We start from the raw sequence: 57,389 nt of genomic DNA on the forward strand, positions 1-57,389 counted from the left end.
GGCGGCATCCACAACTCGGTGACCCGCATCGTGCTCAAGCCCACGCACATGATTGGCGGCTACGCCCAGTTCAGCTACGGCTTCAACTACTACGGAACGATTGGCACCAACCGCGACGAGTTCGTGGTGGTGCGCAAGATGAACAAGGTCGATTGGCTGGATGGCGAGGCGCCAACGGGCGTTGATCCCCATGCTCAAGGAGTGACAGCATGAAGATAAGAGCCCAAATCGGCATGGTGCTGAACCTGGACAAGTGCATTGGTTGCCACACGTGTTCGGTGACCTGCAAGAACGTCTGGACCAGCCGCCCCGGCGTCGAGTACGCCTGGTTCAACAACGTCGAAACCAAGCCTGGCATTGGTTACCCCAAGGAGTGGGAGAACCAGGACAAGTGGAACGGCGGCTGGGTGCGCAAAACCAACGGCAAGATCGAGCCCCGCCAGGGTGGCAAGCTCAAGCTGCTGATGCGCATTTTCGCCAACCCCAATCTGCCCCAGATCGACGACTACTACGAGCCATTCACCTTCGACTACGAGCACCTTCAATCGGCGCCCAAGAGCAAGGCCGCGCCCACCGCACGGCCACGCAGCCTGATCACCGGCAAGCGCATGGAGAAGATCGTCTGGGGTCCCAATTGGGAAGAAATCCTGGGCGGTGAGTTCAGCAAGCGCAGCAAGGACAAGAACTTCGACGACATCCAGAAGGACATCTACGGGCAGTTCGAGAACACCTTCATGATGTACCTACCGCGCCTGTGCGAGCACTGCCTCAACCCGGCGTGCGTGGCCTCGTGCCCCTCTGGCTCGATCTACAAGCGCGAGGAAGACGGCATCGTCCTGATCGACCAGGACAAGTGCCGCGGCTGGCGCATGTGCGTGAGCGGCTGTCCCTACAAGAAGATCTATTACAACTGGAAAAGCGGCAAGGCCGAGAAGTGCATCTTCTGCTACCCGCGCATTGAAGCCGGGCAGCCCACGGTGTGCTCCGAGACCTGCGTGGGCCGCATCCGTTACCTGGGCGTGCTGCTGTACGACGCCGACCGCATCCAAGAGGCGGCCAGTGTCGAGCATGACCGCGACCTGTACCAGGCCCAGTTGGACATCTTCATGGATCCCCACGATCCCAAGGTGATTGAGCAGGCTCGCAAGGACGGCATTCCCGACGCCTGGATGGAGGCCGCCCGCAACAGCCCCGTCTACAAGATGGCCGTGGAGTGGAAGGTGGCCTTGCCCCTTCACCCAGAGTACCGCACCTTGCCCATGGTCTGGTACGTGCCGCCACTGTCACCCATCCAGGCCGCGGCCAACTCGGGCGACCTGGGCATCAATGGCGAGATCCCCGATGTCAAGCAGTTGCGCATCCCGGTCAAGTACCTGGCCAACCTGCTGACGGCGGGCGACACGGCCCCGGTGACCCGCGCCTTGGAACGCATGCTGGCCATGCGGGCCTACATGCGCAGCAAGCACGTCGATGGCATCGAGAACAAGCGGGTGCTCGACCAGGTCGGCATGGACAAGAACACGGTCGATGACATGTACCACGTCATGGCCATTGCCAACTACGAGGATCGCTTTGTCATTCCCTCGGCCCACCGCGAGTACGCAGAGAACACCTTTGACATGAAGGGCGGCTGCGGCTTCTCATTCGGCAATGGCTGTTCCGACGGCGCGACCGATGCCAGCCTGTTCGGTGGCACCAAGAAGCGCACCATCCCCATCAAGTCGGAGGTTTGACCATGAGTGCATTGCCCCTCTTCAAGGCCGGGACCACGCCGGTTTACAGCCTGCGCGTGCTGGCCCACTTGCTCAGCTACCCGGGCGCTGAGTTGCGTCAGGCTTTGCCCGAGCTGAGCGAAGCCCTGGCGCGCGAAGGCGCCGTGCGTGGGGTGCGCCTGCGCGCCCTGAACGCGCTGATCGCGGCCCTGTCAGGGCGAGACAGCGTCGAAGTCGAGCAGGACTATGTCGAGTTGTTCGACCGAGGGCGCGCCACCTCGCTTCACCTGTTCGAGCATGTGCATGGCGATTCGCGCGACCGGGGTCCCGCCATGATCGACCTGCTCAAGACTTACGAGCAAGCGGGCCTGTACCTCGACCCGTCGCAGATCAAGGGCGAGTTGCCCGACTTCCTGCCCGTGGTGCTGGAGTTCGTCTCCACGCTTGAGGCCGGTCAGGTGCGCGACTTCGTTGGCGAGATCGCCCACATCCTCAATGCGGTGCATGCCGCGCTGATCAAGCGCCAGAGCGCCTATGCCCACGTGCTGGCGGCGGTGCTGGAGTTGGGCCATCAACAGGTCGAGACCATGGAAGTGCCCGACGACGAGCCCATCGACGCCGCCTGGGCCGAGCCCGAGGCCTTTGGCGGCTGTTCGTCCAAGGGGCAGCAACGCCCCGACCAGCCTCAACCCATCCAGATCGTGCGGCGGGCCGCCGATCCACAGCGAGGAGCATCGGCATGAGCCTCACCCACCAATTCGTCTTCGGCATCTACCCGTACATCTGCGGAGCTCTTTTTCTGCTGGGCAGTCTGGCCCGCTTCGACCGCGACCAGTACACCTGGCGAAGCGAGTCCAGCCAGATGCTGTCCGTCAGCACGCTGCGCTGGGGCTCCAACCTGTTCCACCTGGGCATCATCGGCCTGTTCTTTGGCCATTTGTTCGGCATGCTGACCCCACCCGCGATCGTCCATGCGCTGGGGGTGACGTCTGCCCAAAAGCAGACGCTGGCCGTGGTGGCCGGTGGCATCCTGGGCCTGGTCGGTCTGATCGGCCTGCTGTTGTTGATCTATCGGCGCCTGAGCAATGAGCGCGTTCGCGCCACATCGCGTGGGCGCGACTTCTTGGTGCTGTTCTGGATACTGGCCACCTTGCTCTTGGGGCTGTCGACCGTGCCGCTGTCCATCGAGCACCGTGACGGCGCCACGATGCTCAAGCTCATGGCCTGGGCTCAGCACCTGGTGACCTTCCGTGGCGACGCGCCCAGCTTCATCACGGACGTGTCCATGGTGTTCAAGGTCCACATGTTCATGGGCATGAGCCTGTTCGCGATCTTTCCCTTCACCCGCCTGGTGCACGCTTGGAGTGGCTTTGCCTCGGTGGGCTACCTGGTCCGCCCCTGGCAGGTGGTTCGCAGCCGCAAGATTGGTTTATGAGGAGATGACATGTTGAGCACGCTTTCCACTGACACCGCCGCCCCGCAAGCTTTGCGCGTGGGCCACATCGTTCTGGCTGATGACGCTGCGGCCCTGACCGAAGCCGAATGCCGCCAGCGCGCCAGCCTGGAACTGTTGCGCCAGGCGGCCATCGACGAAGGCCTGCTGGCCGCCGACGATCCTGCCCCCGATGATGGCGTGCTGAGCGAAGCCGCTGCCGAGGCCATCGATGTCTGGCTTGCGCAGAACCTGCGGGTGCCCGAGCCTGACGAGGCCAGCTGCCGTCGCCACCATGCTGCCCACACTTCGCAATACGCGGTGGGTGAGCGCGTGCAGGCCCGCCACATTCTGTTCGCGGTGACCCCGGGCGTGGACGTGAAAGCGCTGCGCCTGCACGCCGAGCAAGCTTTGCTGGATGTGCGTTCCGAGCCCGGCCGCTTTGGCGAGGTCGCGGGCAAGTTGTCCAATTGCCCGACGGGCGAGCAGGGCGGTGACCTGGGTTGGCTGACCGCCACGGACTGCGCCCCCGAGTTTGCCAGCGAGCTGTTCGCCAAGGACGAAGGCAGCGCCAACGTCGGTGTGCTGCCGCGGCTGGTGCACAGCCGTTTCGGCCTGCATGTGGTCGAGGTGCTGGCGCGTGACCCCGGTCGGCAACAGCCTTTCGAAGCGGTGCGCGATGCCGTGGCGCAGTCGTTGCGGCAGCAGGTGTGGGTCACGGCCTTGCGCCAGGCCATGCAGTTGCTGGCGGGGCGTTGGGTGGTGCAGGGCGTGGATCTGGACACGGCCGAGTCGCCTTTGTTGCAGTGAGCCTCCATGGATGACGAGCTTCTCCAGCGCATCCGCCGCTTCCGCACCGACTACTTTCCGCAATACCAGGGGCAGTTCAAGGCGCTGGTGGACCAAGGCCAACATCCCACCACGTTGTTCATCGGGTGTTCAGACTCCCGCCTGTTGCCTTACATGCTGACGGGGGCGGGCCCTGGCGAGCTTTTCATCGTGCGCAACGTCGGGGCACTGATCCCGCCCTACAACGGCCTGCATGGACTGCACGGCACGGCCGCTGCCATTGAATACGCCGTGCTCAACCTGCACGTCAGCCACATCGTGGTGTGCGGGCACTCCCACTGCGGCGCCATGAAGGCACTGTACGAAGAGATATCGCCCGAGGCCAAGAACCTGGACGCCTGGCTCGACCTGGCCCGCGAGGCCGCCTTGCCAGTGCAGGTGACGCCTGAGGCCCTGCGCCGCACCGAGCAACGCGCTGTGGTCCTGCAACTGGAGCGTTTGATGGACTACCCGATGGTTCGCCAGCGTGTCGAGGCGCGACAGATCTCGCTGCATGGTTGGCACTACGTGATCGAAGAAGGCGAAATCCACGTCTTTGATGTCAAGACCGGCAGTTTTGTGCCGGCCTCGCGGGCGGAACACAGTGGCACCGGCCCTTATCAGGATGCAGAACCCGAGCAGGGCGCCATCTTCAATGAGGTCGATGCAGCCTGGTACAAAACGTGAGCGCAAACAGACCACCTGACGATCTGCGCACTCACCACCGTCGCCTCAAACCTTCACTGATTGCCGGTACTCCGGCACTTCGCATGCCCAGCCCAGGCGGTCCTGGATGGCCAGCCGCAATGCATCGGCCGCCACTGGCTCGCCGTGCGTGATGTACACCCTGCTGGGGGGCCGGGGCATGGCGGCCATCCAGTCCAGCAGATCGTCGCGGTCAGCATGGGCGGACAGCATGTCGAGGTTGGCCACCTCGGCACGCACGGGCACATACTCGCCGAATATTTTCACCGTCTTGGCCCCACTCACCAGCGTGGCACCACGTGTGCCAGCCGCCTGGTGCCCGGTGAACAGGATCGTGCATCGGGAATCCGGCGCATAGGCCTTCAGGTGGTGCAGAACGCGGCCTCCCGTTGCCATGCCGCTGGCGGAGATGATGATGGAAGGCCAGCGCAAGCGGTTGAGGGCCATGGACTCTTCAACGGTCCGGGCAAACTTCGCGACGTGTCCCAGTTCGTCGCATTCTTGCGCCGTGAGGCGATGCTCGCCAGCATGGTGGCTGTAGATTTGCGTGGCATCGACCGCCATGGGGCTGTTGAGGTAGACCGGCAGGTCGGGGATGCGGCGGGCCTGCTTGAGTTGCGAGATGCAATGCAGCAGTGTCTGTGCCCGGCCAACCGCGAAGGAGGGGATCACCACCTGACCGCCCCGGGCGGCCGTGCGGTTGATGACATCGGCAAGTTGCGCCAGCGCATCGCCATCAGGGTGCAAGCGGTCGCCATAGGTGGACTCGACCACCAGCACGTCCGCCTCTTCGGGTGGCATGGGGGGCTTCATCACCAGGTCATCGCTGCGCCCCAGGTCGCCTGAGAAAAGCACGCTGCGTCCTCCGTTCGACACCTTCACGCTGGCTGCACCCAGGATGTGGCCGGCATGGCGAAAGCGCACGGACCAGCCCTCGATGGGTGAAAACGTTTCGTCAAAAGTGACAGGGGCGAAGTGCTTGAGGGCCTGCCTGGCGTCGTCCTCGGTGTACAGAGGCAAGGACTGCACGTGCTTGGACAGCTTGTGGCGGTTCTCGAACTCGGCCTGCTCTTCCTGCAAGCGGCCGGAGTCGGGCAGAAGCAATTCGCACAGCGCCAAGGTTGAACGTGTGCAATACACGCGCCCCTTGAAGCCCTCTTTGATCAGCCTGGGCAAAAATCCGCTGTGATCAATGTGCGCGTGGGTCAGCAACACGGCGTCGATCTTGGACACATCGAAGGGCAGTTGATCCCAATTGCGAAGACGCAACTGCTTGAGGCCTTGGAACAAGCCGCAATCGACCAGGAGATGACCACCGTGTTGTCCGCTCAGCAGATAACGTGAACCCGTGACGGTGTCTGTGGCTCCATAGAAAGCGAGTTGCATCGTGCTCCTTTGAAGATTTGATGAGATCCACCCCGGATTGGTGGTTGGCGCCAGCTTAGGGGCGTGCATTCCCTCGGCATTGATTCGCGTCAATGTTATCGAATGGGCACGGCCAGCAAATCCAGGTGTCCAACCTGTAGAGACAGCAAGCCCTGACAGATGTCGGTCGACCGGTCGGCCAGCCAGCTCGACACGGCGGGCTCGCTGGAGGGATCTGCTTCAGCGGCCACGGCCGCAGCTTCCTTGGCCATGCCCAGGAGCATGTCGCGGTGTTCGTGGCCGATGTGCCAATCGCTCGCTTGTGTGCTGTTTTGGTAGCCTGCTGTGGCGAGACTGGCCGCCAGGTAGGGTGTTGCCCGCACGCCCAGCGATGGGCCAAAGCCCTTGTCGCCCCCTTGATGGGCCAAGAAGGCATCGGCGAGGAGGTGGTCGGCAGGCCTGCCGGGAAACCATGTGCGCCGGCCATCCACGGTCAAGGTGGCCAACAGAGGGCGGCGGGTCCGCGCCAGCAGTGCGCTCAGCCGATCCAGCCAGGCGGCCGACACCAGGTCCAGAAATGCGGTGGTGACGAGGCCGTCGCATGAGGCCAGATCAATGTCTTCAAGGTCGCTTGCAAGATCTAGCTGCTGGCCGCGAACAAGCCAGCGGGCTGGGCCCGCGTGGATGGCGAGGGCACCTTTGTGATCATGGCAGTGCCATCCGTGCCCGCTCGCCCACTTGGTGATCTCGGTGCGCTGGGCTGCGAGCAACAGAGGGTCATGATCGACCAGGCGCCATTCCTGGTCGGTTCCCAGCAAGGGCGCCAAGGCCCGGAAGTTCGCGCCCGAACCCGAGGCCAGGTCAACGATGCGCAAGGCGCCCCCGGCCTGTGACCTCAGCGCTCCCTGGAAGCCGGTGGCGAGCGATTGACTGCGCGCGGCCAGGTCGAAAGGTTCGCGCTGGCGCAGCCAGTCGGTGCTGAAACCGGTGTTCGCCGCGGCAGTCATCGGGTGACCTTGTGCAGGGCCGCCACCCAGCCCTGCACAGCGCTGTCCCAGTCGGGAAGCGCGTTGGCAGCCTCCTTCGCAGCGTTTGACAGCCGAGCGCGCAAGGCGTCGTCGGTCAGGGCTTGCTGAAGCGCATCTTTCAGTGCTGGCAGGTCACCCGGCGCAACGAGCAGCGAGGTGCCAGCGGGCAGCGTGGCCGCGATCGCGCAGGCTGTGGTGGCAATGACGGGGAGAGCATGTGCCAACGCCTCCGCGAAGACCATGCCATAGCCCTCATGGTAGGACGGCAGGACGAAGATGTCGGCCCCTTGGTAGGCTTGCGTCAGCCGCTGGTCGGGCTGCTCTCCCAGGAGCACGATGCGGTCGGTCAGTCCATGCGTGGCCATGCGTCCTTGAAGCGCGGCCGAGGCGGCGGGGTCTCTCGTCACGCTGCCGATGCAGGTCAGCTGCCACTCAAGGTGACGCAGTTGGGCCAGGGCTTCGACCAGCAGCAGGTGACCTTTGCGCGGTGTGATGCTCCCAACCGCGAGCAGTTGCACTGGCCCCGCGCTTTTGGCTTGGCGGATGGTGGCGGGCCGCCGCGTGCCAGGGGTGACCACGGCCACACGATCCGTTGGAAGGCCTGCTGCCAGGAGCGCTTGGGCGGTGTGTTCGCTGGGACAGATGGCGCCCTTCAGGCATGGCCAAAGCTCGGCCTCAAGCTGTGCGTAGTGGCGGGCGTTCGCAAAATCCAGTCCGGTTTCCAAGGACAGCGGGTGGTGGATGAGGCCGACCAGCTTCAAACGGCTTGCTTGGTCTTTCAGGCAGTCGGCCAAGCCAGGCAGCGCCAGTCCGTCGATGATGACCGTGCTTTGGTCTGGCAAACGGGCGAGTGCGGCGGCGGCGAGTGTTCGCGTGGGCTCATCTGCCTGCGGATACCGACCGGCCAGCTCCACCACATTGACCGCCTGGCCACGCGCGCGCAGGCCTTCAATGATGTGCCGGTCGTAGAGGTAGCCACCGGTGAGCTGATCGAGCCGTCCGGGGACCAGAAAAGCCAGCGCCATCAGCGCAGCGTGCCCTCGAAGCTCGCCCAGGCGACGGGTGATTCACGCAACACGACCCGAAGCGATGCCAGCTCGCCTGCGGTGCCAGGCCCCACGGCACCTTCGGCCACGCGGGCCTTGACGCGGGTAAAGATCTCACCGGCGAGCAACTCGGTGGTTGTGTTGCGGCCCTTGAACTGCGGCAGTTCGTCGAGATTTTTGTAATTGAATTCGCCCAGCACTTCGCGCAGCACTTGCAAGGCCAGGCCGATGTCGCACACCAGTCCGTTCTGGTCCAGCGTTGGTCGGCGGAAATCAAGCTCGACGTTGTAAGTCGCGCCATGGAGTTGTTGGGCCGGGCCGAAAATTTCGCCCCGGAAGCTGTGAGCGATCATGAAATGATCCGAGACGGCAAGGCTGTACATATTGGTTTTGAGCTATCTATGATGAGGAGATGGGGCGAAGTCGCATTCGATCATGGTGTCGTCCCCCAGTAGGAAACGACGCGTGCGGGGGCGCAGGCTGAGCGTGAGATCGTGGATTTCCGGCAGCACCAGGCTGGGACGGCCGGAGCCGAGGATGACCGGGGCCACGGTGATCTGTAGTCGATCAAGGGCGCCTGCAGCCAGGAAGCGCGACACCGTGATGCCGCCGCCCTCTACGAACAGCCAAGACAGCCGGCGCAAGGCCAGGATCCGGCGAATTTCAAAAGGGTCTAGGCCCTGCTGGCCGCGTGGCACCGGGATCACTTCGGCCTGGCCCCATTGGTGTTCGGCCCCGATGCGGTCCGCCGCCACCAGGAGAAGGGTCGGTGCGCAGCCATCGCGAAAGACGCGCTGGCTGCCGTCCAGCCGATGTTCCGGGTCTAGGATCACCCGCACCGGGTTGTCGCCGGAGCACAGCCGCACCGTGAGTTGAGGGTCGTCATGCAGGATTGTGTTGACGCCCACCACAACAGCATCGGCGATGGCCCGCATGCGGTGCGTGTGCAGCAGGTCTTCTTCGCCGCTGAGCCAGCGAGAGATGCCGCAGGTGGTGGCGATGCGCCCATCAAGGCTCTGAGCCAGGTGAGCCACCGCGCAGGGCCCCTGGTTCCGCATCGCGCAGAGTGGGCCATAGAGCCTGTGGACGAGAGAGGTGGCATCGACCGCGACACTGTTGCCTCCACCCACAAGCAGGGCTTGCCAATCGGCTTCGTCCACTCCTGGGGCGGTGGTGGTCGTCACTGAGAAGGGCGGTGAGGCAAAGGACGGTTGAGCATGGAGAAATGCCAGGTGAATCTCAATTGATGATGCATTTTCAGTCATCGCTTCGCCGCCTGCCAGGCTAGGGATAATCAATGCGGTGACACAAGGTGGCATCAAGCCTGGATGCCGACAACCGTGCGAGCACTTCGGGCAAGTCGGCAAAAGGCGAGGCGTTGGTGATCAATGCATCCAGCACGGGGTCGCTCAGCAGGGACAGGGCCAATTCGAAGCGCCGAAGGTGACTCCATCGTGCGCGCTGCGCGGTGGCCACTTGCCCCACCTGCGAGCTTTTGAGGGTGAGCCTGCGCGAGTGAAAGGCGCCGCCCAGTGGCACGTTCACAGGGCGCTCGCCATACCAACTCAGCTCCAGCACCGTGGCTTCGAAGGCGGCGAGGTTCAGGGCCGTTGCCAGGCCTGCAGATTGGCCGCTGGCATGGATCACGAGGTCAGCCTCGTCGCGCGCTGCATCTGGTAGAGCAAAGTCCACGTGGAGTTGCTTGGCGACGGGGCGCCTGGCCTCCTGCGTATCCACCAACTGAACCTGGCAGCCGGGCATGCGCGCTGCCAGCCAAGCCACCAGCAGGCCCACGGTGCCGCCACCCACCACGGCGATGCGGTCGCCCACACGCGGGCCAGCATCCCACAGCGCATTGACGGCCGTTTCCATGTTGGCGGCCAGCACGGCCCGGGTTGGCGGAACGCTCGGGGGCAGCACGTGCACGGCCGTGGCGGGCACCACATAGTGAGTCTGATGCGGGTACAGGCAGAACACCGTTTGACCCATCAGGTGGGCGGGGCCTTGCTCGACCCGGCCCACGCTGGTGTAGCCGTACTTCACCGGCGCCGGGAAGTCGCCTGCCTGAAACGGTGCGCGCATGCGATCAAACTCGCTGGAGGGCACCTCGCCGCGAAACACCAAGGTTTCAGTGCCTCGGCTGATGCCACTGTGCAGGGTCCTGACCAGCACTTGATCGGGTCCCGGTTCAGGCAAGTTCTCGGTGCGCAACTCGGCGTGGCCAGGCTCGGTCAGCCAACAGGCTTGAGCAAGGATCTCGGTCATTCAGAATGCCGATCTCTGTTCAAGGATGAGTTGCCGCATCTGTGATGTCACGGATGTGCCGAGGGCCTGTGCATCGCCTTGACCTGCGCTGAGCGGCGCGCCGAATGCTACCCGGGCGACCAAGTCGCGGTAGCGTGGCAAGGCCACCTGCAACGCCGCGGCCAGCTTCTCCTTGTTGCTCGCCGTTCGGCGCAACCAGGTGAGCGGATGCCGTTGTGCCGCTGAGGAGATGACGTGGCTCACCAGTGTGGGCACAAACTGCGTTTCGGGCGCCAGGCGGGCGAACAAGGCGTAGCTGTTGGACCAGTTTTGCAAAGAGTCCACAGCCCTTCGCGAGCCGAAGGTGGCTGGATCGGGCTCGATCTCTCCGGCCGGGAAAGTCAGCAGGGCGCCGCCTTCCTTCAAGTGTTTGGCGCCGGCGCGGACCACGGCCATGCGCCCCGATTCCTCCTCGGGCAGGAAGATCAATTGCCGCGCAACATGGGGCAATGCCCGAAGGAATGGGCGATCCAAGGCAATCACCCGCAAATCAGGGCGCGACGCCAGGCTGGAAAAAAGCGCCACCGTGTCGGTCATGCCAGGGTGGTTCGCCAGGATGAACACCGGGCCTTGGGGCGGGATGTTCTCAAGGCCTGAGGTGTGCACGCCAGCGGTCATCTGGCGCATCAACCAGGCGCTGCCTTGCGCCAGGCCGTGGTCGCCCACTCGGTTGTCGAATTCATTCGCTGTCCGGGCAAAGCGCCGTGCTACAGGCCTAAAAAGCCGACGCAAGGGCGTGCCTTGAAAACGCAACAAGCCCATCGAATCAAGCAAATCGACAATGTTGATCTCCGTGAGCGTATCGATTAGCGGCGATGAAGCGGCAGGCATGGCTCGGTGAAGGGTTGACGCCTGCGCAGTCTAGACCACTTCATGAAGGCCAGCCCCAAGTGCGGGAATGCCGGCCACGTCGGAACCCTGGAGCGACCCTGAGCCCACGAATTTCTCTGGGATAAACTGGCGCACGCCGCCGCCCATGACCGAATCCAGTCGCATGTCTGATCAGCTTTCCCTGATGGGTTTCGATGAACCTCCTCGACCGACGGATCGGCTGTTTTTCGCCTTGTTCCCGACTGAGGAAGCCGCGAGGCGCATTGCCAATCTGGCCTTGCAATTGCGCGGTGAACATGGACTCAGCGGCACACCGCTCCAGACCGAGCGATTCCACATCACCTTGCATCACCTGGGGGACTACGCGGGGTTACCGCCCGATGTGCTTGCCTTGGCCGTTCAAGCCGCGCAGGCCCTGGCCTTGCCGCCGTTTGAAATCAGCTTCGACCGCGTGGCCAGCTTCTCAGGCCACCCCAGCAAGCGGCCCTTCGTCTTGCGTGGCAGTGACGATGGCCTGGCCGCGCTCACGGCCTTCCAGCAAACGCTGGGCACGGTCATGAGGCAGGTCGGCTTGGGACGTCGGGTGGATGTGCGCTTCACACCGCATGTGACGCTCCTGTACGACTCGCGATTGGTGGCCGAACAAGCCGTGGCGCCCATCCACTGGACCGCGCATGAGTTGGTGCTGGTGCATAGCCTGCTGGGCCAGACACGGTATGTGCCGCTGGGGCGCTGGACCCTGAAAGGTTGAACCGCTTGCCGTGGGCAAGGAAGGCGATAATCAGTCATGAATCAACACGAGGTTGACCAAGATGCGCGGTTTGTTTTCATTGCTGGGGTTGCTGGCCGTGTTGGTCATCATCGGCTTGCTGGCCAAGCACCAACTGGGCGCCAAAGCGGCTCATCCGGCCGATTCGGCCTCGTCTTATGCCGCGAGTGATGCCATGAACGGCAAGGCCCCGCAGGTCGACACCCCTGCGCAAGCCCGGCAGCTTGAAAAGCAAGTACAGGACGATGTCAACAAACTGATGCAAAGTCGCCCGGCCGACATTGATCAGCCCATCGAGCCCAAGCCGTGAGCACCTCAGAACCAGGCTTCACCCCAGCTGACGAAAGCGCGATGCGCATTGCGCTGGACCAGGCCCACAACGCCTGGCTGGCGGGCGAGGTGCCGGTGGGCGCGGTGATCATGCGCGAGGGCCAGGTCATTGCCACCGGCTACAACCGCCCCGTCACCACGCATGATCCCACCGCGCATGCCGAGATCGTGGCGCTGCGCCACGCCGCTCAGTTGCTGGAGAACTACCGCCTGCCCGATTGCGAGCTGTACGTCACCCTGGAGCCATGCGCGATGTGTGCCATGGCTTTGATGCACGCGCGCTTCAAGCGCGTGGTGTTCGCCGCCACCGATCCCAAGACCGGCGTGGCCGGATCGGTGATCGATCTGTTTGCCAACCGGCAACTGAACCACCACACCGAAATCGTGGGCGGCTTGCTGGCCGAGCCTGCGTCCAAGTTGCTCAAGGCATTTTTCGCCGAGCGCCGTGCTCAGGTCAAGGCCGAGCGCGAGGCGGCGAGGGCGCTTGAAGAGGTGGATGAGCCGATCCCTGTCGGGCAGGTCATTGAGCTGCCCGACGACGACCGTTGAAGGCGGTCGCCACGCCAGGCTTTTACAGCTTGCGCACCACCACGCTGCCGATCGAGTAACCCGCGCCAAACGAGCAGATCACACCGAGGTCACCATGGATCAGGTCGCCATGGTGAACGTGGAAGGCAATCACCGAGCCCGCTGACGACGTGTTGGCGAACTCATCCAGGATGAGCGGCGCGATGTCGGGCGTGGCTTCGCCGCCCACCAGCTTCTTGATCACCAGCTGGTTCATGCTCAGGTTGGCCTGGTGCAGCCAGAAGCGGCGCACTTCCGAGGGTGCCATGCCCAGGTCCTTGAGGTGGGCATCAATGTGGGCCGCGGCCATGGGCACGACTTCCTTGAACACCTTGCGGCCTTCCTGGCGGAAGGTTTTGTCGCGGGCGTTGGGGTCGGTGTCCTCGCAACGGTTCATGTAGCCGAAGTTGTTGCGAATGGCATTGGAGAACTGCGTGGCCAGCTTGGTGCCCAGTATTTCCCACTGGTCCCGGCTGGTGGCCGTCTCTGCCCGCTCCACGATGACGGCCGTGCAGGCATCGCCAAAGATGAAGTGGCAATCACGGTCGCGCCATTCCTGGTGGCCCGAGGTGATCTCGGGGTTGACCACCAGGACGCAACGGGCCGTGCCCGCGCGCACGGCATTGACGGCCTGCTCGATGCCGAAGGTGGCTGAAGAGCAGGCCACGTTCATGTCGAAACCATACCCCCCTGCGCCCAGGGCCTGCTGGATCTCGACGGCCATGGCCGGGTAGCCGCGCTGCATGTTCGAAGCCGCGCAGATCACGGCGTCGATGTCTTTGCCCTCCTTGCCTGCCTGCTCCATGGCCTGGCGTGAGGCGTGGACAGCGATTTCCGCCATCAGGGACAGTTCGTCATCAGCGCGTGGGGCCAGGCGCGGGAACATGCGATGGGGATCCAGCACGCCGCCCTTGTCCATCACATAGCGTTGCTTGATGCCCGAGGCCCGCTCGATGAACTCGACGCTGGAGGGTGCGAGCGGCTCTCGCGTACCGGCCGCGATGTCGTCGGCGAACTTGGCGTTCTGCAGTTCGACGTAGGCGTTGAACGACTCGACCAGCTCAGCGTTGGTGATGGTCTGGGAAGGCTTGAACAGCCCCGTGCCGCTGATAACAACTTTGGTCATGGTGGGTTCCTGTGGACTGCTTACATGCCTGCGTAGTTGGGACCACCACCGCCTTCAGGCGTGACCCAGACGATGTTCTGGGTGGGATCCTTGATGTCGCAGGTTTTGCAGTGCACGCAGTTTTGAGCGTTGATCTGCAGGCGATCGGTGTTGTCTTCGTTCTTGACGAACTCGTACACACCGGCCGGGCAGTAGCGCGACTCGGGGCCGGCGTACTTGGCCAAGTTGACATCGACGGGAATCGAGTTGTTCTTCAGCGTCAGGTGGGCAGGCTGGTGTTCTTCGTGGTTCGTGTTGGACACGAACACCGAACTCAGGCGGTCAAACGTGATCTTGCCATCGGGCTTCGGGTAGTCGATCTTGGCGCACTCGGCCGCAGGCTTGAGGAAGGTGTGGTCGGCCGCCGGGTTTGGCAAGGTCCATGGGGGGCTCTTGATGCCCAGTCTGGGCAGCAGCCAGTGCTCGACACCAGTCATGATCGAGCCGACGTACAGGCCCTTCTTGAACCAGGTCTTGAAGTTCTTGGCGCCGTTCAGTTCTTCGTGCAGCCAGCTCTTCTCGAAAGCAACCGGGTAGGCGTGCAGTTCGTCGTACTGGCGGCCAGACGTGACCGCGGCAAATGCGGCTTCAGCGCAGAGCATGCCGGACTTGATGGCCGCGTGGCTGCCCTTGATGCGCGAGGCATTCATGTAGCCCGCGTCGCAGCCGATCAGGGCGCCACCGGGGAACACGGTCTTGGGCAGGCTGGGCAGGCCGCCGTTGTTGATGGCGCGAGCGCCATAGCTGATGCGCTTGCCACCTTCGATGTGCTTGAGGATGCTGGGGTGCTTCTTCCAGCGCTGCATCTCTTCGAAGGGGCTCAGCCAGGGGTTCTTGTAGTCCAGGCCGACCACCAGGCCCAGGGTGACCTTGTTGTCTTCCAGGTGGTACAAAAAGCCGCCACCGAAGGTTTGCGAATCCATGGGCCAACCGGCGGTGTGCACCACCAGGCCGGGTTGGGCCTTGGCCGGGTCGATCTCCCACAACTCCTTGATGCCGATGCCAAAGCTGGGCGGTGCCTTGCCATCGTCCAGCTTGAACTTGGCGATCAGTTGCTTGCCCAGGTGGCCACGCGCGCCTTCGGCGAAGATGGTGTACTTGGCCAGCAACTCCATGCCCAGCTGGAAGTTGTCAGTCGGTTCGCCCGACTTGTCGACGCCCAGGTTGCCCGTGGCCACGCCCTTGACGCTGCCATCGTCGTTGTAAAGCACTTCAGCGGCGGCAAAGCCTGGGAATATTTCCACGCCCAGGCTTTCAGCCTGCTGGCCCAGCCAGCGCACCACATTGCCCAGGCTGATGACGTAGTTGCCTTCGTTGTGGAAGTTGTTGGGGATCAGCGCCTGCGGAGTCTTGAAGGCGCCGGTTTCGCTGGTCATGAACAGCACTTCGTCAGCGGTGACGGCCTGGTTCAGCGGCGCGCCGAGTTCTTTCCAGTTGGGGAAGAGTTCGGTGATGGCGCGGGGGTCCATCACGGCGCCCGACAGGATGTGCGCGCCAGGCTCTGAGCCTTTTTCCAGCACGCAAACTGAAACTTCTTTTCCGCTTGCTGCGGCCAGTTGCTTTAAGCGGATGGCCGTGGCTAGACCACCGGGGCCCGCGCCGATGACGACCACGTCGTATTCCATCGATTCACGTGGGCCAAACTGGGCAAGGATTTCCTGAGGCGTCATCGTGCTTCCTTCTACTGGGCGGATGAATGTTGTTGTGTACTGGCTGAACCAGCGATTCTAAAACGCGCTGTATTTCCTATTTTGCCAAAAAAAAGCACGATCGTTCGAAAATAGGCGCATCAAGGCCAAATGCGGTGCCGCGTGCTAAGGTTCAATCCATCGGATCCCTATAAAACACCTGAGAGACTTGCAGAGGAATTGCCACAGCATGAGCTACAACATTGACCTGGCCGGCCGCGTGGCCCTGATCACCGGCGCCTCCAGCGGCCTGGGCACCCAATTCGCCTTGACGCTGGCCCAGGCTGGCGCCGCGGTGGTGCTGGCCGGACGCCGCGTCGAACGCCTCAAGACCCTTCGTTCTGAGATCGAAGCCGCTGGTGGCGACGCTCACGTGGTCGGCATGGATGTGACCGACATCGACAGCATCCGCGCCGCCGTGGCCCACGCTGAAACCGAGGTCGGCGCCATCGATATCTTGATCAACAACTCCGGCGTGAGCACCACCGAGCGCTTGCTGGACGTGACGCCCGAAAACTACGATTTCATCTTCGACACCAACACCCGCGGCGCCTTCTTCACCGCGCAGGAAGTGGCCAAGCGCATGCTGGCCCGCGCTCAGGGCTCGGCGCCCGGCACCTTCACGGGCGGCCGCATTGTCAACATCGCATCGGCGGGCGGCCTGCGCACCATGCCCATGATTGGCGTGTACTGCATGAGCAAGGCGGCCGTGATCCACATGACCAAGGTGATGGCCGCAGAGTGGGGCCGTTTCGGCATCACCACCAACGCGATCTGCCCCGGCTACATCGAGACCGAACTCAACACGCACCACTTCAACAGTGAGGCGGGCAAGAAATTGGTCAACATGTTGCCGCGCAAGCGCCTGGGCCAAGCCAAGGACCTGGACGCCTTGCTGGTCACCCTGTGCGCGCCGCAAAGTGACTTCATCAATGGCGCAGTCATTTCTGCCGACGATGGCATGACGGCGGCTTGAAACCGGGGCCCTTGGCCCCAATTGAAGCACCATGCGACTCGACATACCTGAACACAAGATCCTGGTCCACGATGTGACCCTGCCCGTTTTTTGGGGTGACATGGATGCCCTGGGCCACGTCAACAACGCCGTCTACTTCCGCTACATGGAGCAGGTGCGCGTGTCTTGGATCGCCTCCATGAGCGGCCCGGTCACCCAAGGGGTGGAGGGGCCAGTGATCGCCAACACCTTCTGCAACTTCTACCGGGAGTTGGAGTTCCCGGCGCAGGTGATCGCCAAGCTGTACGTGGCCAATCCAGGCCGCACCAGCTTTGACACCTACGTGACCATGGAGCGGGCTGATCAGCCGGGCGAGGTCTGTGCGGCGGGTGGCGCGACCTTGGTGTGGGTCAGCTCGGCGGAAAGGCGACCGATTCCTCTGCCGCCTTTCTTGCGGGCCATCGTGGGGCCAGCACCTGCATTGCCTGGCGCGGAAGTGCCGCCCGCGTTGCCGGGTTAAAAGCCAACGGCGAGGTGTTTTTTCGTCCAATTCTCTGGATTTTTGCTGGTCACCCGGTGTACGCTGGCAATGTTGCAGTGCAGCGAAACAAGGAGTGATTGGATGAACAAGGTCTATCCCGATGCGGCCAGCGCCTTGGCGGGCATCGTCAAGGACGGTCAGTTGATGGCGGTCGGTGGCTTCGGCCTGTGCGGCATCCCTGAGGCTTTGATCGATGCCCTGGCGGCCTCCGGCGTCAAGGACCTGACGGTGATTTCCAACAACGCAGGCGTTGATGGATTTGGTCTGGGCAAGCTGCTCAACACCCGCCAGATCAGCAAGATGATTTCCAGCTATGTGGGCGAGAACAAGGAGTTCGAGCGCCAGTACCTGAGCGGTGAGTTGCAGCTCGAATTCACCCCCCAAGGCACTCTGGCCGAGAAGCTGCGGGCCGGTGGCGCAGGCATTCCGGCCTTCTTCACCAAAACCGGCGTGGGCACGCTGGTGGCCGAGGGCAAAGAAACGCGCGAGTTCGATGGCAGCGTCTACGTCATGGAACGCGCGCTGCTGCCTGAGGTGTCGCTGGTCAAGGCCTACAAGGCCGACAAGTCCGGCAACCTGGTCTTCCGCCGCACGGCACGTAACTTCAACCCGGCGGTGGCCATGGCGGGCAAGGTCACCATCGTCGAGGTGGAAGAGTTGCTGGAGATCGGCGAGATGGACCCCGACAGCGTGCACTTGCCGGGCATCTATGTGCACCGCATTGTGGTGAACGCCCACCCTGAAAAGCGCATCGAGAAGCGCACCATCACCGAAAAGGCAGGAGTCTGACCATGGCCTGGACGCACGATCAAATGGCGGCCCGCGCCGCCCAGGAACTGCAAGACGGTTTCTACGTCAACCTGGGCATCGGCTTGCCCACGATGGTGGCCAACCATGTGAGCCCCGACATCGACGTCTGGCTGCAAAGCGAGAACGGCATGTTGGGCATTGGCCCTTTCCCGACCGAGGACCAGGTGGATGCTGACCTGATCAACGCTGGCAAGCAAACGGTGACGACGATTCCTGGCTCGTCCATCTTTGGCTCGCACGACAGCTTCGCCATGATCCGGGGCGGCAAGATCAACCTGTCGATCCTGGGCGCGATGCAGGTGTCCGACAAGGGCGACCTGGCGAATTGGATGATCCCCGGCAAGATGGTCAAGGGCATGGGCGGTGCCATGGACCTGGTGGCGGGCGTCAAGCGCGTGATCGTGTTGATGGAACACTGCGCCAAGAGTGGCGAGCACAAGCTGCTGCAACAGTGCACCCTGCCATTGACGGGCCTGGGCGTGGTGAACCGCATCATCACGGACCTGTGCGTGCTTGATGTGGAACCGGACGGTTTCAGGTGCATTGAACTGGCGCCGGGCGTGACGGTGGAAGAGGTGCGCCTTAAAACGGGAGCGCACGTGCACCTGTCTCATCTGGCGGCTTGATCGTCAGAGGCCGGACTCACCGGCTCATCTCAGGCCGCCTTCGGGCGGCCTTTGTCATGGCCTCATGAACGGACGCCTGGGCAGGTCTGAGACAATGCCGCCATGAATTGGATCAACTGGATTTTGCTGGCCTTGGGCGTCTTGAACGCCTTGATGTTGCTGTGGTTGGCCACGCGCCGAGGCGACGATGCGCCCATGAAACGCGCAGCCGACGAGCTCAGGCAAGACCTGCGCAGCCAGACCGATCAACTCGACCGAAACCTGCGCGACGAGGTGTCCCGCAGCGCTGCCGGCACGCGCCAGGAGTTGGGCTCCATCTTGGCCAATTTCCAGCAGGTCCTGTTGGCACAGCAAGGCGATGTGATTCGCACGCAGAACGAACAACTGGACAGCTTTCGCGTGCAACTGGCGCAGATGCAGCAATCGTTGAGCGACACCTTGCGCCAGACCACCACCACCCTGGCCGAGCAGGCGCATGCCACGCGCGATGCGCAAGATTCGGCCTTCAAGCGCTTCTCAGACACGCTCAACGAGCAGTTGCGCCAACTGTCCGACACCAACGAGCGCCGCCTGATCGAGGTGCGAACCACAGTGGACACGCGCCTGCAGGCCTTGCAGGCCGACAATGAAAAGAAGCTGGAGCAGATGCGGCAGACGGTGGACGAAAAGCTGCACGCCACCTTGGAAGCCCGCCTGGGCGAAAGCTTTAAGCAAGTGGCCGATAGGCTGGAGCAGGTGCACAAAGGCCTGGGCGAAATGCAGCGCCTGGCCAGCGACGTGGGCTCGCTCAACCGCGTGCTGAACAACGTCAAGACGCGCGGCATTTTTGGCGAGGTGCAACTGGCTGGCTTGCTGGAGCAGGTGTTCACGCCCGAGCAATACGCCGTCAACGTGGAGACTGTGCCGGGCAGCGGCGCGCGTGTCGAATTCGCCATCCGACTGCCCGGCCGTGGCGCGCCCGGTTCCGCGCCCCTTTGGTTGCCGCTGGACGCCAAGTTCCCGCGCGAAGACTACGAACGCTTGCTGGACGCCCAAGACCGTGCCGACGTGGCCGCGGTCGAAGCTGCAGGCAAGGCCATCGAGCAACGTCTGCGCATCGAGGCCCGCACCATTGCCGAAAAGTACCTGGCGCCGCCGCACACGGCCGACTTCGCCATCCTCTTCCTGCCCACCGAAGGCCTGTACGCAGAGGCACTGCGCCGCCCCGGCCTGTTCGAGGCCTTGCAGCGTGAGCACCGCGTGATGTTGGCGGGCCCCACCACCTTGCTGGCCACGCTCAACAGCTTGCAGATGGGATTCCGCACCCTGGCCCTGGAGCAACGCTCGTCCGAGGTCTGGCAGGTGCTGGGCGCGGTCAAGACCGAGTTCGCCAAGTTCGGCGACGTGCTGGCGCGGACCAAAAAGAAGCTGGAAGAGGCAGGCAACACGATTTCATCCGTTGAAACCCGCACCCGCATGATGGGGCGCGCGCTCAAGAGCGTGGAGTCCATGCCCGAGGCGCAAGCCCAGGCCTTGCTGCCGATCGAGAACCCGCTGGACGCCGACGAAGGCCCCCCCGAACTACCCTGATCAAGTTCGCCGCCAAGCCGCCGATAACCAGGGTTGCGCTCAACCAAACAAGGTGCTCGGTGGCACGGATTCTGTGGGTGGTATTTCTGTGGTGTGGCATGGCCATGGCCCATGCTGCGCAGCCAGGTCCCGGTGTGGCCGACGTGTCGGTGCTGCCTGGTCTTGGCGAACAGGTGCCGATCGCCATTTGGCGGCCCGCCCAAGCAACGTCCGAAACCGGGGCGGTCCAACTGCCATCACCTTCTGAAACCTGGGTGCCGCAACGCTTGGGCATCCGCCCTTTGGGGTTCCGAAGTGAGGGCGTGTGGACCTGGGCCCGCTTGTCGAACCCGTCGGCAAATGCCATGTCAGGTTGGTTGGCGGTGGCCGAGCCTTTCACCGACTGGTTGGATTGCGTGGTCAGCTCATCCAGCAGCGCGCCCATCACTTACCGAATGGGCGACCACCGTCCCTATGCCGAGCGGCCCTTGCCCCATCCCCGTTTCATCCTGCCCTTGACATGGCAAGCTGGTGAGATCCTGGACGTGCGCTGCTACCTGCGGAACCAAGGCGCCAACCTGGTGGCCTTTGAATATTGGCAGCCCGACCATTTCTGGGCCATTGAACGCACGGTGGCCGTGACCAAGTTCTTGGGGTATGGGGCGGTTCTGTTGGTGGTGGTGTGCGGTTTCGTGGGTTTGTTGGTGAACCGCATTCCAGCGGCCATCTTGCTGGTGATCGAATTGGTCCCCGTGATGATGGGGACCCTGGCTGGCGAGGGGGACGCTTTCGAATTCTTATGGCCCACGCGCCCCGAGTTCAACCTCCCGCCCTTCATGTGGACCTTGTCCGCCTGCATCGCTGGCACGGTGGTGGTCGCGAAAATCCTGCCGCTGGCCCGCTTTGAAAAAGTCCTGGTCAGGCTGATGATCGTTACCTCGGCGACCTTGATGCTGCTGTCGGTGACGATTCCGGTCGGGCAGCCCTTGGGCGTGGCGGTGAATGTCGTGCCCTTGGTGTACGTGTTGATGCTGATGACCCTGTGCTTGCGGCACTGGCGGGGTGGGCATTTGCCCCGGATCCTGGCCGTGGGCGTGGGTGCGCAGGCGCTGGGGCTGATGGGCGTGCTGGCAGGGGTGCTGGGATGGTTGGGCCCCAGTGCCCGCTTAGCCGCCTTGTTCGCCAGCGTGGTCAAGGCCATGAGTCTGGCCGTGGCCCTGGCCTACCGCATGCGCGTGGAGCGAGAGCAAAGCCTTCGCACGCAAGAGGCACACACCCGAGAACTGGAGCAACGCCTGGCCTTCGAGTCGCAACTGCGCCATGTGGCCACACACCACCTGCGCTACGGCTTGCCCAATCAAGCTTTGCTGGACGAGGCCATTCGCCGCGCGGCACTGTCTTCACCGTTCATGGGTTTGTCCTTGTGGGTGATCAGGCTCAACCGACTGTCGTTCCTGGAATCCATCTTGCCGCGTGAGCGCCTGGCCAAGTTGGTGGAAGGCTATGCCCAGGACATCGCGTTGTGGCTTCAGGGCCGGGACGATCTGAACTTGCTGGGCGTGGAGGAATCGCGCCACGTGGCTGCGCTGGACGACGGCACGCTGGCCTTCGCCTCTATGGGGCTGCCACACAAAGCCGTCATGACCGAGCTGACGGCATTCCTGACGCACCGCTACGAGCAGGATGGACTGTTCATCGCCTGGGATCCGCACGTGGGTGTGTCCTGCACACCCTCCGATCAGAATCTGGCGCACGACATGATCGACGAGGCGAGGGTGGCCTTGCAATGGAGCACCGCTCACCAGCGCGTGGTGATGTTCGATGCCGAGCGCATGAAGCGCGAACAATTGTCGTATGGCCTGACGCTGGACCTGGAAGGTGCCATCGTGCGGGGCGAGCTGGTGCTGCATTACCAACCCAAGGTGGACCTGCCTTCGCGCAAAACCAAGTCCTTTGAAGCCTTGGTGCGCTGGCGGCATCCCCTCCGGGGCATGATCCCGCCGGGTGCTTTCATCGCCGAGGCCGAAGCCACGGGCGCCATCAACCGCCTGACCATGTGGGCCATTCGTGAGACCGCCCAGTTTCTGCTGACCTTGCCTGATCCCACGGTGCGAGTGTCGGTCAACATCTCGGCCTTCGACCTGGCCACGCCCCGTTTCGTTGAGCAGGTGCTGGCCATCTTGCGCGAAGAAAACTGCCCGCCTGAGCGGTTGATTCTGGAGGTGACCGAGTCAGCCGCCTTGAGTGACCGCGAGCGCGCCTTGGGCACCTTGTCGGCGCTGCGCCGCCATGGCGTGCAGATCGCGCTGGACGACTTCGGTACCGGCTACTCGTCACTGGCCATTCTGCAAGAGCTGCCGCTTGACGAGATGAAGGTCGACCGCAGCTTCGTGACCGACCTGGGCGTGTCCGAGCGCAAGCAGGAAGTGCTCAAAGCCATGATCGACGTGGGTCACCGCCTGGGCCTGACCGTGACCATTGAAGGCGTTGAGCAGGAGGACTGCGTGACCTGGCTGGCCGAGCACGACTGCGATGTGATCCAGGGCTTTGTGTTCAGTCGACCACTGGAGGCGCACATCGCCCGCCAGTGGCTTCATGACCAACAGCCGCGCATTGACAGCGCTCAGGCCGCCTTGCGTGACGTGGCTTCGGTCTGAAAAGCGCCCCGGTGCAGCTGGTACATCTGGCGCACCCATTGCAAGGCCGGGCGGCCACGCCAGGGTTCTGTGGCGCCCACCATCGTGCGCTGGTAAGCCGGGTCGCCATACACCGGGTGCTGGCTCGGGCAGGCGATCGGTGCCAGCAGTGAGGCGGCCGTGATGTCGGCCGCCGTGAAGGTTTGGCCCACCAGGTAAGTGCGCCCATCGCTGAGTTGCCCCTCCAGCCAGTCGATCACCTCGGTGATGCGCTTTTGTGCACGGGCAGCGCCCTTCGGCGTGATGTTCAGCTTGCGCCGGAAGGCCCAGCGGATGAAGGGGTAGGCCGCGCGCACAAAGGCCGCCTTGGCGGGTGTGGCATCGTCGGTCCACAGCTTGAGGATGTGCGCATCGCCCGTGCCAAAACTGGCGGCGTACAGAAAACGCGCCACGTCTTTGCCAATGGCGTCAAAGTGCCGTTCCACCGCGTGGATGTCTTGGCTGGCGGCCTTGGGGATCAAGGCCAGCGGCGCCTGGTTCTTCTCAAGCCACAGCAGGATGCGACTGCTGTCCTGGATCGTGGCTTGGGGGGTTTTGAGGATGGGCAGGGTGGTCTGACCGCGCTTGCCCATGATCAGGGCCGGCCCGATGTGGAAGACCGGCGTCATGCGCACTTCCTGGTAGTCGATGCGCGACAGGTCCAGCGTCCAGCGGATCTTCTCGCTGTAGTGGGACATGGCGAAGGTGTACAAAGTCCAGCTCATGACGGTTTCACTTCACGGATGCGGTAGCCCAGGCGTGGGAAATGGATGTGGACTTGGCCAGCGCGCTCACTGTGCAACACCAGGGTCAGGCGCTGCGCGTTGATCCCCACCAATTCGCCTTGCACGGAGGTGCCATGGCCCAGCAATTCAGGAGCGACGCTGACGCGTTGCCCCAGGCTCAGGCCGCAGGCGTCGGGCGACACGCTGTCGTAGGTGAAGGCAGCAGGCGCATGGGCGGCGGCCAAGGCGATGGCTTCACCGGCCGTCATGTCAATGCGTTCGCCATGGCCAAAGGCCTTCATGCGTTCCATCCACGCCGCAGTGGCAGGAAAGCGGCTGAAGTCGAAGCGGCCATTGCGCGCGAACCACAAGGTTGAATAGAGGGTGAAGTCACCACTGCCAGGCGCGCTGCCGTTCACGAAAGGCTGGGCGCCCAGGCCGCTTTCGACCCAGGCCACGTTGATGGCCAGTTCTTGCTCGGCCAGCGGCACCGCGCGCTTGAGCGCTTCACGGTCCAAGGGCGCGCCACGCAAGGCGGCGCGGTCGGCCAGGAAGTCGTCGGGCAGGTGGTCCACATTCTTGCCAAAGGTATAGGCCACGGCCTTGCCGAACAGGTTCAGGTCCACCCAATGCTCGACCACGTCATTCCAACCAGCACCCATCTTGGCCGCAGGCGAGGGCGCCACGCGTTCAAGCTCCCAGGCGATCAGCCGGGTGTCGCAAAATACATCGGCGCCGATCTGCAGCACGGGCACTTTGCGGTAGCCCCCGGTCAAGGCCACCATGTCGGGCTTGGGCGCCATGCGCGGCACCATGACGGAGCGCCAACTCAGGCCTTTGTAGCCCAGCAGGGCGCGGATCTTTTCGGCGTAGGGAGATTCGTTGTAGTGGTGCAGAACGATGTCACTCATGGGGCGTCTTTCTCAGGTTGGGGGCATTGTGGCCGTCAGCCCGCTTCCCTAGAATTGTCGTTTTGGACATCTTTGATGCTGATATGGTCAACGTGACGAAGCAAGTTCACCGGGTGGGTGTTTATGTGTGCCGTCATCACAGCCTGGCCAGCGTGGGCCTGGTGCTCGACACCTTTCGCATGGCGAACCAGATCCCGGGGACGCACCGTTTTGCCTTGACCCGCATCAGCCAGGATGGCCAGCCCGTGCCCCATCCCGATGGTGCGCTGACCATGGATGGCGACCTCACCACCATGGCCCGCATGGACCTGATCGTGATCCCTTCATTGTGGGCGCATGGGGAGGCGGCTGTCGCCGAGAACCCCTTGTTGATCCAAGCACTGCATGCTTTGCCACCGCAGGTGTTGGTGGCCACCATGTGCACGGGCGCCTACCTGTTGGCCGCCAGTGGCCGCTTGAACGAGCGCAGGGCGACCACGCACTGGATGCTGGCCGATGGGTTTCACCAGCGTTTCCCGGGCGTGCTGTTGAAGCCCTCCGAAAACCTCACCCACGATGGCAACTTCATCTGCTCCGGCGGCTCGCTGGCCGCGGTGGATGCCTGCCTCTACGTTGTGCAATTGCTGGCGGGGCGTGATACCGCGCGTGAGTTGGCCCGGATGTTGGTGACCGAAGTGCAGCGTGGCCCGCAAACCCTGTACGCACCGCCCCGAGGCTGGCGCCAGCACGCTGATGCCGAGGTGCGCAAGCTGGAGACCTTCATCGCCGACCAGCATGCTCAAAGGCTCACCTTGGAAGACCTGGCCAGCCAGGTCCATGTCAGCGTGCGAACCTTGCAGCGCCGCTTTCTGGCGGCCACCGGCATGACGCCCATCCAGTACCAGCAGGCGGTGCGCATTGAGCGCGGCAAGGACTTGCTGGAGTCCGACAAGCTACCGGTGCAGGACATTGCCGCGCAGGTCGGTTACCAAGACCGTGTCGCATTTGGCCGCCTGTTCAAGAAAGTGACTGGCATGACCCCAGCGGCGTATCGGCAACGCCAGCGGCGGGTGTAGAGTCCTTGCACCCCTTCCTCCCTCTCTTACGCCTCGTCCTGCATTGCCCCTAGCGGCGTCGTGCCTGTTCGATCCGAACGATGGGTATCCGACGTCAGCGGCCACCGTGCCGCGTCTGGAGCCTTGCATGACCGCCGCCGCCACGCCCGACCTGGGTTACCAGGTCAAGTTTCAGTCCGTCCCCATTCAAGGTGGCGACGATCTTCAGATCAGGTCCCTGCTGGACCGCCAGCAGTTCTTTGACCCGGACGGCGCGGCGCACGCGCAAGGCATCTCGGCCGCCACCTGGCCCTTGTTCGGCATGCTGTGGCCATCGGCCCAGTACCTGGCCTGTGCCATGCAACAGCGCGATGACCTGGTCGGCAAGCGCATCCTTGAAATCGGTTGTGGCCTGGGCTTGGCCAGCCTCGTGGTTCACCGTCGCCTGGCTGATGTCACGGCCAGCGATTGCCACCCTTTGGCCGAGGTCTTTTTGCAGGCCAACCTCTTGCTCAATGCCTTGCCTGTGATGAAGTACCTCACGGGGCAATGGACCACCGCCAACGCGGGCCTGGGCCAGTTCGACCTCATCATTGGCAGCGATGTGCTGTACGAGCGCAGCCATCCCCAGCAGTTGTCCGACTTCATCGATCGGCATTCGGCCGACGTGGTCGAGATCGTCATCGTCGATCCCAACCGCGGCCACCGCTCGCGCTTCACCCAACACATGCAGGCCCTGGGATTCGCGCACAGCATGACCAACCTGGACAGCGCCTTGCCCGCCAGCGAGCCTTACCGTGGCCGCATGCTGCACTTCACGCGGCAGCAACGTTCACTGCTGAGCGCCTGAAGCCTTGGCCCGGTCGCGCTGGGCGGCCAGAACGGTGGGCGACGATTGCTCAGCGCGCTGGCTGGGCCAACCTTGCAAATGCTTCTCCACCAGGCTGCTGAGCGCCCGGATCCACTCCAGCCGGTCGTTCAGGCAGGGAATGTAGTTGAACTCCTGGCCACCGCTGCTCAGGAAGGCGTCCTTGCCCTCCATCGCGATCTCTTCCAGAGTTTCGATGCAATCGCCCACGAAGCCGGGACAGATCACATCCACACGCTGGGTACCGGCCTTGGCCAATGCGCGCAGTGTGGGCTCGTTGTAGGGCTCCAGCCACTTGGCCTTGCCAAAGCGGCTTTGAAAAGTGACCACGTAGTCGTCGGCTTTCAAGCCGAGGCTTTCGGCCAGCAAGCGGCCGGTCTTGAGGCATTCGCAGTGGTAAGGGTCGCCCAGGTGCAAGGTGCGCTCGGGCATGCCGTGAAAGCTCATCACCAGCTTGCCGGCGCGGCCATGGCTGGCCCAATGGGCCCGCACGCTGGCGGCCAAGGCTTCGATGTAACCCGCGTCATCATGAAACCGCGCGATGGTGCGCAACTCGGGCAAGTGGCGCACACGCTGGCCCCAACTGAACACATCGTCCATCACGCTCGCCGTGGTGGCGCCCGAGTACTGCGGGTACAGCGGCACGATCAGGATGCGGTTAGCGCCTTCAGCCTTGAAAGCGTCCAGCTGGCTGGCAATGCTTGGCTGACCGTAGCGCATGGCGTGCTTGACGATCAAATCGTGGCCTTGCTCCCCCATGAAACCTTGCAACAACGTGGTCTGTTTTTCAGTCCACACGCGCAAGGGCGAGCCTTCTTTCATCCAGATGCTGGCGTACTTGGCCGCCGACTTGGCCGGACGAACGCGCAGCACGATGCCGTGCAGGATGAGCCACCAGATTGTGCGGGGAATTTCCACCACGCGCGGGTCGCTCAGGAACTGACCCAAGTAGCGGCGCAGGGCCGCAGGCGTGGGGGATTCAGGGGTGCCCAGGTTGACCAGCAACACGCCGGTCCGGGGGGCTTGTCCGTGTTGAAAACGGGGTTCAGTGGCAAACGTCATGGGGATGCATTGTCACCCCTGTCGGCCAACTGGCAAAGAACCGACGTCACCTGCTGGATGTCGATGGGCTTGGTCCAATAGCCTGCAAAACCAGCCGCCTTGGCGCGCGCCACGTCGTCGGGCATGGCGTCGGCTGAGCACATGAAGGCCGGTGCATTTTCCAGCATTGGCAAGGTGCGCAAGGCGCGAAGCACGTCAAATCCGGACATGCCGGGCAGGTGGGCGTCTAGCACCAGCACGTCGGGCGCCTTGTCGCGGGCCATGGACAAAGCCATCTGGCCGTCCTCGGCGATCTCCAGGCTGAGTTGTGGGTAAGGGCGCAAGGCTTCTTCGAACAACATCGCGTTGATGCGGTTGTCTTCAACGTAAAGCACGTGAAGAGGTGCTTGCTCCGCGCAAGGGGCTTCGCGGGTAGAGTTGGCGACACTGGCGTCGCCATCGGGTTTGTCCATGTGTGTATTGGTTGTGTCATCGGCTGGTGGCATGACGCCATTCGCAGCCGCTGGCATGACGATGTTGACCCGTGTACCCGAGCCTGGTTGACTTCGAATTTCCATGCTACCCCCCATGGCTTCGATCAGCGAACGCGTGATGATAAGTCCAAGTCCGGAACCTTCAATGGACGAGGTTTCTCGACCCAGTCGTTCGAAGGGCTGGAACAGCTTGCCCAGTTGTTGTGGGCTCATGCCCGGCCCGGTGTCGCGGATGACCAGGGCCAAGCTACCGTCGCTGCGAGATTCCGTGTCGAACCAGACCGAACCGCCAGCCTGGTTGTACTTGATGGCGTTCGAGCCAATGTTCGTCAAAATTTGCCGCAGGCGCTGACGGTCGGCATCGACCTGGTAGGCGGGGTCCACATCCACCTGCAGGGTGATGCCGCGTTGCGAGGCCAGCGGCCCCAGCATGGCGGCGCATTGCTGAACCTCGCCCAGCATGGTCAGGCGCTCGGTCTTGAGGGTCAGGATACCGGCCTCCACCTTTTGCAGGTCGAGTACGTCGTTGACCAGGGCCATCAAATGCTGGCTGCCGTGCAGGATCTGGTCCACAAAATTGAGGTGTTGCGATGCGGTGGGGGCGTTGGCCAATTGCAGCTTCAGCAACTGCGCGAAACCGTTCACCGCATTCAGCGGGGTGCGGATCTCATGGCTCATGCGAGACAGGAACTCGCTCTTGGCCGCGCTGGCCGCTTCGGCCGACTGCTTTTCGCGCAAGACTTGTTCGGCCCGCTTAATGGGGGTGATGTCCGAATGCGTGCCCACCACGCGCACCGGGTGGCCCAGTGCATCGCGGCTGACGATCTTGCCGCGCGACAAGATCCACACGTCGTGGCCCCGCTTGTGGCGCATGCGGAACTCGGCTTGAAACAGGCCTTGGTCATGCTCAAGGTAGGCGCTCAAGGCCGCCACCACGGGAGGCCGATCGTCGGGGTGGATGCGGTCGGTCAGCTCGCTGGCCAGGTCGCTGATCTCGGAATCTTCGTACCCCAGCATCGCCTTCCAGCGCTGCGAGTAAAAAATTCGGTCGGCGCTGGGGTCCCAGTCCCACACACCGTCGCCCGAGCCTTCCAGCGCGAACTTCCAGCGTTCTTCACTCAGGGCCAAAGCCTGGGCGGCTTGCCGTTCCTGCGTGATGTCCCGGAAGGTGGCCACCACCGCGAAAGGTTGCGCCTGGGTGTTGACGCGCAGCATGTGGCTGCTGATCTGAACCCATACCACCACACCATCGCGGCGGCGCAAGGGGTGAGTGCGATCGTCCTGGCGTTGTCCGGTGTGAATGGTTTTGATCACCGGCCATTGTTCACGCGGCAAAGCTTGCCGCAGGTCGTCCGTCAGGAGTTCGTAGGCCAAGGCGTCGCTGGTGTTGAGGTTGACCAGTTCGTGGGCTTGCACGCCCAGGATCCGGCAACCTGCTTGGTTGACGGCCACCACGCGTCCATCCAGTTGCACCACGATCAGGCCGTCGCTGATGGACGAGGCCACTGATCGGTACAGCTCTTCGCTGACCCTCAACTTTTCGGCCGCGACCATGCTCTCGGTCATGTCCCGGGTCAGGAAAAGGGTGTGCTTGTCGGGCATGGGCGTGAGGCGGGCCTCGAAGTGCCTCACTCCGCTGCCCATTTCCAGGCTGTAGTCAAGCCGCTGTGGCAGGCCGGTGGCATGAGCCTTGGCGATGGCCTGGGCCTCGCGTTCGGCCAGCTCTGGTGGCACGGCGGCACCAAAGGGCAAGGCGTGTTCTTCGTGAGCCGCTTCGTAGCGGCCTTCATCGTCGATCACAAACCAGAGGTCGGGCAGGGCCCTCAGTACCGAGGTCAACCGTGCTTGTGACTCTTCCAGCGCTTTCTGTTGCACGGCAAGAGCGGCAGCATGCCGTTTCGTTTCGCTGATGCCGATCGAGAAATGCACGACGCTGCCATCTGGCAGGCGTTGCTCCTTGGACAGGACCCAGCCATCATCCAGGCGGATCTCCTGCGGCTCGGGCTGGTCGAGCAGGCGCATGCGCCAGTCAAAGAAGGCGTCCTCGCGCCCAATGGCATCTGGGTAGAGTCCCTCGGCGATGCGCTTGCGCAGCAAGTCGGCCCAGAGCATGCCCTCGACGGCGTCCGTGCCCATGCGCCGGCGCCAACTGCTGTTGCTCAGCAAAATGCGCCCGTCCCGACTTCGGATCATCACCCCGGCGTTGAATGACTCAATGGCTTGCCTGAGCAGCAGGTCGGCCTGGCGGCTTTGCTGTTCCTCATTGATCTGACGGGTGACGTTGCTGCTGGCGCCTCGGTAGCCCATGAAGCGACCTGCGTGGTTGAACACGGGCGTTCCACTGATGCTGACCGTGATCTGGCCGCGCGGTGTCATGCGGTCTGCGATGGCATGGCTGAAAGGCTCGCGGCGTGCTCGGGCGGCCAGGAATCGATCCCACGAGGCGCGGGTGTCGTCATCGCGCGGGGTGTAGAGGTCTTTCGCCTTGAGTCCCACTTCGGTTGAGGGGTTCAGTCCGGTGTGCTGCATCAGGCTGGCCGACACCCACTGGATGATGCCTTGGTCATTGGTCTCCCACAACCAGTCGCTGCCGGCCAGGCTGGCGGTGCGGACCCGGGCCTCCATCTTGCGAAAGCGTTGGGTGCTCAGCCGGGCTTCGACCAGGGCGCCGGCGGTCAGGGCGAGGTCTTGCAGGCTTTGCAGTTGCAGGGCCGACAATTCGCGCGGTTGTGGGGCCAGCACGCAGACCGTGCCCAAGGCTTGGCCTTGCACCATCAAAGGAACGCCCGCGTAAAAGCGGGCGTGAGGGGGGCCGGTGACCCATGCGTTGTTCTTGAATCGCGGGTCATCCTGTGCATCGGGGATGACCAGCGCATCGCCTTGGCAAATGGTGGCGGCGCAAAAGGCGTCCAGCCGCGAGAACTGGCGTTGCTCGATCCCGATGCGGGCCATGGCCCAAAGGCGGTGGCTGTCGATCAGGTTGATCATGGCCACTGGGCAGTCCATCTGGGCGACCAGCAGGCGCACCAAAGCGTCGAACGCAGGGTCGACCTCGGAGTCCAGCAGCTTGCTGGCGCTCAACAGCGCTAGGCGCGCGGATTCATCGGATGGAACTGCATTGAGGGTCATGCGGTCGTCATGGGTGGGACGGCAACGAATCACTCTAACCCATGCGTGACTGGATGTGTCTAAGCGTCACCACTGAGGCAAAGTGTCAGAAAAGCTCAACACTTCAAAATGAATTTGGGTCGCGGTGGTATCCGTGGGGGGAGACCCCATGCAGATCACCCCGCTCCCGTGCAAGGTGCAGGTGCCGCGGCGCAGGGTCAGGATCTGGTCGTCGTGGTCGAACTTGACGTGCGTGCCGTTGTAGCTGAGGTCGCTCAGGTAGATGTGGCCGCTGTGAGATTCGATGCGCACGTGCGAACGGGAAACCCTCGCATCGCTGACGCAGAACGAGGCCTGGGGGCTGCGGCCCAATGTCAGCGGCATGCTGGCGGTCGAGAAGATGCGTTCGGTGCCCAGCCAGGTCAGCCGCACACCGTCGGGCATGTCGGTGCTTTCAGCGCCCATCATCATGGTCGATTCGGTGTCGCCGAATTTTCGGCTTTCCATGCGCAGCACCGGCACGGGCTCCTTGCGGCCACGCAGGTGCAGGCGGTCAATGCTGCGAAAGCGCTCCTGCTGGTCAGAGGGCAACTCACGGATCAAGGGGCCTGTGGCGAGGGTTTCGTTGTCTCCGGCCAGGTCGATCAGGCGGGCGGCCACGTTGACGGCATCGCCAAAGCAGTCGCTGTCCACCTCTACGATTTCTCCCCAGGCCAGGGCCACTTTCATCTTCAGGGCAGTGGCCTTGCTGGGCAGGCCGTCGCGGGGCAGGGGGGCCAGGCGCTCCAGCGAGTCTTGGGCGCTGGCGGCGGCTTCGACGGATCGCTCAGCGTCGTCAAACACGGCCATCAGGCCATCGCCCAGGGTCTTGACGACTCGTCCACCACCCTTGGCCACGATCTGCCCCAGCATGGCCAGGCTGTGCGTGACCACCGTGGCGGCTTCCTTGTTGCCAAGGCGCAAATACAAGGCCGTGCTGCCGCGCAAATCGGCAAACATGACGGCACATTCCTTGGTGGTTCCCATAGCTCGGTATGTTGGCTCAGGTGCTCAGGCTGTGGTGTGAAAAATCACACGGTTTTTGAGGCCTATTCGATGGCATGCCTTGCGCTCGGCATCCGGTCAATGTAGTTGACTGGCGCGTGATCCGCCAGCAGAGCCGGTGGAGTGGTGCGCCAGGCCAACGGATTGACGAGGGCGCAGGGGCTCCGAGGGGCGGTCAACCGCACTTCCTGGCCCACGTGGCGGAAGCCCATGATGGCTGGCGGGAGCATGGACACCACGTCGAGGTCGTCCACCACCCGGTGGATGGTCAGGTGTTGGATTGATCGCGCAAAAGCAGGATTGCCCGCGCGGGGCGCGCCAAAGTTGTAGACGGCCTTGGGAGCCCTGCGGGCAGCGGCCAGGGTCGCCAGGGCGCCGCCCAAACTGTGGCCGGTGTAGAAGATCGGACAGTCCAGCGTAGCCAGTTCGGCCTCGACTTGCGGCCAGATCGAGTCCAGAGCGCGCCTGAATCCCAAGTGCAGACCGGGTTTGTGCCACATCAGGAACTGCAGGCCCACGGTGATGTCGGTGAGCCTGTCGTTTGGGCTGTCGGTGCCGCGAAACACCAGCACGGCGAAAAGGGTGGGCGAGGCTGAAGTCACCAGCATGGCCTGCGTATCGGTTCTGTCGCACAGGAAAAAGCGTTGTTGCCGCAAGCCCACTTTGTCCAAAAAGTTTTGCCGAGTTGGCGAGGGTGGGGGCGTGCTTTCCTCGATGTCGTGGCGATAGACCAGGCGACTCAACTCAGCCAGCCACAGGGCGTTGCCTTCGACATACGCGCTGGTGGTCGGATCGAAGGCGGGCAAGGCCACGCGCGTGAAAAAATCGGTGGCGTCGCCGGGGCGCAGCACGTCTTGCCAGGTGGTCATCGGTATCGTCTGTGGGGGGAGAGAAAGAAGGACGCCATGAAAAATGCCCGGGCGTACCGGGCATTTGGTCAAACTGGCTCAGCCGTGGTCCGGATGGATCACAGGTTGTCCAGGTAGGTCCGCAGCTTATCCGAGCGGCTCGGGTGCTTGAGCTTGCGGATGGCCTTGGCTTCGATCTGGCGGATGCGCTCGCGGGTCACGTCGAACTGCTTGCCGACTTCTTCGAGCGTGTGGTCGGTTGACATCTCGATGCCGAAACGCATGCGCAGCACCTTGGCTTCGCGCGGCGTCAGGCTGTCGAGGATGTCCTTGACCACGTCGCGCAAACCAGCCTGCATGGCCGCTTCAATGGGCGCCGTGTTGTTGGTGTCCTCGATGAAGTCGCCCAAGTGGCTGTCGTCGTCGTCCCCGATCGGCGTTTCCATGGAGATCGGCTCTTTGGCGATCTTCATGATCTTGCGGACCTTGTCCTCCGGCATTTCCATCTTGGCGGCCAGCGTGGGCGCATCGGGCTCGAACCCGAACTCTTGCAAATGCTGGCGCGAGATGCGGTTCATCTTGTTGATCGTCTCGATCATGTGAACCGGGATGCGGATGGTGCGGGCCTGGTCGGCGATCGAGCGGGTGATGGCCTGACGGATCCACCACGTCGCGTAGGTCGAGAACTTGTAGCCACGACGGTATTCGAACTTGTCCACCGCCTTCATCAAACCGATGTTGCCTTCCTGGATCAGGTCCAGGAACTGCAAGCCACGGTTGGTGTACTTCTTGGCGATCGAAATCACCAGGCGCAAGTTGGCCTCGATCATTTCCTTCTTGGCATCGCGCGAGGCTTTTTCGCCCTCGTTCATGCGCTTGTTGATCGTTTTCAGATCATCAATCGGCACGACGGCTTTGCCTTGCAGGTCGATCAGCTTTTGCTGCAACTCTTGAATCGCGGGCAGGTTGCGCTGCATGATCGCGGCGTAAGGCTTGCCGGTCGCGATTTCCTTTTCGGCCCACTTCAGGTTCAGGATGTTGGGCGGGAAGGACTTGATGAAGTGCTCTTGCGGCAGGCCGCACTTGTCCACCACGATCTTGCGCAGTTCGCGCTCGTAGCGGCGCACGTCATCGACCTGCGAGCGCAGCAAGTCGCACAGGCGCTCAATGGTCTTGACCGTGAAGCGGACGGTCATCAAGCCCTGGCTGATGCCTTCTTGCGCCTTGTTGTAAGGCGAAGACTTGTAGCCGTCTTTCTCGAAGGCCTTGGCCATCTTTTCGAAGTTGCTGCGCAGCGTGTCGAAGCGTTCCAGGGCTTGGTTCTTCAGCTCTTCGAGCTTCTTGGTCAGGGCCTTGGAGCCGCCGTTGCCGTCGTCGTCGTCTTCTTCGTCGAACTCGTCGAAGTCTTCTTCGGCGACGTAGTCATCTGCTTCGCCGGCAGACACAAAACCATCGACCACCTCAGAGATTTTCATCTCACCGCTGCGAATCTTGTCGGACAACGACAGGATCTCGGCGATGGTGGTGGGCGAGGCCGAGATGGCCAGCATCATGGCTTGCAAGCCGCCTTCGATGCGCTTGGCGATTTCGATTTCGCCTTCGCGCGTCAGCAGCTCGACCGTGCCCATTTCTCGCATGTACATGCGGACGGGATCGGTCGTGCGGCCGAACTCGGAGTCCACCGTGGACAGCGCGGCTTCAGCTTCTTCTTCGGCTTCTTCTTCAGTCGCCGTGGTGGTGGTGGCACTGGCCAGCAACAGCGTGGCGGCGTCAGGGGCCTGCTCGTAGACCGCCACGCCCATGTCGTTCAACATGGAGATGATGGCCTCAAGGATTTCAGCCTCGATCAGCTTTTCAGGCAAGTGGTCGTTGATTTCCTGATGGGTCAGGAAACCACGGGTCTTGCCCATCTTGATCAGGGTCTTGAGCTCCTGACGGCGCTTGGCGACTTCTTCTTCGGACAGGGCGGTTTCGTCGATGCCGAATTCGCGCATCAAGGCGCGTTCCTTCGCCCGCGAGACCTTCATCCGCAAGGGCTTGGCCTTGGGCTGCTTGTCGTCGGTGCCTTCGCTGGCGGCCTCTACAACCTCAGGCTCACCTTCGAGTTCGGCTTCGATGTCGCCAATGTCTTCTTCTTCAAAGGCGGCCTTCTTGGGATCCTTCTTGGCTGTGGCAGCGGGGGCTGCATCCGCAACTACCTTGGGCTTGCGTCCGCGCTTTTTGGGTTCGCTCGCGGCGGCACCCTCGGCGGCTTCTGCTTTGGGCACGCGTGTCTTGGCGACCTTCTTGTCGGTCGTCTCTAAGGCCTGCGACGCAGGTGTGACTTTCGCGGTTTCTGTCTTCGCGGTCTTCTTCGCGGTCATGCGGATCCTCGAAAGATGGGCTGGGGGCTTGTCGAACCCTCCATTATCCGTCATGCGGAGGGTTGCGTCAAAAATAGTCATGCTGGCGGTGTGCCACATGACTGGCGAATCGACTGCTAGGAGGCAGAAGTGGGGCGCATTCGGCTGATTTCAAGCTTGAGCGTTAGCGACTGGCGAATCAATTCGATCTTTCTGGCCTCGGCACTGTCGGAGAGTTCTCCGGATTGGGTCAGCAGTTCCAATTCGTCCTGCATGGCCTGCAATTGCAGGTGCTTGATCTGGCCCAGCAACTCGTCCAGCGACTCCTGTCCTGTCAACACGTCGTGAAAATTGGTGATGCGCTCGGCCAGCGCCGAAAAACCGGGGTCTAGCTCGATGGAATCATCTTGGCTGGGGCTGTCGTCGTCGCCCAGGGTGGCGTGGCGCATGCGGTCGACCAATTCCTGCGCACCGATGGCGCCCTGGTCGTGCACCAGGCGGTCCAGCCAGCGGAAGAAGTGACCATAGACGGCGGGTTGTTCGCACAGCAGGTCGTGGGCCGAGGCGGGGACTTGGTCCCAGAAGTCGCTGCGGGCGATCATCAGCCAGACGATGCGGTCCAAAGGCCGGGCGGCCTGGGGCAGGGGGCGGCGGTCAATGACCGGGCTGCCCTTGCGTTGCCAGCGGCTGTTGCCGCCGCCATCCCAGTTTTTTTTCCATTCGCGCTTGCCGCCACCCCACTTTGATTTCGGGGCGCCATCGTCGCCATGGCCCTGGTAGGTCTGTTCTGGCGCGGGCTCTCCGGTGTAGCTGTTGTCCCAGGGCTGTGAGTGATCGCCATCACGATGCTCCTGGTAGGGCTTCCTGGCGGATTGCTTTGGCTCGGCAAGCGCAGTCAGGCGTCGGCGGATTTCTTCAGGGGCGGTGCGCCCCATGGCGGCCAACTCGTCGGCGATTTGGCCTCGCAGGGCGCCGTCGGGCAATTGGCCAATCAAGGGCAGGGCCTGGGCTTGCAAGCGGGCGCGGCCTTCGGCGGTGTTCAAGTCGCAGTCGCCTTTGGCGTGTTCCAGCAACTGTCGTGACAGGGGCACGGCTTGCTGAACACAGGCTTCAAACGCCTCGGGGCCGAACTCGCGGATGTAGGAGTCGGGGTCGTGCTCGGCGGGCAGGAAAAGGAAGCTGATGCGGCGGGTGTCGCTGGCAAAGGGCAGAGCGGCTTCCAGGGCCCGACCGGCGGCGCGGCGTCCAGCGCCGTCGCCGTCAAAGCTGAACACGACTTGTTCGGTGAAGCGGAACAGCTTTTGCACATGCTCGGCCGAGCAGGCTGTGCCCAGGGTGGCCACGGCATTGCCAAAGCCCCATTGGGCCAAGGCCACCACATCCATGTAGCCTTCGGTGACCAGGGCGTAGCCTTTGGTGCGCAAGGCACTGCGGCCTTCATACAGGCCGTAAAGCTCGCGGCCCTTGATGAAGACGGGAGTTTCGGGGGAGTTCAGGTACTTGGGCTCGCCCTTGTCCAACACCCGGCCGCCAAAGCCGATGACCTCGCCTTGCGGGTTGCGGATCGGGAACATGATCCGGTCGCGAAAACGGTCGTAGCGTTTGGCTTCGCCATCGGTTCGCGTCTCACCATCGTCGGGGGTGATGACCAGGCCCGCTTCAACCAGCAAGGGGTCGTCGTATTTGGGGTAGACGCTGGCCAGGCCGCGCCAGTTGTCGGGGGCATAGCCCATGCCGAAGCGCGCAGCGATCTCACCGGTCAGACCTCGCGCCTTGAGGTAGGCCACGGCCCTGGGCGTGCTTTTCAGCTGTTGGCGCCAGTGCTGGGTGGCTTTGGCCATCACCTCGGTGAGCGAGGTCTGCTTTTCCTTCTGGGCCTTGGCCTTTTCACGGTCTTCGGGCTTGCTGTCGTCATCGGGCACGGGCATGCCCTGGATCTGGGCCAGGTCCTTCACGGCCTCCACAAAGCCCAGGCCGGTGTTCTCCATCAGGAAGCCGACGGCATTGCCGTGCACGCCGCAGCCAAAGCAATGGTAGGTCTGGCGGCTGGGGCTGACGATGAAGCTGGGCGATTTCTCGCCATGGAATGGGCACAGGCCCTTGAAGTTGATCCCGGCCTTTTTCAAGGTGACGTAGCGGCCCACCACCTCGACGATGTCGGTGCGGGCCAGCAGGTCTTGGATGAATGACGGTGGGATCACAAGCTGAAGACTTCGGTCTCAATGAGTCAAAAAACACAACGGCCCCGACGCTGGGATAGCGAGGGGGCCGTGGGCCAAGCCGGTGAGGGCTGTGACGGGTTCTGGCTCAGGCCCCCAGGGCTTGCAGTGCGCGGGCGGTGATTTCATCGACCGTGCCCACGCCGCTGATCTTGGCGTAGCGCGGTGCCGACTGGTCACCGGTGGCGGCCCACTGTGAATAGTAGTCCACCAAGGGGCGGGTCTGCTGGTGGTAGACCTCCAGGCGCTTGCGCACTGTTTCTTCCTTGTCGTCGTCGCGCTGGATCAGGTCTTCACCGGTGGCGTCGTCCTTGCCCGCCACTTTGGGCGGGTTGAACTTGACGTGGTAGGTGCGGCCCGAAGCGGGGTGCACGCGGCGGCCACTCATGCGGTCGATGATGGAGGAATCAGGCACGTCGATTTCAAGGACGATGTCGAGGCTGACGGCGGCGGCCTTCATGGCATCAGCTTGCGGGATGGTGCGTGGGAAGCCGTCGAACAGGAAACCCTTGGCACAGTCTGGCTGGGCAATGCGCTCCTTGACCAGGCCGATGATGATGTCATCACCCACCAGGCCGCCAGCGTCCATGACCTTCTTCGCGGCCAGGCCCATGTCGGTGCCCGCCTTGACGGCAGCGCGCAACATGTCGCCTGTCGAGATTTGCGGGATGCCGTACTTTTGGCACAAGAACGTGGCCTGAGTGCCTTTGCCGGCGCCAGGCGCACCCAACAGGATGAGTCTCATGGTTCTCCTCGGTATCCGATGACGCTGTCGGACGGCTCGCGCCAAACAGCTCTTGCAAGCCGCGCAGGATAGCACGCGGCGTTCATTCAACCCTCAAGTTCTACCCTCGAACAGGGCGCGAACACGGGCCAGATCTTCGGGGGTATCCACCCCAGGACCGGGTGGGGTCAGGGCCACATGAACCGCGATGCGTTCGCCATGCCAAAGCACGCGCAATTGCTCCAGCGATTCGACCGCTTCCAGGGGGCTGGGGGGCAGTTGCGGATAGCGGCGCAGGAAGCCCGCGCGGTAACCGTAGATGCCGATGTGGCGCAATGGGGCGCCCGCGCCAGTGGCAGGGTGCCCCGGCGCGGGCGCATCGCGCCACCAGGGGATCGGTGCGCGCGAAAAATACAAGGCACGCCCCATGGCATCGGTGACCACCTTGACCACGTTGGGACTGCCAAACTGGCTGGCATCGTCGATGGGATGGGCGGCCGTGCTGACCACGCAATCGGGGCGCTGGTCGAGCTGGTCCGCGCAGGCGTTGATCAGTTCGGGGTCGATCAGCGGCTCATCGCCCTGCACGTTGACCACGGCATCATCGCCATCCAGGCCCAATTGCACACAGGCCTCGGCCAGCCGGTCGCTGCCGGTGGGGTGGTCGGCCCGGGTCAGCACGACCCGCACGCCGTGGGCTTCGCATGCCGCGGCCACTTCAGGTGAATCCGTGGCCACCACGACCTGGCTGGCCCGGCTCTGGGCGGCGCGTTGCGCCACGCGCACGATCATCGGCAGGCCGGCGAGGTCGGCCAACGGCTTATTGGGCAGGCGGGTCGAGGCCAGCCGCGCCGGGATCAGCACCGAAAAGCCCATGTCAGGCTGCGCCCGCGTCGTGGGCCGCACCAGGCTGGCCGGTCAGCAAAGCGGCGTTGGGGATGGGATCGTCGTGGTCTTCCACCGGCTGGGCTTCGCTTTCCAGCATGACCGGGATGCCGTCGCGGATGGGATAAGCCAGCCGATCGGCTGCGCAGATCAGGGCCTGGCCTTGTGGCTTGCGGTGCAGCGGGCCTTTGCACAGTGGGCAGACCAGCAGTTCGATGAGTCGAGTGTCCATCGGGGTGAGTTTTCCGTTAAAGGTGAGGGCAGGGCAGGCGTGCCAGCGCCGAGTCGATCGCTTGCCAGAAGCTGGGCTCAGGCCTGAAGTCTAGGGCCGCCACCCACACTTGCGTGCTCGGGCGTTCCTGGCGCACTCGCTCAGGCCTCATTTTGACGGCGTCTTTCTCGGTCACGATGACGTGGGCGATGCCTTCTGGCCAAGGCAAGGTGGTGTAGGGATCATGGTCGTCGCAGGCCACGGGGTGCGTGTTGAAGCCCAAGGCTGCGAGTCGGTCGAAAAACTTGGGGGGGTGGGCGATGCCGGCGACGGCCCAGGCGCCGTCACGGGGTGGCTGCAGGCTGGCATCGCCCGCCTCGCCTGACCACCATTGACCCAGTGGCTGCATGGGCGACATGCCGCGCTGCGCCAAGTGGCCCTTCAAGGATGTGGTGGGTTGCGCTGCGTTGTACAAAACAATGGGCGCGGCCACGAGTGATGCGGGGGCCATGGGGGCGATGGGTTCGCGCAAAGGCCCCGCAGGCAGCAGCCAGCCATTGCTGGCACCACGTTCGTCAAACACCACGACTTCGATCTGGCGGGCCAGGCGCAAATGCTGCAGGCCGTCGTCGCAGACCAGGATGTCGATGTCCGGGCGGGCCCTGCGCAAAGCGAGTCCACCCGCGACACGATCGCGGCCGACCATCACCGGCACGTGGGTGCGCCGCCAGATCAGCAGGGGTTCGTCCCCCACCTCGGCAGCGCTCAACTGGTCTGCTGAAGACTGGTTGATGAGGGTGAAGGGGGGGGCGTCCGCCGCGCGCTTGTAGCCCCGCGTGAGCACCCCCGGATGCCAACCGCCTTGCTGCAGGTGCTGGACGATGGCGATTGTGGCCGGGGTCTTGCCGGCACCGCCCACAATCCGGTTGCCCACGACGAGCACGGGCAGACCTGGAGATTCGGCCTTCATCAGGCCCAGGCGGTACGCTTGTCTTCGCAAGGTGACCAGCAGCCACATCAACGCAGACACGGGCCACAGCAAGACCGGCAAGGCGCCGCGCGATGACCAACTGCGAACGATTCGCTGCGTGATGGAAGCCATCAACAGAAGGCGGGCGTGTGAATGCTGATCAGGGCTGGACTGCAGCCGCGCCCATTTGCCCTTGGGTGGCGAAGGTCAACTGCGACAAGCCGGCACGGCGCGCGGCGTCCATCACGTTGATCACGCTTTGATGCGTGGCCGAGGCATCGGCGGTCAACACGATGACGATGTCACGGTTGGCGCCAGTGCCCGCGGTCAAAGCGGCCGCCAGCAATTCCACGCTGCGCCCTTCAACCGGGCGGTTGTCCACCGAGTAGCGACCATCGGCGGTGACCACAACGACCAGCTCCTTAGGCCGGGGCTTGGTGGACTGCGCGTTGGCCACGGGCAGGTTGATCTTGAGCTCGGTGAACTTGGCGTACGTGGTGGTCAGCATCACGAAGATCAGGACCACCAGCAGCACGTCAATGAACGGGATGAGGTTGATCTCGGGGTCTTCGCGGTGTCGCGTGCGGAAATTCATCGACATGGCGCGTGCTCAGCGGCGGCCCGAGGTCAGGCGCAGGATGTGCGGCACCATGCGTTCGGCGGCTTGTTCCAGGTCGAGCGTGTAGGAATCGACCCGGGCCCGGAAATGCCGATAAAACGCCAGCGAAGGGATGGCCACGATCAGGCCAAAGGCCGTGTTGTACAGGGCCACCGAGATGCCATGCGCCAACTCCAGGGGGTTGGCGCCAGCCGTGCCCGATGACGCACCTGACACCCCGAAGATCTCGATCATGCCCACCACCGTGCCCAGCAGCCCCAGCAAAGGGGCGGCGCTGGCAATGGTGCCCAGGGCGCTGAGATTGCGCTCCATGTCGTGCACCGCCTGGCGGCCTGCGGTCTCGAACGAGGCCCGCAGATTGGCGTCGGTGACGCGGGGTTCGGCCATGGCCGTGCGCAACCCTTGGGCCAGCACCAACCCCAGCGAGGAGTTCTCGGCCAGTTTGTTGACCGTGTCCACGGTGGGCAGGCTGGCACGCGTCACGGCCATCACTTCATCGACCAGCCGTGCCGGCGCCACACGAGAGGCGCGCAGGCTCAAAAACCGTTCAATGATCAGGGCCAGGGCCACGATAGAGCACAGCACGAGAGGCCAGATTGGCCAGCCAGCAGCTTGTAAGATCGACAGCAACGAAGACTCCAAAGGTCACGCTAAGCCGCAGATTATGGCGCCGAAATTTGCGCTTTCCGGGCCCGTCCGGATCTCAATGGTGACCAGACAGTCATCCACCAAAGCTGTGGATAACTTTGTGGGTAAGCCACCTTGGCGGCCCGCCAAACCGCGAAAATTCGCGGGTCGCAACAGATTGCTACATTTTTAAGCAGGTAAAAGTCTTTGTGAATCATAAGCTTATGACATTGTTAAGGCTCTGTGACAGCGTTTTAGCCCCTTCCGGCCTTGATCCGCGCGGTTGTGGACTTCCCGAGTCCCTTGCCTGCTGGCGATGCGGCGCATCTGCGGCGTTTGAATCCGCTGCATCTCCTTGGGGTAATCCATGACGGCGCGCGTCTGGGGCGTGTCCGCTCTGATCAACGCGATCAGCGACAGCCTCGCGGCGCGCTTTGCCCAGTGCGTGGTGCGGGGCGAGATCAGTGGCTTCACCCGGGCGGCCAGCGGGCACGGCTACTTCACCTTGAAAGACGAAAACGGCGGGGCCAGCTTGCGCTGCGCCATCTTCCGCCGGGCCTTGTCGCAAGTCGACTTCACGCCCAGCGAGGGCATGTTGGTGGAGGTGCGTGGCAATTTGTCGGTGTACGAGGCGCGTGGCGAGCTGCAGATGGTGGTGGAGGGCATGCAACGGGCAGGTGCCGGTGCGCTCTACGAGCAGTTCCTGCGTCTGAAAGCCAAGCTAGAGGCGGAAGGCCTGTTCGACCCTGCCCGCAAGCGCGGCATCGGACATTTTCCGCGCCGCGTGGCCGTCGTCACCTCCCTGGCTGCGGCAGCCTTGCGAGACGTGCTGACAACGCTGCAGCGGCGCTCGCCCCATGTCGAGGTCGTGGTCGCCCCGTGCTCCGTGCAAGGTGCTGAAGCCCCGGCGCAGATCGTCTCCGCTTTGGCCCAGGTGGTGCTGAGCCACCATGCAGGTCTGCTCATTGACACCGTGATCGTTTGCCGAGGCGGCGGCTCGCTGGAAGATCTGTGGGCTTTTAACGACGAGCGGGTGGTGCGGGCCATTGCCCAATGCCCTATTCCAGTCATCAGTGGTGTGGGCCACGAAACCGATGTGACGTTGGCCGACTTCGCCGCCGATTTGAGGGCGCCCACACCCACGGCCGCTGCTGAACTGGTCGCCCAGGCACAGGCTCAGGCCTTGGGTGATCTGGCCGGCACAGCCCGGGTGATGGGTCAGCGCGTGGGCCAGCGACTCGACAACCTGGCCCAGCGCCTGGACCAAGCGGCGATGCGGCTGGCCCGTCCAGCCCAGGCCTTGAGCCGTCAGCGCCATGACCTGGCCTTGCTGCAGCACCGCATGCTCGGCGCCAGCCAGCGTCGGGTGGGTCTGGCCGCGCAGGCTTTGCCAGTGTGGCAGTCGCGCTTGGTTCGCGCGGTGTCGCAGCAGAGATCGCAGGCCCATCATCGTGTCGATGCACTGCAGAGTCGCCTGCATGCGCTTGATCCCCAACGTGTGCTGGAGCGTGGCTACGCCTGGCTCAGCGATGCGCAAGGACACACCATCACCAAGGCTTCGCAGGCCACGATTGGGTCAACCTTGGACGTTGTTCTGGCCGACGGGCGCTTGGCGGTCGAGGTCTCCCATCGGTCGATGGGCGCGGCGCTGTCATCCGCCGGAGAAGCCACAGCGGCCGACTGAGTTTTGCAGGCATCTGCACGATTGCCTTGAGCACTTGCCTACAATCATCGGAAATCGTTCACGTTTCAACTCGAAGAGGATCAAGCACCATGGCTCACACGCTTCCCCCCCTGCCATACGCCCAAGACGCATTGGCCCCGCACTTGTCGAAAGAAACTTTCGAGTACCACTACGGCAAGCACCACCAAGCCTACGTCACCAACCTGAACAACCTGATCCCCGGCACTGAGTTCGAGAACCTGTCGCTGGAAGACATCATCAAGAAGTCCAGCGGCGGCATCTACAACAACTCGGCCCAGATCTGGAACCACACCTTTTTCTGGAGCTGCATGAAGCCCGCCGGTGGTGGCGAGCCCACGGGCGCCCTGGCGGATGCCATCAACGCCAAGTTCGGCAGCTACGCCGCCTTCAAGGAAGCTTTCACCAAGTCCGCCGTGGGCAACTTCGGTTCCGGCTGGACCTGGCTGGTCAAGAAGCCCGATGGCACCGTTGACATCGTCAACACCGGTGCGGCTGGCACGCCGCTGACCACCGCCGACAAGGCCTTGCTGACCATCGACGTGTGGGAGCATGCCTACTACATCGACTACCGCAATGCGCGCCCCAAGTTCGTTGAAACCTTCCTGACTTCGCTGGTCAATTGGGATTTCGCGGCGCAGAACTTTGCTTGAATCGCCTTGGCGATGTGAGCGTTATCAAGCCGGGCATTGCCCGGCTTTTTTGTTGAGCTGTTTTTGATGAAACGCCTTCAATACCCTGTTGTCGTCTTCAGTATTCGAGGCTTTTGTGCCAAACGCTGCTTTGCGGCTTGAGCGGTGGTACATTCATCCTCGGTTTTATCAGGCCCTTCCCGTCGCCCTTGTTGGATCTCAGAAGTCAGCAAGGCGGGTCGCAATCCGCCAACCGGTCAAGCCGTGTCGCGGAAGGTTTTCAACCAGCCATAACCCAGCAAACCTGGGAGTGAGGTCAGCGAAATGATGCAGCAGTTCAGGTCGAACTCGTACCTGTTCGGGGGAAACGCCCCGTACGTCGAAGAGTTGTACGAGGCCTATCTCGACAACCCGGGCTCTGTGCCCGACAACTGGCGGTCGTACTTCGACGCCTTGTCCAACGTCCCCGCCACGGACGGCTCCGATCACCGAGATGTGGCCCACGCGCCCGTCGTCGAATCGTTTGCCCAGCGCGCCAAGGCCAACGCCTTCATGGTCAAGACCAGCAGTGCTGATCTGGCCGTCGCCCGCAAGCAAGTCCATGTGCAGTCGTTGATTGCTGCCTATCGTTTCCTCGGCTCCCGCTGGGCCGACCTCGATCCCCTCAAGCGCCAGGAGCGCCCCAAGCTGCCCGAGCTGGAGCCCGCGTTCTACGACCTGACCGAGTCCGACATGGACATCACGTTCAGCGCCACGAACACGTACTTCACCAAGGCCGAGCAAATGTCCCTGCGGGACATCCTGCAAGCCTTGCGCGAGACTTATTGCGGCTCGATCGGCACCGAGTTCATGCACATCACCGAGCCGACCGAGAAGCGCTGGTGGCAGGAGAAGCTGGAAAGCATCCGCGCCAAGCCCTCGTTCAGCGTCGAGAAGAAAAAGCACATCCTTGACCGCCTCACGGCCTCTGAAGGCCTGGAGCGCTTCCTGCACACCAAGTACGTCGGCCAAAAGCGTTTCTCGCTGGAAGGCGGTGAAAGCTTCATCGCGTGCATGGACGAGCTGATCCAACGCGGCGGCGAAAAGGGCGTGCAAGAGATCATCATCGGCATGGCCCACCGGGGTCGCCTCAATGTGCTGGTCAACACCCTGGGCAAGCAGCCTTCCGAATTGTTCTCGGAGTTCGACCACACCGCCCCTGAAAACCTGCCTTCCGGCGACGTGAAGTACCACCAGGGCTTCTCCAGCGACGTGAGCACCGACGGTGGTCCCGTCCACTTGTCCCTGTCCTTCAACCCCTCGCACCTCGAGATTGTCAACCCTGTGATCGAAGGTTCGGTGAAGGCCCGCCAGGACCGCCGTGGCGACACGTCAGGGGACCAGGTCCTGCCCGTGCAAGTGCACGGCGACGCCGCCTTTGCCGGTCAAGGCGTGGTGATGGAAACCTTGGCCCTGGCCCAGACCCGGGGTTACTACACGGGTGGCACGGTCCACATCGTCATCAACAACCAGATCGGTTTCACCACCTCGGACCCACGCGACAGCCGCTCCACGCTGTATTGCACCGACGTGGTCAAGATGATCGAGGCGCCGGTGCTGCACGTCAATGGCGATGATGCCGAAGCCGTGGTGCTGTGCACGCAACTGGCTTTGGACTACCGTCAGGAGTTCAACAAGGACGTGGTCGTGGACATCGTCTGCTTCCGCAAGCTGGGCCACAACGAGCAAGACACGCCGTCGATGACCCAGCCGCTGATGTACAAGAAGATCGGCCAGCACCCTGGCACGCGCAGGGTTTACGGCGACAAGCTGGTGGCCCAAGGCACGATCGCGGCCGAGGTGCCCGATCAGATGGTCAAGGATTACCGCGCCGCGATGGAAGCCGGCAAGCACACGGTCGACCCGGTGCTGACCAACTTCAAGAGCAAGTACGCGGTCGACTGGACGCCTTACCTGAACAAGAAGTGGACCGATGCGGCCGACACCGCCTTGCCACTGGCCGAGTTCCGACGCCTGGCCGAACGCATCACCACCGTCCCCGCCAACTTCAAGCCGCACCCCTTGGTGCAGAAGGTCATTGATGACCGCGCGGCCATGGGCCGTGGTGAGGTGAATGTGGACTGGGGCATGGGCGAGCACATGGCTTTTGCCTCGCTGGTGGCCTCGGGCTACCCGGTGCGCCTGTCGGGCGAAGACTGCGGACGCGGCACCTTCACCCACCGCCACTCGGTGCTGCACGATCAGAACCGCGAGAAGTGGGACACGGGCACCTACATCCCCCTGCAGCACGTGGCCGACAACCAGGCCCCGTATGTCGTCATCGACTCCATCCTGTCTGAAGAGGCGGTGCTGGGCTTTGAATACGGCTACGCCAGCGCCGATCCCAACACCCTGGTGATCTGGGAAGCGCAGTTCGGTGACTTCGCCAACGGTGCGCAAGTGGTGATCGACCAGTTCATCGCCTCGGGTGAAGTGAAGTGGGGCCGGGCCAATGGCCTGACCTTGATGCTGCCGCACGGCTATGAAGGCCAAGGCCCCGAGCACAGCTCGGCCCGCCTGGAGCGCTTCATGCAGCTGGCCGCCGACAACAACATGCAGATCTGCCAGCCCACTTCGGCCAGCCAGATCTTCCACCTGTTGCGCCGCCAGATGGTGCGCATGTTCCGCAAGCCCTTGGTCATCATGACGCCCAAGTCGCTGCTGCGCATGAAGGACGCGACCTCGCCCCTGACCGAGTTCACGCGCGGTGAGTTCCGCACCGTGATCCCAGAGACGGACGCGACGGTGGACAACGCCAGCGTCAAGCGTTTGATCGCTTGCTCGGGCAAGGTCTATTACGACCTGGTCAAGAAGCGCACCGAGAAGAAGAACACTGACACGGCCATCGTCCGCGTCGAGCAGCTGTACCCCTTCCCGCACAAGGCCTTCGCGGCCGAGCTGAAGAAGTACCCCAACCTGACCGACTTGGTCTGGTGCCAGGACGAGCCGCAAAACCAGGGCTCATGGTTCTTCGTGCAGCACTACATCCACGAAAACATGGCAGAAGGTCAAAAGCTGGGTTATGCCGGTCGGCCAGCGTCTGCCTCGCCCGCCGTGGGGTATGCGCACCTGCACCAGGAGCAGCTCAAAGCGCTGCTTGATCAAGCCTTCGCCAAGCTCAAGGGCTTCGTCCTCACCAAATAAGTCATTGCGGGCCCCGCGCACCGCCATGGCTGGTGCGCGAAGTTGCCCTCGCGTCTGGAGAAAAATTCATGGCACTCGTTGAAGTCAAAGTCCCCCAACTCTCGGAATCCGTGTCCGAGGCCACCCTGCTGAACTGGAAGAAAAAACCAGGTGAAGCCGTCGCACTGGACGAAATCCTGATCGAAGTCGAGACCGACAAGGTTGTGCTCGAAGTCCCGTCACCCGTTGCTGGTGTGATGGCGCAACTCGTTCGCAATGATGGCGACACCGTCGCCAGCGAAGAGGTGATCGCCCGCATCGACACCGAAGGCACCGAAGCGGTCAGCCCCTTGCCTGTCAAGGCTTTGCCTGAAACGGCGCCAGCCCCGGCCGCCCCGGCGGCCACAGCACCTGCCGCTGGTGGCTCCAAGGCCGATGTGGCCATGCCGGCCGCTGCCAAGCTGCTGGCCGACAACAAGCTGAGCACGTCCCAGGTGCCGGGCACCGGCAAGGATGGCCGGGTCACCAAGGGGGATGTGCTGCAAGCCGTGGCGGGTGGCACAGTTGCCCCGGCGCCGGCTGCTACCGCAGCGCCTGCCGCCAAGGCGATTCCCACGGGTGTGCCAGCAAGCTCACTGCCTGCGGTGCAAGTGCCCGGCCTGCCCAACCTGTCCGACCGCCCCGAGCAGCGCGTGCCGATGAGCCGCCTGCGCGCCCGCGTCGCCGAGCGCCTGCTGCAATCGCAAGCCACCAACGCCATCCTGACCACCTTCAACGAGGTGAACATGGCCCCGGTGATGGAGATGCGCAAGAAGTTCCAGGAGAAGTTCGAGAAAGAACACGGCGTCAAGCTGGGCTTCATGAGCTTCTTCGTCAAGGCGGCGGTACATGCCCTGAAGAAGTACCCGGTCATCAACGCTTCGATCGATGGCACGGACATCGTGTACCACGGCTACTTCGACATCGGCGTGGCCGTGGGCTCGCCCCGTGGCCTGGTGGTGCCGGTGCTGCGCAACGTTGATCAGATGACCTTCGCCGAGATCGAAAAGAAGATTGCCGAGTTTGGCGTCAAGGCGCGTGACGGCAAGCTGAGCCTGGAAGACCTGACCGGCGGCACCTTCTCCATCTCGAATGGCGGCGTATTCGGCTCGATGCTGTCCACCCCGATCATCAATCCGCCTCAGTCGGCCATCCTGGGCGTGCACGCCACCAAGGACCGCGCCGTGGTCGAGAACGGTCAGATCGTGATCCGCCCGATCAACTACCTGGCCATGTCGTACGACCACCGCATCATCGACGGCCGCGAAGCCGTGCTGGGCCTGGTGGCCATGAAGGAAGCGCTGGAAGACCCCGCCCGCCTGCTGTTCGACATCTGACCCCATAACTTGTTTTTTGCGGCCGGGCGCGCCTCACAAGGGCGCGCTCCGGACTTGCAAACCCAGGAGATTTCCCCATGTCCCAAGAATTCGACGTCATCGTCATCGGCGGTGGCCCTGGCGGCTACATCGCCGCCATCCGCGCGGCCCAACTGGGCTTCAAAGTGGCCTGCCTCGACGAGTGGAAGAACGCCAAGGGCGGCCCTGCACCCGGCGGCACTTGCACGAACGTGGGTTGCATCCCGTCCAAGGCCTTGCTGCAGTCGTCCGAGCATTACGACCACGCGGCGCACCACTTCGCTGACCACGGCATCAAGGTCGAAGGCCTGAGCCTGGATCTGGCCAAGCTGCTGTCGCGCAAGGACACCGTCGTCAAGCAGAACAATGACGGCATCCTGTATCTGTTCAAGAAGAACAAGATCACGTTCTTCCATGGCCGTGGCGCTTTCGCCAAGGCCGCTGATGGTGGCTATGAAATCGCCGTGGCCGGCGACAAGCCCGACACCCTCATGGGCAAGCACATCATCCTCGCCACGGGCTCGAACGCCCGTCAGTTGCCTGGGGCTGCTTTCGACGAGCAACAGATCCTCTCCAATGACGGCGCCTTGAACATCGCCAATGTGCCCAAGAAACTGGGCGTGGTTGGCTCCGGGGTGATTGGCCTGGAAATGGGCTCGGTGTGGCGCCGTCTGGGCGCTGAAGTCACCATCCTTGAAGCATTGCCCGGTTTCCTGGGGGCGGTGGACGAGCAAGTGGCCAAGGAAGCCCAGAAGGTCTTCACCAAGCAAGGCTTGAAATTCCAGTTCGGCGTCAAGATCAGCGAGGTCAAGGCGGGCAAGAAGGGCGTGTCTGTGGCCTACACGGATGCCGCCGGTGCCGAGCAAAAGCTGGACGTGGACAAGCTCATCGTCTCCATCGGCCGGGTGCCCAACACCATCGGCCTGAACGCCGAAGCCGTGGGCTTGAAGCTGGATGAACGCGGTGCCATCGTGGTGGACGACGACTGCAAGACCAACCTGCCCAATGTGTGGGCAGTGGGTGATGTGGTGCGTGGCCCCATGCTGGCGCACAAGGCAGAAGAAGAGGGCGTGGCGGTGGCCGAGCGCATCGCGGGCCAGCATGGCCACGTCAACTTCAACACGATTCCCTGGGTGATCTACACCAGCCCGGAGATCGCCTGGGTCGGCAAAACCGAACAGGCGTTGAAAGCGGAGGGCCGGCCCTACAAGGCCGGTTCCTTCCCCTTTGCCGCTAATGGGCGCGCTCGCGCGCTGGGCGACACCACCGGTTTCGTGAAGTTCCTGGCCGACGAGAAGACCGACGAGATCCTGGGCGTGCACATCATTGGCCCGCAGGCCAGCGAGCTGATCTCCGAGGCCGTGGTGGCCATGGAGTTCAAGGCCAGCGCCGAGGACATCGCCCGCATCTGCCACGCTCACCCATCGTTGAGCGAGGCCACCAAGGAAGCCGCCTTGGCCGTGGACAAGCGAACCTTGAACTTCTGATTTCTGGCATCATCGATTGGTAAAGACAAAGGGGCGGCCGCCGAGGTCGCCCCGATTCATTTCATGGCATCGCAGCACTCCAACATCACCGTCACCGACCTGTATCACCAGAGCTTGAAGGAGCGGGGATACGTGGCCGATGCGGCCCAGCTCAAGGGCATCGCCTCCCTACAGCGCTGCCAGGATGAGTGGTCGGTCTACAAGTCACAGCGCTCCAATGCCCTCACCAAGATGTTGCGCTACCCCAATCTGCCCAAGGGGGTGTACCTGCATGGCGGCGTGGGGCGTGGCAAGAGCTTCATCATGGATTGCTTCTTCCAGGCGGTGCCGCTGGAACGCAAGACGCGCTTGCACTTTCACGAGTTCATGCGGGAGGTGCACCGGCAGTTGCATGAGCTGAAAGGTCAGGCCGACCCGCTGGAAATCCTGGCCAAGCGCATGGGGCGCCGCCACCGCATTGTCTGCTTCGATGAATTTCACGTGGCAGACGTGACTGACGCGATGATCCTGCACCGCTTGCTGGATGCGATGTTCCGCAACCGCATGAGCATCATCACCACGTCCAATTTTCACCCGGACCAGCTGTACCCCAATGGTCTGCACCGTGATCGCGTCCTGCCGGCCATCGAGCTTTTGAAAAGCCAGTTGGAGGTGGTCAACGTGGACAACGGCACCGACTACCGCCAGCGCACGCTGGAGCTGGCCAACCTGTACCTGACCCCGTTGGGGCCGGATGTAGTTGCTCAGATGACGGAGATCTTCAACCAGTTGGCCGAGTCGGCCGATGAAGATCCGACCTTGAACATCGAGCACCGTGTGCTGAAGGCCCGTCGCAAAGCCGGCGGCGTGGTGTGGTTTGACTTCCAGACTTTGTGTGGCGGCCCGCGCTCACAGAACGATTACCTGGAGCTGGCCACGCGCTTTCACACCATCGTGCTCAGCGATGTGCCGCACATGCCGGTGCGTCTGGCTGCCGAGGCCCGCCGCTTCACCTGGTTGGTGGACGTGCTCTATGACCGGCGAGTCAAGCTGGTGGTGTCGGCCGCGGTGCCGCCAGAGCAGCTTTACACCGAGGGACCGCTGGCGCACGAGTTTCCGCGCACCGTGTCTCGCTTGAACGAGATGCAGTCCAAGGAATACCTCAGCGAAGAAAAACGCAACGTTGATACCTCGCTGACCTGAGCTCAGTGCGAGGATTCGATGCGCACCAGCGCCAGCGACAGGTTGTCGCCCCCCGCACGTGCGCGGTGGCGCGCCTTGCCCACGAGCATTTCGGCCGCTTCACGCGGCGGTAGCGTGTGCACGATCGCGCCCAACTCCTTGGGAGTGAAGTAGTGCCAAAGCCCATCGCTGCAGGCCAGCAGCGAGTCGCCCACTTCCAGTTGGTGGATGTGGTGGATGGTGGTGGGGGGATCTTGCTGGGTGCCCAGACATCCGGTCAGCAGGTTGGACTGCGGGTGCACATTGGCTTCTTCCTCGCTGATCTGGCCCTCGTTGACCAGGCGCTGCACGAAGGAGTGGTCCATGGTCCGGTGCACCAGCTCCGGCCCCCTGAAGTGGTAAACGCGGGAATCACCCGCGTGCACCATCACCGCCGACAAATCGGGGTTGACCATGAACGCCGCCACCGTGCTGTGGGGCTCTTCTTCAAAAGCGATGGCCGTCAGCTTGATCATGAGGTGAGACTCCTCGACCAACTGCTGAAGGTTCTGCCCGGCCTCGTCTTTGGACGGCACGTAGCGGTCAAACACCTGGCGCGAGGTCATGATCACCTGATCGGCGGCTTTGCGGCCCCCGCTTTTGCCGCCCATGCCATCGGCCACGACCGCCAGCAGGCAGCCGGGCGCTCGGGGATGGGGCAAAATCTCGACCTGGTCTTGCTGGTAGGGGCGGTCGCCTTTGTGGATGCCTGTGGCGGCCACAAGGCGATAACTGGTCGGTGTCAGAGTCATTGGAAAACTATAATCCCTAAATGATGGGGTCCGAGGGGCGGCGAGTCCTCGGGTCATCCCTTGTTCAGGCGCCTGTCAGCGAGTACTGTTGCGTACCAGATGCAAGAAAACCTGCATTTCCCTCATCGCCAGTTGATCGAGTTGCGCATGGAGCATGCCGACCTGGACAATTTGATCGATCTTGCGGCCGAACAGGCCCCCGTCGACGAGTTGACTTTGCGTCGGCTCAAGAAGCGTCGGCTGTTGTTGCGAGACCGCATCGCGCGCCTTGAACGCCTGCTCGACCCGAAGGAGCCCGCCTGAGCGATCCCTCCTGCACGGCGGCCCTCACGTCGGGAGGGTGAAGCGGGAAACATCGTTCGCCAGCGCGCCTGCCAGGTTGTGCATCTCGGTTGCCGCGGCGGCGGTCTGCTCCACGAGCGCTGCGTTGGCCTGGGTCATGCGGTCCAGTTCGTGCACGGCTTGTCCGATCTGCCCGATGCCCGAGGTCTGCTCGCGCACGCCCGTGCCCACCTCGATCAGCAACTCGTTGACGTGCTGTGAAGACGACACGATTTCCTGAATGGTTTCGCCGGCACGTCTAACCACCTCGGTACCGGTCTCGACCTGATCCACGCTTTTGCCGATCAAGGTCTTGATTTCCTTGGCGGCTTCTGCGCTGCGCTGCGCCAGCATTCGCACTTCGCTGGCCACCACCGCGAAGCCGCGCCCTTGTTCGCCTGCGCGAGCGGCCTCGACGGCGGCGTTGAGCGCCAGGATGTTGGTCTGGAATGCGATCGCGTCAATCGCCGAAGTGATCTCTCCGATCTTGGTCGATGAGCCTCGGATGGCGTCCATGGTGTCGATCACTTGCTTCATCAGGTGCCCGCCCTTCGAGGCGATGTCAGCGTTGTGACGAGCCATCAGAGAGACTTCCGCGGTGTGTTCAGCCGTGCTTTTGATGGTCGATGAAATCTGTTCCATGGAGGCGGCCGTTTCTTCCAGGCTGGCAGCGGCTTGCTCCGTTCGTGCAGACAGATCCATGGCGCCGCCAGCGATTTCGCCGCTGGAATGAACAATGCCTTGGCTGGCCAGTCGCACCTTCAGCACCATGCTGCGCAAGGACTCCTGGGTGGCTCGCAGATCCAGCATAAGTTCCGCCGCTTCGTCCTTGCCCCAGGGCAATGGAGAGGTGGTGAGGTCACCTTGTGTGATGGCATGCAGATGGCGCCGAGTTTCCTTCAATCCACCGCTCATGACCTTGTAAAAGCTCACGAACAGGTAACCGGCCGCCAGGAGAACGGTCAGCACGGTCAAAGATACCCACTTTAGTTCGCTCAGCATGGCCTGGCGCAGATCGTCAATGTAGACGCCGCTCCCCAGAACCCAGCCCCAGGGCTCAAAGCCCTGCACGTATGACACCTTGTCCATGGGCTCGTCGCTGCCGGGCCGGGGCCATTGGTAGGCCACGAAGCCTTTGCCGCTTTTGCGAATGATGTCCACCATGGCTTCGAACAAGGCAAAGCCGTTTGGATCTTTCATCTGCCCAATGTCTTGGCCATTCAGCTCCGGTTTGATCGGATGCATGACCATGCGCGGAGTCATGTCATTGATCCAGAAGTACTGCTTGTCGTCGTAGCGCAAGTTGGCAATCAACTTGCTGGCCATGGCCTGCGCGTGCGCACGATCCAAGGTGCCTTGGGTTTCCTGGGCGTGAGCCTGGACGATGATGCCGTGCACGATTTCCACATGCTGGCGGATGGCATCCTTGCGAGCTTGTAGCGAGTGCTCGTATCCATTCATGGTCTGCCAGCCAAGCAAGGTGGCCATGGGCAGAAAAAAGGCCATTGAGATGATCAATGCCTTGGCGGTAAAACCAAGGCGCCGAAAAAGGCGCACGCCCGGGGCCCACAATCCGTGGTGGGTAAAGAATCCGGAGTCGATTCTTGGAATAGCCAAGCGTGAAGGCGAGCTTGCTGTGAGTGCTTGGTGAGCAATGGTTGGCATGGGGCGCGGGTTCCTTTGTGGCCAAGGCTTTTCGTGTAACGGTCTGAATTTATCGGCTGTGAAAATGATGAATGAAGTCATTTATTCGCTTCTTGTGAAGTTGGCAGGTTGTTGCTCGCCATTTCTCAAGGTTTGAGAATGGGCCGCCATGCTCGAATTCATGGACCAAAGACCAACAAGCATTTTTTCATGCTGCCCAAAACCCTTGCCCTGGTCGACGACGACCGGGAATACACCGAATTCCTGTCTCAACATCTGGTCGGGCTAGGCGTTCACGTCGATGTATTCGCCGACAGCAATCACCTGCTGGCGCACCTCGATCCGTATGGCTACGACTTTTACGTGGTCGATCTCATGTTGCCGGGAATTGACGGTGTCGATCTGATCAAGGTGCTGCGACTTCGCACAGAGGCGGGTTTGCTGGTGGTGTCAGGGCGGCTTGCTCCCGATGTGTTCCAACACGTCATCAATGCGGGCGCAGACATGTACCTCACCAAGCCGGTGCAATTTGAACAGGTCACTCTGGCGCTCCAGGCCGTGCACCGCCGGGTTGGTTCTTCCAATCAGCCGGGCGCGCCGTGGCGGCTCGATCGCCGCGCCCGCCAATTGCTGGCCCCGGACGGCGCGCGCGTGGACCTCAGTGATTCGGACCTGGCGGTCATGGAGTGTTTCATGGTTGCGGGCGGCCAAGCGGTCACCCGTGAGGCATTGCGAGAGCGGCTGGGCTGGGCGGCGGAAAGCGACGGGTCCGACAGCCTCAATGCCACCATCTACAGACTGCGCCGACGCATTGAGCGTGCCACGCCGATCCTTGTGCCTCTGCAGTCAAAATCGCGCGTGGGCTACGTGTTCAAGGCGCCGTTGAAGGCGGCATGAAGTCTGTCTATTGCTTCATGATCAAACGCATGGCAACGCCGTCAGCGTTGTTGCCGACCAACTGCACTTCTCCACCGTGCAACTCCATCACCCTGCGCACGATGTAGAGGCCCAGCCCCAGACCATGGGTGGACGGCCCACCGCCCGCTTGCCGATGGATGTCGCGCTGGAATAGGAGCGGAACGAGGTTGGCCTGGATGCCATGGCCTTTGTCGATGACCTCGATGACCAGGGCCAGCGGTTCATCCGAGTCCATGACGCGGATGAGCACCGGTGATGTGGGGGGGCTGTGTTTCAAGGCGTTGGACAGCAGATTCCGAAGCGCCAGGCGCATCAGGCTCATGTCCATGGAGGCGGTGCGCGTAGCGGTGATGCGTTCTATGCTGAGGCGCCCACGATCACCGGGGGGCATGTCGGCAATCGACACGGCCAGCAGCGTGTCAATGTCGGTATCCGCCTTCTGGATCGGGGTCGGGTGTGCGAGCAGTGAGGCCACCGCCAGCGTGTTGTCGATGCTGGCGAGCACTTGGCTCATCACCGTTTGGGCCCTCGTCAGGCGCAACGAGGCAACTTGCTCACCCACTTCAGCCAACGCACTGGCCGCGCCCTGCAGTGCCGCCGATGCGTTGTTCAAGGGTTGGCGCACCTCGTGCGCCAAGACATCCAGCATGTCGCTGCGTTCGCTCAGCAGGCGGTCAAGCTCTTGCGCGTGGCGCTCACTTTGTGCCCGAAGCACCTGTTCCCGCTGCAACTCGGCCTTGCGCTGTCGATGTTCCGTGATGTCTTGAATGGCCCCGCTCAAACGCACGGCGACCCCGTCTTCGAATTCGACCTCGCCAAACGTGCGAACCCACAGTTGTCGACCCGATGCACTCTCGAAGGGCAGCTCCAAATCCCACGGCGTGCCTTTGTCGATGCTTTCACGGACCGCGGCCTCGATGATCTGGCGAGCCTGAGGCGCATAGAAAGCGATGCCACTCTGTACCGTGGGCAGGTAGTCTGGCCCCACATCGTGGATGCGTCGGGTTTGATCGGACCAACTCACCACATTGGCGCGAAGATCGACCTCCCAGCCCCCCACGCCTGCGATGCGCCCCGTGCGGTCCATCAGCGCTTCGCCGGCCTGCAGTGCGGCTTCTGCGTTCTTCAGCTTGGACACGTCGGTCACCTGGACCATGAAGCCCGCCACTTGGCCATTCACCATGTCAGGCGTGTAGGTGGCCAGACCGTGCCGTTTCACGCCATCGGGTCCCGTGATGACGCGCTCGAAATTCTGTTCTTCGCCTTGTAAAGCGCCCTGTATGTAAGTTTCGTTCAATGCATACAGCTTGGGGCCAAGCAAATCCTTGATCGAGGTGCCAATGAGCTTGTCCGGGTCGACCCCGAACCACCGTGCATAGTCCCGGTTGGCAAAGCAGCAGAGCAGGTCTTTGTCCCAGTAGGCCAGCATGGATGGAGCCTGGTCGACCAGCCGGCCCGAATAGTAGGATTTGTCCATGAGGCGAGCTAGGGCGCGATGGCTTCCAATAACTCGGTTTCCAGCCTCAATTGCGATCGGTCCTGGCGCAGCCCGGGGCCCGTGACCAGGAAGGTGTCTTCCACGCGCTCACCCAGTGTGCTGACTTTGGCCAGCTGAACGTTGACCTGGTGGCGCGCCAGCACGCGGGCGATCACGTACAGCAGGCCGGAGCGGTCGCTGGCGGACACGCTGAGCAGCCAGCGCTGTGCACGCTCGTCAGGCCGCAGGCTTACGCGAGGCTGCACTGGGAATGACTTAACCCGCCGCGACAGCCTGCCCTTGCTGGGTTCGTGGAGGGGCAGGTCGGAGGCACAGGCCTGGGCCAGTTGGTTCTCGACCAAGGCGATCAGATCGCGGTAATGCACACCTTCTTGCGATGAGTTGGGGGCGGACATGATCTGGAAGGTGTCCAGCGCATAGCCACTGTTGGTGGTGTGGATGCGGGCATCTTGAATGGTGAAGCCGGCTCGGTCAAAGTAGCCGCAGATGCGGGCGAACAGATCAGCCTGGTCGGGGGCGTACACCAGCACTTGCAAGCCCTCGCCAGCCGGCGACAAGCGTGCCCGAACAATGGGCACGGCGGTCTCTACCAGTTGCCACAAGCAGCGCGTGTGCCACGCGATGTCGGGGGCGTCGTGGCGCGCGAAGTAGCTCATGTCCAGCGTCTTCCACAAAGACAATTCGATGCCTTCGGGCAGGTAGTACAGCGCCAGCGAGTGCCTCGCCTGCTGCTTGCGGGCTTCAATCTCGGCATCCATGTGCGGCCGCGCACCACCCAGGGCACGCAGGGTGAGCTTGTAAAGATCTTCCAGCAGCTTGCCTTTCCAGGCATTCCAGACTTTAGGGCTGGTGCCTCGGATGTCCGCCACGGTCAACAGGTACAAGGCGGTGAGGGAGCGTTCGCTGCCCATGCGCTTGGCAAAGGCCAGGATGACGTCTGGGTCGCTCAAGTCTTCTTTTTGGGCCACGCGTGACAAGGTCAGGTGCTCGCCCACCAGGAACTGGATCAGCTTGGTGTCTTCAGCACTGATGCCGTGGGCCTTGCAAAAACGGTGCACTTCCTGGACGCCCAGCTCGGAGTGGT

At 62.9% G+C, this 57,389-nt stretch carries 52 protein-coding genes (1 of these 52 running past the window's edge); 25 read left to right on the plus strand and 27 right to left on the minus strand.

The window, feature by feature from the left end:
* From PSV38_RS06505 to PSV38_RS06530, 6 genes are all read left to right on the plus strand, one after another.
* The coding region (locus tag PSV38_RS06505; protein WP_300546048.1) for a hypothetical protein at positions 1-213 on the plus strand (213 nt) is incomplete at its 5' end.
* Entirely contained in the window at positions 210-1,733 is a 1,524-nt protein-coding gene (narH, locus tag PSV38_RS06510) for a nitrate reductase subunit beta (protein ID WP_300546049.1), read from the plus strand. The genes PSV38_RS06505 and narH, both read left to right, overlap by 4 nt.
* Positions 1,734-1,735: 2 nt before the next feature.
* Positions 1,736-2,455, plus strand: coding sequence for a nitrate reductase molybdenum cofactor assembly chaperone (gene narJ, locus PSV38_RS06515; RefSeq protein ID WP_300546051.1), 720 nt, complete (start codon positions 1,736-1,738; stop codon positions 2,453-2,455).
* Positions 2,452-3,147 carry a respiratory nitrate reductase subunit gamma gene (narI, locus tag PSV38_RS06520; RefSeq protein ID WP_300546053.1) on the plus strand — a complete coding sequence of 232 codons (696 nt, stop codon included), beginning with the start codon at positions 2,452-2,454 and terminating at the stop codon, positions 3,145-3,147. Before narJ ends, narI begins: the two co-directional genes overlap by 4 nt.
* Before the next feature lie 9 nt (positions 3,148-3,156).
* The gene (locus tag PSV38_RS06525) at positions 3,157-3,954 is read left to right on the plus strand and encodes a peptidylprolyl isomerase (protein ID WP_300546054.1); all 798 of its coding nucleotides are present in this window, start codon (positions 3,157-3,159) and stop codon (positions 3,952-3,954) included.
* A gap of 6 nt (positions 3,955-3,960) precedes the next feature.
* Entirely contained in the window at positions 3,961-4,659 is a 699-nt protein-coding gene (locus PSV38_RS06530; protein WP_300546055.1) for a carbonic anhydrase, read from the plus strand.
* Positions 4,660-4,704: 45 nt separating this feature from the next.
* Here the strand turns inward: PSV38_RS06530 and PSV38_RS06535 are convergent, their stop codons facing one another.
* From PSV38_RS06535 to PSV38_RS06565, 7 genes are all read right to left on the minus strand, one after another.
* Entirely contained in the window at positions 4,705-6,063 is a 1,359-nt protein-coding gene (locus PSV38_RS06535) for an MBL fold metallo-hydrolase (RefSeq protein ID WP_300546057.1), read from the minus strand.
* Positions 6,064-6,158: 95 nt separating this feature from the next.
* Positions 6,159-7,049: a hypothetical protein gene (locus tag PSV38_RS06540; RefSeq protein WP_300546058.1), complete on the minus strand. Its 891-nt coding sequence runs from the start codon at positions 7,047-7,049 to the stop codon at positions 6,159-6,161.
* Positions 7,046-8,095, minus strand: a complete 1,050-nt coding sequence (locus PSV38_RS06545) for a glycosyltransferase family 4 protein (protein ID WP_300546059.1) — start codon at positions 8,093-8,095, stop codon at positions 7,046-7,048. The genes PSV38_RS06540 and PSV38_RS06545 overlap by 4 nt, the downstream gene beginning before the upstream one ends.
* Positions 8,095-8,499: a 6-carboxytetrahydropterin synthase gene (locus tag PSV38_RS06550; protein WP_300546060.1), complete on the minus strand. Its 405-nt coding sequence runs from the start codon at positions 8,497-8,499 to the stop codon at positions 8,095-8,097. The genes PSV38_RS06545 and PSV38_RS06550 overlap by 1 nt, the downstream gene beginning before the upstream one ends.
* A 12-nt stretch (positions 8,500-8,511) precedes the next feature.
* A complete protein-coding gene (locus tag PSV38_RS06555; RefSeq protein WP_300546062.1) occupies positions 8,512-9,150 on the minus strand; it encodes a RibD family protein in 639 nt (212 codons plus the stop codon).
* A 250-nt stretch (positions 9,151-9,400) separates the two neighbouring features.
* Positions 9,401-10,381: a zinc-binding alcohol dehydrogenase gene (locus tag PSV38_RS06560; RefSeq protein ID WP_300546064.1), complete on the minus strand. Its 981-nt coding sequence runs from the start codon at positions 10,379-10,381 to the stop codon at positions 9,401-9,403.
* Positions 10,382-11,251 carry a 1-acyl-sn-glycerol-3-phosphate acyltransferase gene (locus PSV38_RS06565; RefSeq protein WP_300546065.1) on the minus strand — a complete coding sequence of 290 codons (870 nt, stop codon included), beginning with the start codon at positions 11,249-11,251 and terminating at the stop codon, positions 10,382-10,384. It abuts the gene before it with no gap.
* Between the two features lie 163 nt (positions 11,252-11,414).
* Between PSV38_RS06565 and PSV38_RS06570 the strand changes: the two genes are divergently transcribed.
* From PSV38_RS06570 to tadA, 3 genes are all read left to right on the plus strand, one after another.
* Positions 11,415-12,002, plus strand: a complete 588-nt coding sequence (locus PSV38_RS06570; RefSeq protein ID WP_300546066.1) for a 2'-5' RNA ligase family protein — start codon at positions 11,415-11,417, stop codon at positions 12,000-12,002.
* Positions 12,003-12,063: 61 nt separating this feature from the next.
* The gene (locus tag PSV38_RS06575) at positions 12,064-12,330 is read left to right on the plus strand and encodes a hypothetical protein (protein ID WP_300546067.1); all 267 of its coding nucleotides are present in this window, start codon (positions 12,064-12,066) and stop codon (positions 12,328-12,330) included.
* The gene (gene tadA, locus PSV38_RS06580; RefSeq protein WP_300546068.1) at positions 12,327-12,899 is read left to right on the plus strand and encodes a tRNA adenosine(34) deaminase TadA; all 573 of its coding nucleotides are present in this window, start codon (positions 12,327-12,329) and stop codon (positions 12,897-12,899) included. Before PSV38_RS06575 ends, tadA begins: the two co-directional genes overlap by 4 nt.
* A 22-nt stretch (positions 12,900-12,921) precedes the next feature.
* On the opposite strand, the gene PSV38_RS06585 is transcribed toward tadA, so the two are convergent.
* Together PSV38_RS06585 and PSV38_RS06590 are read right to left on the minus strand one after the other, a co-directional pair.
* On the minus strand, positions 12,922-14,043 hold the full coding sequence (locus PSV38_RS06585) for a beta-ketoacyl-ACP synthase III (protein WP_300546070.1): 1,122 nt from the start codon (positions 14,041-14,043) through the stop codon (positions 12,922-12,924).
* 20 nt (positions 14,044-14,063) lie between these two features.
* Entirely contained in the window at positions 14,064-15,752 is a 1,689-nt protein-coding gene (locus PSV38_RS06590) for an electron transfer flavoprotein-ubiquinone oxidoreductase (RefSeq protein ID WP_300546071.1), read from the minus strand.
* 208 nt (positions 15,753-15,960) lie between these two features.
* Here PSV38_RS06590 and PSV38_RS06595 point away from each other — a divergent pair, with 208 nt between their 5' ends.
* From PSV38_RS06595 to PSV38_RS06620, 6 genes are all read left to right on the plus strand, one after another.
* Positions 15,961-16,746: an SDR family oxidoreductase gene (locus PSV38_RS06595; protein ID WP_300546073.1), complete on the plus strand. Its 786-nt coding sequence runs from the start codon at positions 15,961-15,963 to the stop codon at positions 16,744-16,746.
* Positions 16,747-16,777: 31 nt separating this feature from the next.
* Positions 16,778-17,245, plus strand: a complete 468-nt coding sequence (locus tag PSV38_RS06600) for an acyl-CoA thioesterase (RefSeq protein ID WP_300546074.1) — start codon at positions 16,778-16,780, stop codon at positions 17,243-17,245.
* Between the two features lie 102 nt (positions 17,246-17,347).
* Complete coding sequence (locus tag PSV38_RS06605) at positions 17,348-18,055, plus strand: CoA transferase subunit A (RefSeq protein ID WP_300546076.1); 708 nt, start codon at positions 17,348-17,350, stop codon at positions 18,053-18,055.
* 2 nt (positions 18,056-18,057) lie between these two features.
* Positions 18,058-18,702 carry a CoA transferase subunit B gene (locus PSV38_RS06610; RefSeq protein WP_300546077.1) on the plus strand — a complete coding sequence of 215 codons (645 nt, stop codon included), beginning with the start codon at positions 18,058-18,060 and terminating at the stop codon, positions 18,700-18,702.
* A 102-nt stretch (positions 18,703-18,804) separates the two neighbouring features.
* Positions 18,805-20,271 carry a DNA recombination protein RmuC gene (gene rmuC, locus PSV38_RS06615; RefSeq protein ID WP_300546079.1) on the plus strand — a complete coding sequence of 489 codons (1,467 nt, stop codon included), beginning with the start codon at positions 18,805-18,807 and terminating at the stop codon, positions 20,269-20,271.
* A 59-nt stretch (positions 20,272-20,330) separates the two neighbouring features.
* Positions 20,331-22,907, plus strand: a complete 2,577-nt coding sequence (locus PSV38_RS06620; RefSeq protein WP_300546081.1) for an EAL domain-containing protein — start codon at positions 20,331-20,333, stop codon at positions 22,905-22,907.
* Here PSV38_RS06620 and PSV38_RS06625 read toward each other — a convergent pair.
* Both PSV38_RS06625 and PSV38_RS06630 read right to left on the minus strand, forming a co-directional pair.
* Positions 22,874-23,650, minus strand: coding sequence for a glutathione S-transferase N-terminal domain-containing protein (locus PSV38_RS06625; RefSeq protein ID WP_300546083.1), 777 nt, complete (start codon positions 23,648-23,650; stop codon positions 22,874-22,876). The two genes, PSV38_RS06620 and PSV38_RS06625, sit on opposite strands and share 34 nt — an antisense overlap.
* Complete coding sequence (locus PSV38_RS06630; RefSeq protein ID WP_300546084.1) at positions 23,647-24,561, minus strand: glutathione S-transferase family protein; 915 nt, start codon at positions 24,559-24,561, stop codon at positions 23,647-23,649. Before PSV38_RS06630 ends, PSV38_RS06625 begins: the two co-directional genes overlap by 4 nt.
* A gap of 92 nt (positions 24,562-24,653) precedes the next feature.
* Between PSV38_RS06630 and PSV38_RS06635 the strand changes: the two genes are divergently transcribed.
* The gene (locus PSV38_RS06635; RefSeq protein WP_300546085.1) at positions 24,654-25,616 is read left to right on the plus strand and encodes a helix-turn-helix domain-containing protein; all 963 of its coding nucleotides are present in this window, start codon (positions 24,654-24,656) and stop codon (positions 25,614-25,616) included.
* 127 nt (positions 25,617-25,743) lie between these two features.
* Entirely contained in the window at positions 25,744-26,445 is a 702-nt protein-coding gene (locus tag PSV38_RS06640) for a methyltransferase domain-containing protein (RefSeq protein ID WP_300546086.1), read from the plus strand.
* Here PSV38_RS06640 and hemH read toward each other — a convergent pair.
* The 12 genes from hemH to PSV38_RS06700 form a co-directional block, all read right to left on the minus strand.
* Positions 26,428-27,525 carry a ferrochelatase gene (gene hemH / locus PSV38_RS06645; RefSeq protein WP_300546087.1) on the minus strand — a complete coding sequence of 366 codons (1,098 nt, stop codon included), beginning with the start codon at positions 27,523-27,525 and terminating at the stop codon, positions 26,428-26,430. The two genes, PSV38_RS06640 and hemH, sit on opposite strands and share 18 nt — an antisense overlap.
* A complete protein-coding gene (locus PSV38_RS06650; protein WP_300546088.1) occupies positions 27,522-31,127 on the minus strand; it encodes a PAS domain S-box protein in 3,606 nt (1,201 codons plus the stop codon). The genes hemH and PSV38_RS06650 overlap by 4 nt, the downstream gene beginning before the upstream one ends.
* A 66-nt stretch (positions 31,128-31,193) precedes the next feature.
* The gene (locus PSV38_RS06655; RefSeq protein ID WP_300546090.1) at positions 31,194-32,132 is read right to left on the minus strand and encodes an adenylate/guanylate cyclase domain-containing protein; all 939 of its coding nucleotides are present in this window, start codon (positions 32,130-32,132) and stop codon (positions 31,194-31,196) included.
* Positions 32,133-32,194: 62 nt separating this feature from the next.
* The gene (locus tag PSV38_RS06660) at positions 32,195-33,019 is read right to left on the minus strand and encodes a lipase family protein (RefSeq protein ID WP_300546092.1); all 825 of its coding nucleotides are present in this window, start codon (positions 33,017-33,019) and stop codon (positions 32,195-32,197) included.
* A gap of 98 nt (positions 33,020-33,117) precedes the next feature.
* Positions 33,118-35,361, minus strand: coding sequence for an RNA polymerase sigma factor RpoD (rpoD, locus tag PSV38_RS06665; RefSeq protein ID WP_300546093.1), 2,244 nt, complete (start codon positions 35,359-35,361; stop codon positions 33,118-33,120).
* Positions 35,362-35,477: 116 nt separating this feature from the next.
* Positions 35,478-37,541: a DNA primase gene (gene dnaG / locus PSV38_RS06670; protein ID WP_300546094.1), complete on the minus strand. Its 2,064-nt coding sequence runs from the start codon at positions 37,539-37,541 to the stop codon at positions 35,478-35,480.
* A 106-nt stretch (positions 37,542-37,647) separates the two neighbouring features.
* Complete coding sequence (gene adk, locus PSV38_RS06675) at positions 37,648-38,304, minus strand: adenylate kinase (protein ID WP_300546096.1); 657 nt, start codon at positions 38,302-38,304, stop codon at positions 37,648-37,650.
* A 93-nt stretch (positions 38,305-38,397) separates the two neighbouring features.
* Positions 38,398-39,159, minus strand: a complete 762-nt coding sequence (gene kdsB / locus PSV38_RS06680) for a 3-deoxy-manno-octulosonate cytidylyltransferase (RefSeq protein WP_300546097.1) — start codon at positions 39,157-39,159, stop codon at positions 38,398-38,400.
* Between the two features lies 1 nt (position 39,160).
* Complete coding sequence (locus PSV38_RS06685) at positions 39,161-39,400, minus strand: Trm112 family protein (protein ID WP_300546098.1); 240 nt, start codon at positions 39,398-39,400, stop codon at positions 39,161-39,163.
* A 16-nt stretch (positions 39,401-39,416) separates the two neighbouring features.
* A complete protein-coding gene (gene lpxK, locus PSV38_RS06690) occupies positions 39,417-40,481 on the minus strand; it encodes a tetraacyldisaccharide 4'-kinase (RefSeq protein WP_300546099.1) in 1,065 nt (354 codons plus the stop codon).
* Positions 40,482-40,509: 28 nt separating this feature from the next.
* Entirely contained in the window at positions 40,510-40,944 is a 435-nt protein-coding gene (locus PSV38_RS06695) for a biopolymer transporter ExbD (RefSeq protein ID WP_300546397.1), read from the minus strand.
* Positions 40,945-40,959: 15 nt separating this feature from the next.
* Entirely contained in the window at positions 40,960-41,598 is a 639-nt protein-coding gene (locus PSV38_RS06700) for a MotA/TolQ/ExbB proton channel family protein (RefSeq protein ID WP_300546100.1), read from the minus strand.
* Between the two features lie 364 nt (positions 41,599-41,962).
* Here PSV38_RS06700 and xseA point away from each other — a divergent pair, with 364 nt between their 5' ends.
* From xseA to zapE, 6 genes are all read left to right on the plus strand, one after another.
* On the plus strand, positions 41,963-43,279 hold the full coding sequence (gene xseA / locus PSV38_RS06705; protein WP_300546101.1) for an exodeoxyribonuclease VII large subunit: 1,317 nt from the start codon (positions 41,963-41,965) through the stop codon (positions 43,277-43,279).
* A gap of 89 nt (positions 43,280-43,368) precedes the next feature.
* Positions 43,369-43,950 (plus strand): Fe-Mn family superoxide dismutase, encoded by a 582-nt coding sequence (locus PSV38_RS06710; protein WP_300546102.1) that lies wholly within the window; start codon positions 43,369-43,371, stop codon positions 43,948-43,950.
* A 303-nt stretch (positions 43,951-44,253) separates the two neighbouring features.
* Positions 44,254-47,112: a 2-oxoglutarate dehydrogenase E1 component gene (locus PSV38_RS06715; protein ID WP_300546104.1), complete on the plus strand. Its 2,859-nt coding sequence runs from the start codon at positions 44,254-44,256 to the stop codon at positions 47,110-47,112.
* 68 nt (positions 47,113-47,180) lie between these two features.
* Positions 47,181-48,467, plus strand: coding sequence for a 2-oxoglutarate dehydrogenase complex dihydrolipoyllysine-residue succinyltransferase (odhB, locus tag PSV38_RS06720; protein ID WP_300546105.1), 1,287 nt, complete (start codon positions 47,181-47,183; stop codon positions 48,465-48,467).
* Between the two features lie 77 nt (positions 48,468-48,544).
* Positions 48,545-49,972, plus strand: a complete 1,428-nt coding sequence (gene lpdA / locus PSV38_RS06725) for a dihydrolipoyl dehydrogenase (RefSeq protein WP_300546106.1) — start codon at positions 48,545-48,547, stop codon at positions 49,970-49,972.
* A gap of 63 nt (positions 49,973-50,035) precedes the next feature.
* Positions 50,036-51,154: a cell division protein ZapE gene (gene zapE, locus PSV38_RS06730; RefSeq protein ID WP_300546107.1), complete on the plus strand. Its 1,119-nt coding sequence runs from the start codon at positions 50,036-50,038 to the stop codon at positions 51,152-51,154.
* Positions 51,155-51,156: 2 nt separating this feature from the next.
* Here zapE and PSV38_RS06735 read toward each other — a convergent pair whose 3' ends face one another.
* Positions 51,157-51,924 carry a protein phosphatase 2C domain-containing protein gene (locus tag PSV38_RS06735; protein ID WP_300546109.1) on the minus strand — a complete coding sequence of 256 codons (768 nt, stop codon included), beginning with the start codon at positions 51,922-51,924 and terminating at the stop codon, positions 51,157-51,159.
* Between the two features lie 99 nt (positions 51,925-52,023).
* Here PSV38_RS06735 and PSV38_RS06740 point away from each other — a divergent pair, with 99 nt between their 5' ends.
* Positions 52,024-52,227: a DUF465 domain-containing protein gene (locus PSV38_RS06740; protein ID WP_300546110.1), complete on the plus strand. Its 204-nt coding sequence runs from the start codon at positions 52,024-52,026 to the stop codon at positions 52,225-52,227.
* Between the two features lie 24 nt (positions 52,228-52,251).
* Here PSV38_RS06740 and PSV38_RS06745 read toward each other — a convergent pair whose 3' ends face one another.
* Positions 52,252-53,733 (minus strand): methyl-accepting chemotaxis protein, encoded by a 1,482-nt coding sequence (locus tag PSV38_RS06745; RefSeq protein ID WP_300546111.1) that lies wholly within the window; start codon positions 53,731-53,733, stop codon positions 52,252-52,254.
* 366 nt (positions 53,734-54,099) lie between these two features.
* Between PSV38_RS06745 and PSV38_RS06750 the strand changes: the two genes are divergently transcribed.
* Complete coding sequence (locus PSV38_RS06750) at positions 54,100-54,786, plus strand: response regulator transcription factor (RefSeq protein ID WP_300546112.1); 687 nt, start codon at positions 54,100-54,102, stop codon at positions 54,784-54,786.
* 7 nt (positions 54,787-54,793) lie between these two features.
* On the opposite strand, the gene PSV38_RS06755 is transcribed toward PSV38_RS06750, so the two are convergent.
* Entirely contained in the window at positions 54,794-56,284 is a 1,491-nt protein-coding gene (locus tag PSV38_RS06755; protein ID WP_300546113.1) for a PAS domain-containing protein, read from the minus strand.
* 8 nt (positions 56,285-56,292) lie between these two features.
* Positions 56,293-57,389: the end of a [protein-PII] uridylyltransferase gene (locus PSV38_RS06760; RefSeq protein WP_300546115.1), read on the minus strand. 1,495 nt of this gene lie beyond the right edge of the window; the window shows 1,097 of its 2,592 coding nt (coding positions 1,496-2,592); the start codon falls outside the window, past its right edge; the stop codon is at positions 56,293-56,295.

The organism is Aquabacterium sp., assembly GCF_029946005.1.
Lineage (GTDB): Bacteria > Pseudomonadota > Gammaproteobacteria > Burkholderiales > Burkholderiaceae_C > Aquabacterium.

Coding starts and splice junctions, on each gene's coding strand:
- narH (WP_300546049.1), top strand. CDS start 210: ATGAAGATAAGAGCCCAAATCGGCATGGTGCTGAACCTGGACAAGTGC.
- narJ (WP_300546051.1), top strand. CDS start 1,736: ATGAGTGCATTGCCCCTCTTCAAGGCCGGGACCACGCCGGTTTACAGC.
- narI (WP_300546053.1), top strand. CDS start 2,452: ATGAGCCTCACCCACCAATTCGTCTTCGGCATCTACCCGTACATCTGC.
- PSV38_RS06525 (WP_300546054.1), top strand. CDS start 3,157: ATGTTGAGCACGCTTTCCACTGACACCGCCGCCCCGCAAGCTTTGCGC.
- PSV38_RS06530 (WP_300546055.1), top strand. CDS start 3,961: ATGGATGACGAGCTTCTCCAGCGCATCCGCCGCTTCCGCACCGACTAC.
- PSV38_RS06535 (WP_300546057.1), bottom strand. CDS start 6,063: ATGCAACTCGCTTTCTATGGAGCCACAGACACCGTCACGGGTTCACGT.
- PSV38_RS06540 (WP_300546058.1), bottom strand. CDS start 7,049: ATGACTGCCGCGGCGAACACCGGTTTCAGCACCGACTGGCTGCGCCAG.
- PSV38_RS06545 (WP_300546059.1), bottom strand. CDS start 8,095: ATGGCGCTGGCTTTTCTGGTCCCCGGACGGCTCGATCAGCTCACCGGT.
- PSV38_RS06550 (WP_300546060.1), bottom strand. CDS start 8,499: ATGTACAGCCTTGCCGTCTCGGATCATTTCATGATCGCTCACAGCTTC.
- PSV38_RS06560 (WP_300546064.1), bottom strand. CDS start 10,381: ATGACCGAGATCCTTGCTCAAGCCTGTTGGCTGACCGAGCCTGGCCAC.
- PSV38_RS06565 (WP_300546065.1), bottom strand. CDS start 11,251: ATGCCTGCCGCTTCATCGCCGCTAATCGATACGCTCACGGAGATCAAC.
- PSV38_RS06570 (WP_300546066.1), top strand. CDS start 11,415: ATGTCTGATCAGCTTTCCCTGATGGGTTTCGATGAACCTCCTCGACCG.
- PSV38_RS06575 (WP_300546067.1), top strand. CDS start 12,064: ATGCGCGGTTTGTTTTCATTGCTGGGGTTGCTGGCCGTGTTGGTCATC.
- PSV38_RS06585 (WP_300546070.1), bottom strand. CDS start 14,043: ATGACCAAAGTTGTTATCAGCGGCACGGGGCTGTTCAAGCCTTCCCAG.
- PSV38_RS06590 (WP_300546071.1), bottom strand. CDS start 15,752: ATGACGCCTCAGGAAATCCTTGCCCAGTTTGGCCCACGTGAATCGATG.
- PSV38_RS06595 (WP_300546073.1), top strand. CDS start 15,961: ATGAGCTACAACATTGACCTGGCCGGCCGCGTGGCCCTGATCACCGGC.
- PSV38_RS06600 (WP_300546074.1), top strand. CDS start 16,778: ATGCGACTCGACATACCTGAACACAAGATCCTGGTCCACGATGTGACC.
- PSV38_RS06605 (WP_300546076.1), top strand. CDS start 17,348: ATGAACAAGGTCTATCCCGATGCGGCCAGCGCCTTGGCGGGCATCGTC.
- PSV38_RS06610 (WP_300546077.1), top strand. CDS start 18,058: ATGGCCTGGACGCACGATCAAATGGCGGCCCGCGCCGCCCAGGAACTG.
- rmuC (WP_300546079.1), top strand. CDS start 18,805: ATGAATTGGATCAACTGGATTTTGCTGGCCTTGGGCGTCTTGAACGCC.
- PSV38_RS06625 (WP_300546083.1), bottom strand. CDS start 23,650: ATGAGCTGGACTTTGTACACCTTCGCCATGTCCCACTACAGCGAGAAG.
- PSV38_RS06630 (WP_300546084.1), bottom strand. CDS start 24,561: ATGAGTGACATCGTTCTGCACCACTACAACGAATCTCCCTACGCCGAA.
- PSV38_RS06640 (WP_300546086.1), top strand. CDS start 25,744: ATGACCGCCGCCGCCACGCCCGACCTGGGTTACCAGGTCAAGTTTCAG.
- hemH (WP_300546087.1), bottom strand. CDS start 27,525: ATGACGTTTGCCACTGAACCCCGTTTTCAACACGGACAAGCCCCCCGG.
- PSV38_RS06650 (WP_300546088.1), bottom strand. CDS start 31,127: ATGACCCTCAATGCAGTTCCATCCGATGAATCCGCGCGCCTAGCGCTG.
- PSV38_RS06655 (WP_300546090.1), bottom strand. CDS start 32,132: ATGGGAACCACCAAGGAATGTGCCGTCATGTTTGCCGATTTGCGCGGC.
- PSV38_RS06660 (WP_300546092.1), bottom strand. CDS start 33,019: ATGACCACCTGGCAAGACGTGCTGCGCCCCGGCGACGCCACCGATTTT.
- rpoD (WP_300546093.1), bottom strand. CDS start 35,361: ATGACCGCGAAGAAGACCGCGAAGACAGAAACCGCGAAAGTCACACCT.
- adk (WP_300546096.1), bottom strand. CDS start 38,304: ATGAGACTCATCCTGTTGGGTGCGCCTGGCGCCGGCAAAGGCACTCAG.
- kdsB (WP_300546097.1), bottom strand. CDS start 39,159: ATGGGCTTTTCGGTGCTGATCCCGGCGCGGCTGGCCTCGACCCGCCTG.
- PSV38_RS06685 (WP_300546098.1), bottom strand. CDS start 39,400: ATGGACACTCGACTCATCGAACTGCTGGTCTGCCCACTGTGCAAAGGC.
- lpxK (WP_300546099.1), bottom strand. CDS start 40,481: ATGGCTTCCATCACGCAGCGAATCGTTCGCAGTTGGTCATCGCGCGGC.
- PSV38_RS06695 (WP_300546397.1), bottom strand. CDS start 40,944: ATGAATTTCCGCACGCGACACCGCGAAGACCCCGAGATCAACCTCATC.
- xseA (WP_300546101.1), top strand. CDS start 41,963: ATGACGGCGCGCGTCTGGGGCGTGTCCGCTCTGATCAACGCGATCAGC.
- PSV38_RS06710 (WP_300546102.1), top strand. CDS start 43,369: ATGGCTCACACGCTTCCCCCCCTGCCATACGCCCAAGACGCATTGGCC.
- PSV38_RS06715 (WP_300546104.1), top strand. CDS start 44,254: ATGATGCAGCAGTTCAGGTCGAACTCGTACCTGTTCGGGGGAAACGCC.
- odhB (WP_300546105.1), top strand. CDS start 47,181: ATGGCACTCGTTGAAGTCAAAGTCCCCCAACTCTCGGAATCCGTGTCC.
- lpdA (WP_300546106.1), top strand. CDS start 48,545: ATGTCCCAAGAATTCGACGTCATCGTCATCGGCGGTGGCCCTGGCGGC.
- zapE (WP_300546107.1), top strand. CDS start 50,036: ATGGCATCGCAGCACTCCAACATCACCGTCACCGACCTGTATCACCAG.
- PSV38_RS06735 (WP_300546109.1), bottom strand. CDS start 51,924: ATGACTCTGACACCGACCAGTTATCGCCTTGTGGCCGCCACAGGCATC.
- PSV38_RS06740 (WP_300546110.1), top strand. CDS start 52,024: ATGCAAGAAAACCTGCATTTCCCTCATCGCCAGTTGATCGAGTTGCGC.
- PSV38_RS06745 (WP_300546111.1), bottom strand. CDS start 53,733: ATGGCCACCTTGCTTGGCTGGCAGACCATGAATGGATACGAGCACTCG.
- PSV38_RS06750 (WP_300546112.1), top strand. CDS start 54,100: ATGCTGCCCAAAACCCTTGCCCTGGTCGACGACGACCGGGAATACACC.
- PSV38_RS06755 (WP_300546113.1), bottom strand. CDS start 56,284: ATGGACAAATCCTACTATTCGGGCCGGCTGGTCGACCAGGCTCCATCC.